Below are 56956 nucleotides of genomic sequence, written 5' to 3'. Positions count from 1 at the left end.
CACGGAACTCGGCGGCAAACGGTGTCGGCACGAGGTTGATCCTTCCAGCAAGGACGAATCCTCACAGGTCAGGAGTCAACCAAACTGGGGGCAGACCCGTCGTCCCATCCTCCTCGCGCGCGACAACAGGCAGCTTCTAGCCAAAAGAGTAGACTTCACACTTCCGAGCCGCTTATCGACGCGGCAATGTTTTAACAAGGCGAGGGGGAGGCCGTTGCGTGCAGTAGTGTCGTGGGAAGAGCCAAATCGAGCGGATACGCCGCCGCTCCACATCGCTTCCCGTGGTGATCGCTATTCGTCCCTCACGGGCGTCTGGTGGCTGGATGATCGTCAATATGTAGTTAATCATCGAAGCGGTTTGCGCCTAGCAGTCTTCAATCTCGACGCTGGCGACAAGCCAGTCCATAAAGCCGCAATACCGCATCTGACTGACGACGTAGCTGCCAAGAAGTTGGATGAAAACCGCTGGCTAGTCGCAGTGAGTGGCTGCTGGGCCTCGGCCTACAGCCTTTTCGAACTTAGTCCGAGCGGCTTTACGCTGTTGAAGACCGTCCAAGAATCGCGACTCGCGCCTTTCATGCGAGGTCCGCTACGTCGCGGCAAGACCTTCTGCCACGGTGTGGCGTACGGGCCTACGGGAAACCTCGTAATTACCTACCATACTGGGCTTAGCCCTCGAATTGTATCGGTTTCCAATGATGAGACTTGGCGCCTCCCTTCTCCGTGGGGCGCGCGAGATGCTTGCTTTGACAAAGACGGCTCATTATACGCGGTTGCTAACACAGCGAACCCAAGCCCCTCCGCCTATGAACAAACTAGCGCAGCAATCTGGAAACTTGAAGATGGCGAATTTCGGATGATCGTGGAGTCGCCTGGGGCGCATTTCGACGCTGCCGCAATTTACGATGGCAAATTATATGCCAACAATCAACACGATGATAATGTATCAGTTTTCGACCTCGCGGCCGAGACGGAGCTTGACCCTATTGTGGATGATGCATTTAGCTTTCCCCACGGCGTCGACGTTTCGCCCAACGGAATCCTGGCGGTTACCAACTATGGCACCAGCACGGTAGTACTTCGTGACCTCCCCTAAGCGGACAGCGCCAAAGTTGTCACCGCGATCGTCGTATTCGCTTACTCGACAAACCCGTGACAGCCACGGGGACTCCGCCCCACAATGGCTCTGTTCTAGCCTAGTATCCAGGCGTCTCCTAGCTGCGGCCATCAGATTGTTCGCGCGTAATGCGATTCGAACTGGAGACATAGGAGCTGTTATAAGGTACGAGCAGCGCGCTCAAATCGGTCAAACATGAGGCGCCAAGCATCTTAGCCAGGCCTTCGCGTGGTCTCTCGGTAACTTAGGTGCGAATTCACTACAGGAGATCAGAGTACTTACTACAGGAGATCAGCAAATTTGACGGCGGCTGGAAGCACGGATAGGAGAAAGGCATGACGCTGAGTAGTCGTAACGACCGGCGCGATCATGCCTCGCTGTTTGGAACGGCGGCGGTGGCGTGGATGCTCGCAGCAAGTAAGTGGGGCTCACATATTCCGATCGGCCCGTTCTTCGTGGCGGACGCACTGATCGGATTCGCCGCCGCGTATGCGTTGGCGTCCTACTCACTCAAACCCGCACGTCAGCTTCGTCCATCAAGCGAATTGACGCCGAGACCCCACTGGGCCTTAGTTCTCCTTCTCGGGTGGGCCATACTCCGGTTGGCATTCTCCGAGATTGACTTTGGTATGACCGCACTCCGAGATTTCGCGCCATACGCCTACGTATTAGTAGGTGTTATTTCTGGCGTCGCAGCATACTTCTCGACGGCGCGTTCACGTGCCCGAACATGCCAGGTTCTCTGGTGGGCGCTTATATTCCACCTCGCTTGGGTAGCTCTTGTACGTCTACTACCATCGGTCCGCGGAATGATGCCGGCAGTACCGGGCGAGCAGATGCAGATGTTCCAGTCTCGCGGGGACATCGACATGGCAATACTCGGAGTTACTGCCGCAGTCGCACTCTATCGATGGCTCGATCGGCGTGGCGCATACTATCTCTTTATTGGTTGTATCGCCATAGCAGTCGCATTGCTTATTCCATCCCGTGCTGGTTTAATAGGCGCGATTCTTCCAGTCGCTTTTGTCCTGGTACTGTCACTCGGCAATAAGCGCCATTTTGGCCGTAGCGTGCTCATAGGGACTGCAATTCCACTCGTTGCGATCGCAGCGCTATTTGCTTTGGCGCAGACACCGGCAGTAAACCGTGTACTAGCAACGTTCGATCCGACCGTTGCCACGGATGAGCGCGCATCAGCGCAAGGCACGACGGAGGCTCGCGAACAGGCGTGGCAAGTACTGATCAATTACACCATGGGCGACGACGTCCGCGCGATCGCTGGCGTTGGGTTCGGTCCGGACGTCATGCTCGATTCAGACGCTGCGTACGCTCTGCTCGGTGCAGAGGGGGTAGATGACGGTGTACGTAGTCCACATAACTACTGGATCGGGACGCTAGCGCGGATGGGTATTATCGGCGCCGCGCTCGCCATTACTGTAGCCTTGGCAACTTGTGCACGAATTGTCCGCATTCGACAATACCTCGGGCTTAGCGAACTCCACTTGATCGCAGCGGCAATCGTCCTCGCCTTCCTACCGACGGCAACGTTCGGGGTAACTCTCGAGTCGCCGTTCGGCGCTATCCCCTATTATTGGGCAGCTGGAATTATCCTCGGAGTCAGGGTTCGGTCGCAGTCGGTAGAAGCACCTAAACCAGACCTTGCCCGCGCTGGCAATCCATCACTTGCTCTGCCAGCAGGGGGCGCCGCTTGGCGTCAATGATGCGATCAAGGTGGTAAGGGACAGCCAATATTTGTTGGCGACTCAGCCAACCCCCGAGAACGATTACCGTGAGGCAAGCGATGTATAGTTCGGGTAAATATCGAAAACCTCGGCCCCACAACAAGATTTCAAATCATTTTGGTTGCGCGCCCTTACCTCGCAACGAAAAAATCAGCGCGTAGGCGCGCACTCCGACAAGCTTGAAATCACGTTGTCGGGGGACCAGCAAATCCCGAAGTGGAACTTTGAAGGACAGCCAGTAGCGAACCAAATATCCCGCAAATAGCAAATATTGGCCGAAGACCAGAGCTAGCGCACCACCGCTAATTCCCAGACTCGGGACCAGGGCAAAAGCCAGCACCGTATTCACAATGAGGCTGGCGACTATAATTGGGGTTCCAAAATATGGGTTGCCGCGTCCGGCCTGCGTCGAATACAACACACGGCTGGCAGCAGTCGGGCCAAGGCTTATCGCCATGAGCTGCAGAGCATGTGCTCCCGCCGCGTACTGGGACCCAACTAGCAGGACTATTACCAAAGGCGCACTTGCGGCAACTACCACACCTAGAGCTAGGAAAATCCAGAAAATCCAGCATGCGATACGTGCATTACGATTGAGCAGCGGAGACGTCTTGTCCTGCCGAGCCGCATCTGAAAATAAGACCAATCCTGCGGCAGTCGCCAGCTCTACGACTATTTCGTAAACGCGAATAGCTGCGAAGAACTGGCCGGCCGCCGCTGCCCCCATTTCGTGCTCGATCACAAACATCGATAACCGCGCACACAAGTTAATCAGGACGAAGTTTGCGCCGTTAACTATCCCGTAGCGAAGCGTGCTTCCGAATTTCCGGAAGTCTACAGAGGGACGTCCCGCTCCTCTAAGAGCAAGGAACAGGCCGACCATCGCCGAGACCGCGATTCCGCCGTTGAACGCCCAAAGTGCAGATTGCAGGCTGACAGCCGCGAACACTGTTAGAGCGACGACGATTGCCATGAGGACGAGTCGATTCAATGTTTCGGTCAGTGCATAGGCACTGATATCCCCGCGACCTAGAAAAATGCCTTGAGTGAAAGAGATGAGCAGCAGCCCGGCGACGCCAATGAAGATGATCGCGCCTGACTCAAATGCAGAAAGCCCCGGCAACTGCCGCCCATACGTAAGGTATGCACCCGCCGCCGAGAGGCCCGAAAGCGGAAGCCATATTACGAGAGCAATGCCTGCGGCCTCACTGGCAGTCCGTTGCTTCTGCCCGATTTCGTAGCCAAAAGCCTGCCTTAAACCGAGCATACCTATGAGACTCGCTATGCCAATTGCCGTAGTCGCTATTCCGAACCATCCAAACTCAGCCGGAGACAACATCCGCGCGAGGATGAGAAAAGCGACAAACTGAGCGATGCGTAAGATCCCTCGCCCGAATAGGACGGTAACGATTTGCCGCAAGATAATACTCAGTGCGCCAGCTCCCTTCTCTCTAGCCCACCTATACGTTTAGCCCGAGCACGCCAAATCTTTGTCTCTGCGCGGTCCAGTCCCTTGCCCGCCAGTTCCGATCCGGCCAAGCACTCTTGATAGATGAAGACTGAGTGGCTCTGATCATCAACGTAATTTGGCCAAGACCCTTGTCCACCTGAACCAATTCATAAGGAGGTCAACCGCCGATGCAAAGAAGACGCGCGCAGCACCACAGATCCACCCCTGTATGTATTCACGATGGTGTCAGTCGCGATTGCTCTTTGAGAGCATTTTAACGCCGGATTCGTTTAAAGATGGCTTGGACGGTACCAATAGCACCCTTATCGCGAATCCGTTGAAGGTATGAACCGGAGGAGAACATCGCAACCGTGTTCTCATTAAGCCTTGGCCAAACTGGCGCCACTAGCTCAGCTGACAGGCTGTTTCGAGTGTCTTCGATGCGATCCGCAAGGAAAGGAACATCGAGCTTTGTGGCCAGAGCCGCCAGGTTGGAAGCCGTGTCGAGTATGTACTGCCGTCGAAACGCAGCGCTCTTGTAGAGTCCAGGTTCGTCAATTAATCCGTAATGAGCGGTTGCATCGTCCATATAGTCTTCTATTTCGTTCGCGAGCCGCACCTTCAAGGCCTCGCGCTCGGCGTCGGTGAGTCGGTCTAGTTTTGCCATCAGATGCTCTATCTGATCGTTGGTGAAAGTCCAGCGCAGTGCACAATACGCGTCCACCAAGTCGGCGACATCAAGCCCGACCGACTTCGCGACTATCGGTTTCCACCGTCGAAGCCCGTACTCTCCGCCACCTGGCGGAGCATGTAGAAGGGCCGCGGCCATGGTTTCCGCACTGCAACCGGCGTGCAGAAGCAAGCTCGATGTTCCTACGACGTGGGCGATCAACGGCTTCCCTGTGGCACGGATCTTCCCGGCATAAGCACGGGCTGCGGTATTGTAAGCTCGGCCGACCATCCGGATATCGTCGTCCGAGGAGCCCGCCTTGTTCAATTGGGTCAGTAATTGGAGGTTCGTCTGCGCAACGCGCATCTTCTACCCTTTCAGATTCGGAATTCTGGCCCAAATGATACTTCACTGCGCAGGACCCCGCTTATTGCGGCTTCTTGTGGCGCAAACGGAAATTATGTGAGTACAACGTTCATCACAGCACGATAAACTTGACCTTGCCCTTCGGCCTCCATTCAGCGTCGCACCGGAAATCACCCACCCCTCACCTGGGTAGACAGCACGGCACAGATCGAGAGAAACCGAGCCTTGACCCGCGGTACCCGCCGCTACTACTCGGACGACATTCACCTGCCATCAGACGGCACCACGCCCGTATAGTGAGTCGGCGGTTGGGCAATCACTACCCGCGCAAGTGGCTGGTTGTAGCGCGCAGTCCCAGCTACGCGGTTGCCTCCATGTACAACGTGTTGGGTTTGTACTCGCCGCCTACGTCATCCAGTTCGAGCCGATAATCGGCCCAGTGCGCAATGCCGCTTTCGCCGAATGACCACCTGCGAATATCCACAAATCCGGCCCGTGCTAGTAGGTCCGCCAGATTCTTGTGGTCGTACATCCACTGATGAGTTTCGCCCCGTTTTCTCGCATCTCCCAGAAAGAGGTTCTCGAGGAGCCGACGTGGACCTCGCTGGTTGCTTGTGCCAAAGGCTTCACGCCTCACCGACTGTTCAAGCACTGCCGCAACATAGTCGTCGTGGTCGCGCGACGATCCGCCTCCTTCCAAGCTCTTCAAATAGCTGCGTATTGCGTATTCGAAGTCGGGCACCGCAATTCGTTGTATTCCACCGGGTACTAAAACACGACGAACTTCTTGCATAAATGATAACGCCACATCACGGTCGAGGTGTTCGAGCATATGCGAATGGTAAACAGCTTGCACGCTATTGTCTGCAGCAGGTATACCCTTGGATAGGTCACAGACCACAACGCTCGCAGCTGCAATTTTCTCGAATTTCTTTACGCGGCTTGCACCGACTACGAACGGCGACGAGTAGAGTGATCGCAGTAGGGGAGATGAGACTATCCTCGCGAAAATACCCCAATCGACATTATAGACTCCGGCGGCATCAGTGGTCTGGTAGCCGCAGCCAAGGTTTAACAGAGTCGCACCTGAAAGATCAAGCACCAAAGCTATACCCCCCCGCATATATATTTCACGTAAGCGACCCGACCTATTCGAGCCTCGTAACAGCTCTTGACCGGTGCTGGAGCGCTCACCATCTCCATGGCGGCCACTCAACCGGCCGGCCCTTCTCCTCTGCGCCGTCCGGTTGATGGGAGCAAAGCCGTCCGGTTGGTTGGAGCAAAAATCGAAGCTTGCCAACAATGGACTTATACTTCGACCCGACACCGGTGAAGCTCACTATTGCACAGTGCTGCACGGCACTCAACTCATACACGGCGGTTCAAGAACATTACCGGGTCGTATGCGCTCGGTCAGCGGCCACCGCTCACGCTCGATGCCGCGCTGCCTAAGCACGCCCACCGGGCCAACTGCATTCTCGCCCAAACAAATGTCGGCACCAAGCTCTAGCGTTACTCGCGATGGTCTAGCTCGGGCAACAATCATCGCGTATCATTCCGCAGCTATATGACCTGCCAACCGAAGTACCTTGTTGCGGTGGCCACGTACCGACGACCGGACGGCCTCAAACGATTGTTAGACAGCCTTGCACTGTCGGTTGACCGACAAAACGCCGACGTAATCGTCATCGATAATGACGCCGCGGCTAGCGCTAGAAGCATCGCGACTGAACACCCCCTACTCCCTCACTACGAAGTCGAGCCCGATCCTGGGATCGCCAGCGCCCGAAATCGAGCCTTGGACTCCTTCAATAGTGATTACTCCGCGGTTATATTTGTCGATGACGATGAATGGGTGGATCCCGATTGGTACCGGATGATTACCAGCTATGCAGAGCGCACAGGCGCTGAGGTTGTACAGGGATCCGTTGTAACGATTCTGCATAAGGACGTTCCGCACTGGATTAGCAATGGCCAGTTTTTCCAGCGACCGATACAAGCTTCGGGCACGCAACTCGCCTCCGCTGCAACGAATAACGTTCTGTTGACGCGGAGAGCGTGGCAGCTCGCAGGGTGTCCTCGCTTCGACAAGGCGTTTTCCACATCGGGCGGTTCAGATTTTGATCTTTTTTGGGGCCTCCATAAATCTGGTGCGGAGATACTCTATTGCGCAGAAGCGACTGTTTATGAAGATGTTTCGCCGTCACGTTTATCTTGGAGATGGCTTCGACGAAGGTACACTCGGAACGGTATGGCAATTTTCCGATCACACCGCAAACATGGAGAATCAATGGGCCGGCTCATGACATATCGGTTCGGCGTACTAATTGTCGGCGCAATTCAGTTCCTAATTGATATCCTTGTCGGAAGAGGCCCCCGCGCCAAGCCGGTCGAGCGTGTTTTTAAGTCGGTGGGCGTCTTCGCGAGCGCTATTGGTTATGAAATTCATGAATACAGTCGATCGCCGTAGCTGGATATCGCGCGGTCGGCTACCTTCGGGCATAGTCCAAGTCACCACAAGAATCAGTTTAGCTTCTTCCCTACTGATTCAGTCTCGCGCTGTGGTTGCCGACATACATTCGGCGTTAATTGATCTCCGAGCGCCACAACGTTTACGCCTGGGGATGACTGCGCAAATGGCGGATTTGCTCGACCGACGATCGATGGTCGCGCAATTAATCTGACTAGGCGCAGGCAGGCGATATGGCCCTTCGGTGCCCATTTTTTCGAGCGGATTTGAACGCGGTCTAAAGATGGCCACATCCCGCCGTGATTGCGGTTACCGAGTGAGAACAACACGAGGCGGCCCCAGATTGTCCCGATTCTAGATCAAAGCAACAGCCAGGCGTCGCGAGCTACTCCCCACTAGTCCAGTCGCCTTGTCTTTCCCGAAGCTTGTGCTATCTCTGACGGAGGTTCCTGTAGATTCGCATCATCCTGCTCAACTCTGGAACTAATTCTGGTGTCACCTGATGAACGCGATGGCCGGGACGGCGTGTGCGTATCAGTGTGTTTAGCACTGTCGGACCCGTAATAGGCGTACTTATAGGTATAACCGGCATTGCCACGAGTAGGCACCATCGTAAATACCGCACCTAACAGCGGCGCCCCGACACTCTCAAGAGTGCCAACAGCATGGACAAGTTGGTCGCGCTTTGTCTGACCGAATCGGCACATGATTAAGACGCCATCTGAACCGGCCGCCAAGATTGCGGCGTCCGTCACGGCCAGCAAAGGCGTCGAATCGACAACCACGTAGTCAAACTCTGCGCGGAGTTCACCGAGGAGTTTCCGCGCCGACTGCGACCCCAGCAGCTCACTAGGATTGGGAGGGATTGCGCCCGAGGTCAGCACGGTAAGACCCGGAAATCTCGTCTTCTGTAAGGCCTCGGGCAAAGTTGCCGCACCACTAAGCACCGAACTAAAACCAACAGCACCGACCAGGTCGAGATTCTTCGCCAATGTTGGCCGACGCATGTCCCCGTCGACGAGTACAACATTGTGCTCGGCTTCCGCGAGTGCTAAAGCGATATTTACCGCAGTCGTAGACTTTCCTTCGCTGGGCAGTGAACTCGTGACAACAAGAACACGCGGGGGGTTATCCACTGCAAGGAATTGCAAATTAGTGCGAATCTTCCGAAAAGCTTCGGCGATTGCGGAATTATCTGAATCAAAGGAAATCGCAGTCTGCTTCCGACGTTCCTTATCCAGAGGTACACTGCCGACTAGGCCGGAGCCAGTTAGTCGTTCAAAGTCTTCACGGCTTTTAATAGTATTGTCAAGCATTTCTCGCAATACCGCCAGGCCGATACCCAACAGCACCCCCAGCGCAAGACCAATGAGAACGTTGCGTCCAGTTTCGGGGACAACTGGCGATTGCGGAACTGAAGCTCGTTGTTCGACCACGACCCGAGCTTCAGGTCTGACGCCACCCGCCGGCATTTCCAGCTCTGCGACCATTGCGACGAACTCGTCTGATAATGTATTTGCAATATCCCGCGCTCGTACTGCAGAAGCGTCAAGCACGCGAACCTCAATTAGCACGGTGTTGAGCTTTGCACTCGCGGTGACCTTTTCTTGGAGTTGTCCCGCGCTTATATCTAGGCCGAGCTTATCGATTGTGCGTTGAGCAAGGGTTTCACCCATAAGAAGTTGCACATAGGACGCGACCCTTTCCTGTGAAAAGCGATTCCCCTGGTACACCTCCGCGACGGACGAACCCGTAGTCGTTGAAACAAAGAGCCTCGATTTGGCCTGGTAGAGAGGCGTCGTCAGCAAAGAGACCACCACCGCGGCGAAGACTGCGATAACTACCGTGACACATATGGTCAGCCACCGCGCGCGAAATACCTTTATGAAATCCTGGAGATTCAACTAAACCACCCCTCCGATACTGAAACCCCGGGAACTGCAATGAATCCAACACTGAAAGTGCAGCCAAAAGCGCAACGATGATTCTGCACCAATTGCCGTCTATTCGCTGAACCACTGGACTCGAACGCTTGCGTAGTGGCTCGACTAGCAGCGGGCTCATGGGAGCGAGGTCGCCCATTGAAATCGGTCCGGACGGGGTCGCTCTCACGTAGCCCCAGCCGCGCCGAGTGGAGCAATCGCCCGTACCTGACGTTGATCACCTCGCCAACACGCAGAAGTCCTGACGTCCGCTTTCGTTCGACTGAGCGATGGCGGACCAGGCGTTGGCCGGGAATCGTCTGCTCCGTTAGGCGTCCGCAGCGCCGCTTCTCAGAACAGAGTCCCGATTCTGACCACCCGGGCGGGCGAGTATGAAACCAGTGCCTCCGAGGCGTGGCGGAAAAAGATTGGCGATTATCAACCACATCCACCAACCGCCCGCACACGAAGCTAGTGGCAGTTGCCACGATTCTGTGCGAGGCGGCTTGAAAGGGCACTTGTGGCACTAGCGAATACACTCGGGCACCAAGACCTCAGGCACAACTGTGTCGATAAGAGGCTGAGCGGGCGCTTGCGGCCTACCCGCCACGCTTGGCTCCGACAGCTGAAAAGTAATGTCCGCCGTCTGCCCGGCCGTCATGATGACCTGCACCTCGAACACCGGATGGCCTCGTTCGCTGTAATGGATCGCTGGCACGCGTTCTCCATTAAGGATCACGCCGGACAATTCTGATCCAGTGGTTGCAAAGAGCCGCACCGACGTAACACTCGATCCGTCCGGGAGCGTTAGACCCAGCTCAGGGGACAAACCCGAAGCGCCTGCGACGTATTCAGGCAATGGCTCATCGGGTACCGCATTCGTCAGCTTCACTGTGACCGTCGACGCGCGAGTCGGACCTCGACATTCGTCCGCCGCGTACTCGATCTGGGTTCTTAAATAGTAGTCAAGCTTATTGCCACCGAGGTTATTCAGGACCACTGCCGCGTACGGCGCCTCGTCGTCAGGCAGTACGTGCGCCAGTGCTGTTTGCTCTAGGAGTGTCTGCACTTCCGGCTCGGCACTCCAGACCGCGATACGGCGTTCGCTGACCGCCTTGCCTAGCGCGTCCAGGAGTCGCCGCGGGGAATCGACCCGTCCCGTCATTTTCTTGACGACCGAGTTTGCGATGTCCTGCAAGTACTGCTTCCGTGCAACCTGATCGGTCGGGAATCGTATGTAAGCCGTCGATTCGGTCAGTTCGACAACATTGTCTTTCGTGACAACTTCACCGTCAGGCATAGTTACCGAGCCGACGGCCCCGAGAATATAGCTCAGCGCGACGGGATCGATGGCGATCACGCCGTCAACGTTCATACCAGTCCGTTCGAGCCACATTCCTTGCCAAATCTGGGCGGCGTAGGGGAAATGCGGACTGATATTGCTGTTGCGAAAATCGAAAAAGGGATTCTGAAAGCCGTACTGCTGGTCATATTCGGCTCCCAGGTCGACGGGTGCAACCGCACCGGTGAGATCGGTGTTCGGAGCCAGCGTGTCGACCGTCGGCACGCCGTTATCGAACCTGAGGATGCCATAGCCACCGAGCAACCCACCGGTACCTCGGACTTCGGCGTTTGTTTGAAAGCCCATGAAATAGGTCCGCGGGCCGTCGACACCCATCATCGACGGAGCCAGTTGCGCAGCCAACGCAACGTTCTCGATCAGCGACGAAACTTCAGAGATCTGGCTTTGGAGTTCTGACCGTGCATCGCTCATCAGCGACAGGTAACGAGGGTCCGTAATCGCTGCCGCCTCGGCGTTGAGCCGCGTCGCGCTCGTAGCCAGTTCACGCAAATCGGGTTCTTGGCTGCGGAGGAGCTCGACGTCCACCCGCCCATCGCGATACAGCCGATCCGGCGCGATCGTCAGCCCAACATCAGCCGCAGGCCTCAACACATCCGAGGCGAGCCTTAGGACAACGTCCGTGACCTGCTGGCCAGTCTTCAGCGGACTACCGAGCCAGGGCACCGCGGAGACGATGTTCCACGCGAGAGAATGAGTGGCGTCACGTGCGGACTGGGCGCTGGACAGAGCTTCGTCAGCAGCCTTCGAGGCGCTTGCCGTATCACCTTCCAGCAGTGCATCTTTGGCCGTTTGAGCGCTACTACGGGCCTGCTCAAGATTGGACTTCGCCTGAACAGCCCCAATGGCTGCCCAGCACGCCAGCCCGACGATAACGAACGCTAACAGCGCAGAGGCAAGGAGGAGGCCACGCCGTCCTGGGCTTTCGTCGTGCTTCGTTTCAGAGTCGTCACCGTCATCGGCGTTTGCATTCTGATCAGATTGGCGTCGTGAAAAAAACCGCACTCAGCAATTCCTGTGAACGATTAAAGCCTGCACGCCGGACGACGTGCAGGCTTCCATACTTAGCATTTATAGGGAGTGTCCCGACGAGGTTAGACGCACGCGCCCCGCGTCACGCCACCGTAGGATCCGGCGACGATCGAGTACGAAGTGCCGCCGAAGCATGCGGATATCTCCACCTCACCGTAGGTGGCTAGCCGCTCGTTGAGGCGCTCGATCCTTGCCTCCCAGAACGGAGCGAAGATTGAGTCCGGATTGGCCTCCAGCAGCGATTCGTAGTTCAAAATTGTGAGGCGCGTGAAGTAAGTCGACGTCCTCGTGACGATGCCCGTGAATTGCACAACGAACACGCCGACCAATCCCTGCGGCTGCGCTGCGATATCCCCCATGACCTGAACCGGTGCGGCCGGAAGCTGCACGGCGGGAGCAGCGTTCGCAGCGACCGGAACCAAGGCAGTCCCCGCGGCGACCGCCGCAGCTGCGGCCGTCACCTGAAACTTGGTTGCGATGGCATTCATTATTTATTCCCCCCAAAAGGTTCGAGTCCCTTGTGTGTTGCTGGAAGCATCCCAGACACCGCCCCCCCTGTCAACCGGAATGAAAGAACTGCCCGGATTCTCGCCGCAATCTTGAAAAATGCCCCTGACCTGCATCGCGGCCTCTCGAGCAACTCTGCGGAAGCGCTTCGACATGCCGCCGTAACGGCCGACGCACATAGATGTCATTAATCGCTAGAACCCGTTTTATTTGTTTGCAGCGCGGATCCTTCGCCCCAGCGGATGGACTTATCAGTTTCAAGAACGGGCGGTGCTGATCTAGCAACGCCAGAGCCAGCTCATTGCCGCCGATGAGCTGTAAGGCGGGTGGGCCGCGCGACTATCCGCGAAGTCGTGACACGCAACGCCAGCCATCCGTCCAGAAACTCTAAGGGACTAATAAGACCCACTCGCGACACTCCTGCAGCGCGCCGTTAGCATCAGGGGTCAGTGTCAGGGTGAGGTCACCGCTTCTTGCGGTGGTTGGGATCCTTTACATCTGGTGTCTGGCTCATAGCATCGGCGCCGCCTCCGGGTTGGCAACCATGGGTTTTGTCGGCACCAGGTGTGAAGGACCGGCCGGCGTGACTTGATAGGAGCGTGGCATCGCCCCCACTGAGATGTGTCCGCCGACCGGCCCAACCGTCACCTCACAGTGAAGGAGGCAACCACCATGGTTGTTGTTGGAGCCGACGTGCACAAGCGCACTTACACCTTCGTTGCCGTCGACGAAGTCGGACGCAAGCTCGGCGAGAAGGTCGTGCCGGCCACCACGGCAGGACACCATGACGCAGTGGTGTGGGTGCGCACCCAGTTCGGCAGCGACGTGCGGTGGGGCATCGAGGACTGCCGTCACCTGTCGGCCCGGCTACAGCGCGACCTGCTCACCTGCGGGCAACAGGTGGTACGAGTCCCGCCTAAGTTGATGGCCCAGACCCGAGCCTGCGCACGCACCCGGGGCAAGTCTGATCCCATCGATGCGTTGGCCGTGGCGCGGGCGGTCCTGCGCGAACCCGACCTTTCGGTCGCCTCCCACGACGAGGTCTCCCGGGAGTTGAAGCTGCTGGTGGATCGCCGTGAAGACCTTGTCGGACAGCGCACTTCGACGATCAATCGTCTACTGTGGCGAGTTCATGAGCTCGACCCCGCGCACGCGCCCAAAGCCGGCTCCCTCGACCGTGCCAAGCATCGTCAGTTGCTCGGGGCATGGTTGGCCACCCAGCCTGGCCTGGTCGCCGAACTAGCCCGTGACGAGCTGGCCGACATCACCCGCCTCACCGAACAGATCAACGCCCTCGCCGCACGTATCGGCGATCGCGTACGCCTAGCCGCCCCGGCACTGTTGTCGATGCCCGGCTGCGGGGAACTGACCGCGGCCAAGATTGTCGGCGAGACCGCCGGAATCACCCGGTTCAAAAGCGAGGCCGCTTTCGCTCGCCACAGCGGGGTGGCACCAATCCCGGTCTGGTCGGGCAACACTCGCGGACGGGTCCGCATGACCCGCTCCGGCAACCGCCAACTTAACGCCGCGCTGCACCGCATCGCGGTCACCCAGATCCGTCTCGATGGCCTCGGGCGGACCTACTATCGACACCGCCTCGCCGAAGGAGACTCCACCACCGAAGCCCTACGCTGCCTCAAACGACGCCTGGCCCGCGTCGTATTCGGACATCTGCACACCGACCACCAAAACCGTCAACCCGCTTGCCAAACAGCAGCGGCTTGACATAGGAGAAACTCATGACCAGCGTGACTGAATCTTCTTCGACGCCAGCTGACTCCCACGAGATCGACATTCACACCACCGCCGGGAAATTGGCCGACTTGCGCAAGCGCGCTGAGGAGGCCCTGCACCCCGTCGGTGAGACCGCGATTGAGAAGGTCCACGCCAAAGGCAAGCTGACCGCGCGCGAACGGATTCTCGCGCTGCTGGACGAAGGGTCTTTCGTCGAGCTCGACGCGTTGGCCAAGCACCGCTCGAAGAACTTCGGGCTGGAGAAGAACCGCCCGACCGGTGATGGCGTGGTCACCGGCTACGGCACCATCGACGGCCGCGACGTCTGCATCTTCAGCCAGGACGCCACCGTGTTCGGCGGCAGCCTCGGCGAGGTCTACGGCGAGAAGATCGTCAAGGTCCAGGAGTTGGCCATCAAGACCGGCCGCCCGCTGATCGGGATCAACGACGGCGCCGGCGCGCGCATCCAGGAGGGTGTGGTCTCCCTCGGCCTCTACAGCCGCATCTTCCACAACAACATCAAGGCCTCCGGCGTCATCCCGCAGATCTCACTGATCATGGGCGCCGCCGCCGGCGGACACGTCTACTCCCCCGCCCTCACCGACTTCGTCATCATGGTCGACCAGACCAGCCAGATGTTCATCACCGGTCCCGACGTCATCAAGACCGTCACCGGCGAAGACGTCACGATGGAGGAACTCGGCGGCGCGCACACCCACATGGCCAAGTCGGGCACCGTGCACTACGTCGCGTCCGGCGAACAGGACGCCCTGGACTACGTCCGCGATCTGCTGTCCTACCTTCCCCCGAACAACTACGCCGAGCCGCCGCGCTACCCGGCCCCGCACTCGGACGCCCCCATCGAAGACAGCCTCACCGACGAGGACCTCGAGCTCGATACGCTGATTCCGGATTCTCCGAACCAGCCCTACGACATGCACGAGGTCATCACCCGGATCCTCGATGACGACGAATTCCTCGAAGTCCAAGCCGGATACGCGGGCAACATCGTCGTCGGCTTCGGCCGCGTCGACGGCCGCCCCGTGGGCATCGTCGCCAATCAGCCCACCCAGTTCGCCGGCTGTCTCGACATCAACGCCTCCGAAAAGGCTGCCCGCTTCATCCGCACGTGCGACTGCTTCAACATCCCGATCGTGCTGCTGGTCGACGTCCCCGGCTTCCTACCCGGCACCGACCAGGAATACAACGGCATCATCCGCCGCGGCGCCAAACTGCTCTACGCCTACGGCGAGGCCACCGTCGCCAAAGTCACCGTCATCACCCGCAAGTCCTACGGCGGCGCGTACTGCGTCATGGGTTCCAAGGACATGGGCGCCGACGTGGTCGTCGCCTGGCCGACCGCGCAGATCGCTGTCATGGGCGCCTCCGGCGCGGTGGGCTTCGTCTACCGCCAGCAGCTCAAGCAAGCTGCAGCAGACGGCCAGGATGTCGACGCGCTTCGCCTGCAGCTGCAGCAGGAGTACGAGGACACCCTCGTCAACCCCTACATCGCCGCCGAACGCGGCTATGTCGACGCCGTCATCCCGCCCTCGCACACCCGCGGCTACGTCGCCACCGCGCTGAAACTGTTGGAACGCAAGGTCGTTCAGACCCCACCGAAGAAGCACGGCAACATCCCGCTCTGATCGTGTTCTCAGACAAGGAGTTTCAGCTTTGAATCACGACGCCGACATCGTCGAGGTGTCCGACCCGCGGGACATGACCATCGACGACCCGCCCGCCGCCGACCCGCACTTCCACATCGTCAAAGGCGATCCCTCTCTCGAAGAGCTCGCCGCGCTGGTGACCGTACTCGCCGGCGCCGGCGGCGGCGCGGCCGGCGACCCGGGCCCGCAGGAACTCAACATGTGGGGCCACCCCGTCGACAAACTGCGCTACGACGTCACCAGCTGGCAGCGCGTCACCCTGCTTGAACGCATGCACATGCGGAAGTGACCACCCGAGTCGTTCTCGCCTCGGCATCCCAAGGTCGACTCCGCGTCCTGCGCCAAGCCGGCATCGAACCAGTGGTCATCGTCTCCGACGTGGACGAAGACGCACTCATCGCGTCCCTGGATCCGGACCTGCCTCCGGAGTCGGTAGTGGCCAAGCTGGCCAACGCCAAGGCCCTTAGCGTCGCGGCCGCGCTGCCCGACGAGCTGATCTCCGACTGTCTGGTGATTGGCTGCGACTCCATGCTGTATCTCGACGGCGCACTGCGCGGAAAGCCTGGATCGGCGGAGGTGGCTCTGCAGCAATGGGAATCGATGGCAGGCGCCACCGGGCATCTACTGACAGGACATGCGCTGCTAAGGCTGACTGCCGGCGTCATAACCCACACAGAGGGCGACACCGGCAGTACCACGGTGCATTTCGGAGAGCCATCGGTCGTCGACGTGAGCCGCTATGTCGACAGCGGTGAGCCCATCAACGTCGCAGGTGCCTTCACGTTGGACGGACTCGGCGGATGGTTCATCGAGCGCATCGAGGGCGACCCATCGAACGTCATCGGGTTGAGCTTGCCGCTAATTCGCAGGCTGGTGCGGCGCACCGGCCTGTCGATCTCCGATCTCTGGGCCGGGCCTGATTAGCAGCCGGCCGAACGGCGACTCAGCGCAAGGGTGACCGTCTGCGGCTTCGCAGGATTGACCTTCACGGTCGATTCCGCGGACGGAGACTGACCGCACACGACCCAATTCGTGTAGTTGTAGACGACCTGATTCATGTCGCGGTCGTAGATGTTCCATTTAATGTTGTCTTCTCCGGCAGCGCCGATGACGCTGTCGACCGCATTTTGAAGAACTTCGTTACGCAGAGCCGGCATTTCCCACGTCTCGGCGTCCTGCGCAGCCGCAACCGGGGCGGTCATGCCCAACGCCATCCCGCACGATGCCATTGCAACGGCGACGACGCGCCCCTGCTTCGCCAACCCCTTGAGCTCCATGCCGGAAACCCTAATAGGGGCTGCCTCTTTCCTGCCAGTTGTTCGATAACAATTTGCTCACGGCGGCTGGTGAGCTGGCGGTTTACGCGCCGCAGTGCTCCGCACCGGGTCGCTCCAACAGCAGGGTCACAGACTTCGTCTTCGGTGTGAGCGCAGTGCCCGCTTTCGGCGATTCGCCGCAGACAACCCAGTCCTCGAGGTTGTACACCGGCGCATGATTGGGCGCCTGAGTCTTGAACGTCAGCGGCATCTGTTCGACCACGTCTTCGACGTCGGCCTCCGCCCGGAACAGGATCTCGTCTTTCAGGTCCGGCATCACCCACATTGCGTTGGGCTCCTTGTACTGAATCAAGCCGTCATCAGCGTGGGCACCCGCCGGTCCCGTCCCTGCGATGGCTCCTCCGACAACCACACCCGTGGCCGTTGCTATCAAGATCATTTTCTTCACTGTTATGTCCTTGCGTCCGTGTGGAATTGGCCCGACGGAGCTCAAAGTTCGAAAGAAGGTCCGCGGGCTACATCAGGCGCAGCAGCTTTGCTGCCGTTCCGCTGTTGCGTACAAATGACTGTAAATCGCCTTCGCCTCAAGCGCTTCGCGCCTCAGCAACCTGACAGAAACCGCCCAGCCACCGCCCAGCGCGATGTCAGAAACCGCGATCCAGAAAGCGCAATACTGCGCGAGTGATCTGACACACGTTACAGTTGTATTTGTCGAACATCGCGGGTAATAGCGAAGTACTGACGATCACGACTATTGTCCGCCGGGGGGCACAGCATGGTGACGAGGCTCGATCAATGGCGCGAATCCTCAGCGCGTCGACGTAGGCGTGCAAAACGAGCAAACTATCGGCTGGATATCCAGGGATTGCGCATGGTCGCCGTTCTGGCGGTCCTTGCCTATGCCTTGGCCGGGTGGCCGCGCGGCGGCTTCGTCGGCGTCGACATCTTTTTCGTGGTTGCCGGCTACCTCGTCACTGAGAGTTTGCTGCGAACAACGGCGGAGTCCGGAACCGTAAGGGTAGGCAGGTTCTATCTCGAACGCGTGCAGCGCATCGTTCCCGCCGCGACTTTCGTCCTCATCCTGACCTTTGCCGCGTCGGCCGTTGTACTGGCCTCAGACGTCCACAGCGTCGGCATCGACGCCGTGTTCGCATTCTTCTTCGTCGCCAACTGGCATTTCGCTGCCGGCGGCGAACAGCTCCACTCAGCGACCGATTCGGCATCGCCGCTGCTGCATTACTGGCCGCTGTCCGTCGAAGAACAGTTCTTCGTCCTCTGGCCGCTGCTGATCCTCGGGATCACCGTGTTCGCCGCTCGGCGCGCGTGGGGCGATGCGACGTGGCGAAAGCTCACTGCCGCCGTCATCGGCGTCCTTGCGGCCCTGTCCCTGGCGTGGTCGATCTACGAAACCACCGCCGCACCAGGCTGGGCCTTCTTCAGCACGGTGTCGCGCATGTGGGAGCTGGGCGTCGGCGCACTCCTGGCCACCGCGACCGGCGTTTTCGCGCGCTTACCTAGCCCCGTCCGCCCGATCATGTCCTGGGCAGGCCTGACGCTCATCGGCATTTCATTCGTGGTGATCGACGGGTCCGCCGGCTTCCCCGCACCGTGGGCCCTGCTGCCCGTCGCCGGCGCCGCACTCGTCATCGCCGCCGGCATCGGCGACGAACCCCACCTCCAGGGCTTCCTGCGCAACCGCGTCAGCACCTATATCGGCGACATCTCGTATTCGCTCTACCTGGTGCACTGGCCGGTGTACGTGCTTCTCGCCGCCGCGATGGAACGCAACGTCTACTACTACGCCAGCGCGCTGACCCTCACCTTCGGGCTGGCTCTGCTGACCTACCACTTCGTCGAGACTCCGCTCCGCTACGCCAGCCCGGAGGCCGTGCGCCAGGCACGAAGCGATATGAGACACGGCCTGTTCCACGTCGACGTGTCGACCAAAGTCGGAGGCGTCGGCGGACTGATCCTGATCACCGTCAGCATCATCAGTTTCGCGATGAGCCCCGGCGCCATCACCTAGCGCCCAAATGGGCACGATTGCGCCCAAAACTCCGGATCAGGCCCCGGTAGGCTCGAACACGTGCCGCTACCTGCTGATCCCAGCCCTGCCCTGCAGTCCTACGCCCACCCTGAGCGTCTCGTCACTGCCGACTGGCTGTCCGGCAACCTCGGCAGGCCGGGACTGGCCATCGTCGAGTCCGACGAGGACGTCCTTCTCTACGACACCGGCCACATTCCCGGCGCCGTCAAGATCGACTGGCACACCGACCTCAACGACGCCCACGTGCGCGACTACATCACCGGTGAGCAGTTCGCCGACCTGATGAACCGCAAGGGCATCTCGCGCGACGACACCGTCGTGATCTACGGCGACAAGAGCAACTGGTGGGCCGCCTACGCGCTGTGGGTCTTCACGCTGTTCGGACACCCGGACGTCCGACTGCTCGACGGGGGTCGCACCCTGTGGATCTCCGACGGCCGCGACACCACGCTCGACGTCCCCAACAAGCAGACCACTGGCTACCCCGTCGTCGAGCGCGACGACGCCCCGATCCGTGCCTTCAAAGAGGATGTCCTCGACGTCCTCGGGTCGCAGCCGCTGATCGACGTGCGGTCCCCGCAGGAGTACACCGGCGAGCGCACCCACATGCCCGACTACCCCGAAGAGGGCGCGCTGCGCGGCGGCCACATCCCCACGGCCGTGTCGATCCCGTGGGGCAAGGCCGCCAACGACAGCGGACGCTTCCGCAGCCGCGCCGAACTCGACGAGCTCTACGGCTTCCTCTCCCCCGACGACAAGACGGTGGTGTACTGCCGGATCGGCGAGCGTTCCAGCCACACCTGGTTCGTGCTCACCCATCTGCTCGGCCTGCCCAATGTCCGCAATTACGACGGCTCCTGGACCGAGTGGGGCAACGCGGTGCGCGTTCCGGTGGCGGTCGGAGAACAGCCCGGCGAGGCGCCGGGTAAGTCATGAGCATGCCGGCCGCGCTGGCCGAAGTGGTGTCGGACTTCAAAGATGTTGAGGGACAAGACAAATTGGCCCTGCTTCTCGAATTCGCCGACGAGCTTCCGCCGCTGCCCGCCGACCTCGAAGAAGCGGCGATGGAGCCGGTGCCCGAGTGCCAGTCGCCGTTGTTCCTGCATGTCGACGCCGACGACCGCGACCACGTGCGGCTGTTCTTCAGCGCTCCCGCCGAAGCACCGACCACCCGAGGCTTCGCGGCGATTCTTGCCACCGGCCTCGACGGGTTGCCGGCCGACGACATCCTGGCCGTGCCCGACGACTTCTACACCGAACTCGGACTGGCCAAGCTGATCAGCCCGCTTCGCCTGCGGGGCATGTCGGCGATGCTCGCCCGCATCAAGAAGCGCCTCAAATAGATACCTCCCTCCGTAACACCGGCACGCCGCGGCCGATATCCAGTCGACGACACACATACGCCCGGAGGAGATACATGCCGAAAATCAGCAGGCGCACGATTGCCGTGAGCGCCGTCCTTGCGGCACCCGCCGCCCTCCTGGCGATGTCGAGCGGGATCGCATCCGCCGAAGAGATCAGCCCCGGCCACACCGTCACCAGCGGTCAGGGCACCGTGTCCCGGGACGCCACCTTCGGCGAGGTCCGCGGAGCCGACGATTCCCTGCACGCCCAGGGTGAAATCCGCGATTCGATGATCGCGGTGCCCGGCAGGGTTCCCGGCACCCGGGCACGCGGGTTCCTGCCCAGCTGGGCCGGCGGCCCCGGCATCGGCGGTTGGTGACCTGCGCCTCGCGGGTCCACCTGAATCTCAAGGTCTTTCCAGCAAGTCGCCGTACGCTCTGACCGATCGACTCTGATCAAGGCGGGGGCGGCGGGGTAGCAGTTGAATGCGGTATTGCGGTGGTGGCGACTCCCCGACCATTACGACTGGCTGTCGAGCTACCTGCACGCGCGCAATTTCACCCGCCCGGTACAGATCGGCATGGCGACGGTCTCGGGCGCCGCGCTGCTGTTTCCCGCCAACGCGGTGCTGTCGCCTGACACGCCCCACCGCGCCGCGTTCATCGCGCTCAGCATCGCCATCGCCGCGATCCACCTCGGGTGGGCCGCACTCTGGTTGACGCGATGGCCCAGCCGCCGCCAATCCGTCGCCTACGGCATGACCTTCTCCGTCAGCATCGCCTTCACGACGTGGCTGTCGGGCGATCCCTCAGTCGGCGTCGTGGGGTGCACGGCCCTCGCCCTTTCCGGCGCCTATCTCGCGTTCTTCCACACCAGCCGGCTGGTGACGGCCAACGTCCTGCTCGCGCTCGGCGTCGCTGCTCTGCACGCAATGTCGCTACCCGCGCAGAACACGGTGCTCACCTTTTCGATGATCTTCCTCGTCATCGAACTCAACGCCGGCGTTCCGCTGGCCGTCCAACTCGTTGTTCATGCGCTCGGGTTCGACCTGGTCCAGTCCGACCGTGACCCCTTGACCGGCTTGCTCAACCGCCGCTCCTTCGAACGCGAGGTGATCAAGGCCCTCCTCGACGGGCAGCGCCGCGGCAGCCACCTGCTGTTCACGATGATCGACCTCGATCGCTTCAAAGCCCTCAACGATCTGCATGGCCATCACACCGGCGACGCCGCTCTGGTGTCGACGAGCGCGGCACTCAAGCAACACCTGCCGGAGACCACGATCCTCGGCCGGGTCGGCGGCGAAGAGTTTCTCGCCGCCGACATTGTGACCGCCACCGACATCACCGAGCTCGGCGAGAGGGCGCGCTATGCGGTCACCACGACCTCGTATCAGCTCACCGCCAGCATCGGAACGGCGTGCGTCGACGTGTCGGCCTTCGAGAGCACCGACATCGGGAACTCGCTGCGCTGGTTGACCGCGCAGGCCGACGTCGCGATGTACCGCGCCAAGCGAGCGGGCGGAAATCGTGTGTGTCACCTCGCGCTGGAACCCGGGGCGCGCGAACCTACCGAGGAGTAACCGATACCGGCTTGGCGTGGCCACAGGGCCCCCGCTTAAACTGCCCGATAGATTCTTAAAGACGTTTCTTAGAGAAGGCCGTTTACGGCCGAAAACCTTGCCATCAGGAGGCGCAGTGGCCAGTCATGCCAGCTCAAAGATCTCCAAGGTGCTCGTCGCCAACCGCGGAGAGATTGCCGTCCGAGTGATCCGTGCCGCCAAGGACGCTGGACTGCAGAGCGTGGCGGTCTACGCCGAACCCGACGCCGACGCACCCCACGTACGACTGGCCGACGAGGCATTCGCCCTCGGCGGGCAGACCTCGGCCGAGTCCTACCTGGTGTTCGAGAAGCTGCTCGACGCCGCGGCGAAGTCTGGCGCCAACGCCGTCCACCCGGGCTACGGCTTCCTCTCCGAGAACGCCGACTTCGCCCAGGCCGTCCTCGACGCCGGCCTGATCTGGATCGGCCCCAGCCCGCAGTCCATCCGCGACCTCGGCGACAAGGTCACCGCGCGCCACATCGCCGCCCGCGCGCAGGCCCCGCTCGTTCCGGGCACCCCCGATCCGGTCAAGGACGCCGACGAAATCCTGGCCTTCGCCAAGGAGCACGGCCTGCCGATCGCGATCAAGGCCGCGTTCGGCGGCGGCGGCCGCGGCATGAAGGTCGCCCGCACCCTCGAAGAGATCCCCGAGCTGTTCGATTCGGCCACCCGCGAGGCCGTCGCGGCGTTCGGCCGCGGCGAGTGCTTCGTCGAGCGCTACCTCGACAAGCCGCGCCACGTCGAGGCTCAGGTCATCGCCGACACCCACGGCAACGTCGTGGTCGCGGGCACCCGCGACTGCTCGCTACAGCGCCGGTTCCAGAAGCTCGTCGAGGAGGCGCCCGCGCCGTTCCTGACCGACGCGCAGCGCAAGGAAATCCACGAGTCGGCCAAGCGCATCTGCAAGGAGGCCGGCTACTACGGCGCAGGCACCGTCGAATACCTCGTCGGCCAGGACGGCCTGATCTCGTTCCTCGAGGTCAACACCCGCCTGCAGGTCGAACACCCCGTCACCGAGGAGACCTCGGGCATCGACCTGGTGCAGCAGCAGTTCAAGATCGCCAACGGCGAAGCCCTCGACATCACCGAGGATCCGACGCCGCGCGGCCACTCGTTCGAGTTCCGCATCAACGGCGAGGACGCCGGCCGCGGTTTCCTGCCCGCGCCCGGGCCCGTCACCCGCTACGACATCCCCACCGGCCCCGGCGTCCGCCTGGATTCCGGTGTCGAGGCCGGATCGGTCATCGGCGGCCAGTTCGACTCGATGCTGTCCAAGCTGATCGTCACCGGCGCCACCCGCGAAGAGGCCCTCGCCCGCTCGCGCCGCGCGCTGGCCGAATTCCATGTCGAGGGCCTGGCCACCGTCATCCCGTTCCACCGCGCCGTCGTCTCGGACCCGGCGTTCATCGGTGACGGCGAGAAGTTCGACGTCCACACCCGCTGGATCGAGACCGAGTGGAACAACACCGTCGAGCCGTTCACCGGCGGCGACCCGATCGACGAGGAAGACACCATCCCGCGCCAGACCGTCGTGGTCGAGGTCGGTGGCCGTCGCCTGGAGGTGTCACTGCCCGGCGATCTCGCCCTCGGCGGTGGCGGCGCTCAGCCCCACGGCGCGATCCGCAAGAAGCCCAAGCCGCGCAAGCGTGGTGGCGGGGGCGGTGCGGCCGCGTCCGGTGACGCCGTGACGGCTCCGATGCAGGGCACCGTGGTCAAGGTCGCCGTCGAAGAGGGCCAGACGGTTTCTGCCGGCGATCTGGTGGTCGTCCTGGAGGCCATGAAGATGGAGAACCCGGTCACCGCCCACAAGGACGGCGTGGTCACCGGCCTGGCCGTCGAGCCGGGCGCAGCCATCACCCAGGGCACTGTCGTCTGCGAGCTCAAGAGCTCCGAATAATTCTCACCGACGAGTGCGGGGTGTCACCTCACGGTGGCACCCCGTGTTCGTTGATTGCCGGACCTGCATTTCACCGCCTTTTCACGTACACGTAGCAGGTGAGTTTCAGCCGTCGGCTTAGCTGGCTCTAGGCCGCAACGTTGCCCTCAGGCTCCAGATCGCCTTGCGGAGTTGCCGTTTCGTCGGCGAAGTTCGCGTCAATTTTGCAAACGGACTGTGTAGCGCGTCCCCATCCGATAGCGTTTGCCCTCGCAAGATCATCGGTTTGCCGAGGGGCGGAAGCGGCCCGCCGGGGCGTGACGGCTCCGACGAGGGGGACCGAGGGGTGAACGGCCCCGTTTTCCGCGGTGAAGACCGCGGAGGGCGGGGCCGATCCCGTATCGCGGCCGCGTGGCAAGCTGAGCGGGTGCAGCCCGTCGAGATCAATGCCGGTGCCTGGTATCTGCGCGCGCTGCGCGCCGACGACCGGGTCGACGACCGCCCCGCCTTGGCCGACCTGGGCGAAGATCGGCCCGACTACGTGGAAAGTGCTGCAGCGCAGTGGGATTCGGACTCGCAATATACGTGGGCGGTCTGCGAGCCGACAACCGGGGAACTGCTGGGCGAAGTGACACTCGAGCCGTCGGCCCGCACGATTGGCACCCGCAGCCGCCCGGGCCACGAACGAGCGACCCAGACGGGCGCAGAAGCTGTCCAGCGCTTCGCCGACGCCATGCTCGACTAACGCTGGTCGATGTCGCGCCCGGTGCTCAGGTCGCCGCATTCGACGGAGACGACGTCGGGACGTCCTCTCAGGAACGGTCCGGCGCCGTCGTCCCCGGTCAGTGCGGCGAGCAGCGCCGGCCAGTGCCTGCGCGCCAGCACCACCGGATGCCCCGGTCGCCCGTGGTAGCGCGCCCGAGCGAGCCCCGACTCCCCCGCAGCCGCAAGTACCCGCCGCACCGCCGCAGCCCCCACGTCCGGGGTGTCCACGGTCGTCAGTGCGACGAATTCGGCGGACTCATGCGCAGCGAGCACGCCGGCACGCACCGACGCGCTGAGACCGTCGGCCCAGTCCTCGGCGACGACGGCTCGAGCCGGCGCCGGCACGTCGACGACGGCCGCGCCCAGCACGACGAGCACCTCCCGGCACCCGCCACCGCGCAGCGCCGCGATGCTCGCGCGCAGCCACTCACCGTCAGCGGCGAGCACCTTCGGCATCCCGAATCGTGTGCCCGCACCTGCGGCCAGCACTATTCCGGAAGCCCAAAAACTCTGTGCCACAGCGCTTTCCGAGCCCTCTTCCTCGCAGCCATGAAGCGGCCGACGACCATTTGTGACGACATTTCTTATTCATTGTCCATTAGCTCTTTCCAGGCGTATGGTCAAGTCAAGGTTGAACTCACAGCCGTCTGGAAACGTCATCGTCACGTGGGACAGAAGGTTCGGTTCTGCGCAGGCTTTGAGCACTAGGGCCCAACCTTGACGTGAAGTCACAGCACGATCTTGGAGCTCTTCGAACGGAGTCACCGTGCCTCACGTCCCAGGCCAACCACAGGCCCCGCCCGATCCTGACCGCGTCGTCTGCCGCACCGCGCTGTTCGATACGACCTGGCCCCGGCCGGCCACCGCCATCGTCGCCGGACACGGAGAACTCGACGCCGCCAACGGCATCACCTTCGTCGATTACGCGCTGCGACACTCCGCCACCACGCAGTGGCTTGTCGTCGACTTATCCGGTTTGACCTTCTTCTCGACTGCAGGCTTTTCGGCCCTGCACACGCTCAACGTGCAATGCGTCGGAAAAGACATCCGGTGGGCGTTGGTTCCGGGCCGAGCCGTCAAACGCGTGCTCCGCATCTGCGACCCTGACTCGGCTCTGCCGATCAGCCTCGACATCCCCACTGCGCTGGAGGATGTGCAGCGGGATCCGCCGCACTCATTCCAACTGATCCCGTAGGCGAGTCAGCGACTTCGCGAGCAGCCGCGAAACATGCATCTGTGAGATGCCGACCCGCTCGGCGATTTGCGTCTGGGTCATCGACTCGAAAAACCTCAGCACCAGCACGGTGCGCTCCCGCTCCGGCAGCGCCGCCAGCAGCGGACGCAATGCTTCCCGGTTCTCGATCTGATCCAGCGTGAGGTCGACGTCGCCGAGCGTGTCGGCGATCGCAGGCGCGTCCTCGTTACCGCTACCCCCACCACTGTCGATCGAAAGTGTGTTGTAGGAGCTGCCGGCAACCAGGCCCTCGATGACCTCGTCGCGGTCCATTTCCAACTCGGCGGCCAGTTCGCTCGCGGTCGGGGCACGGCCCAGACGTTGAGACAACTCGCCGGTCGCGGCGCCAAGCCGGAGGTGCAGTTCCTTGAGCCGACGGGGTACCTTCACCGACCAGCTGTTGTCGCGGAAGTGCCTGCGGACCTCGCCCATGATGGTGGGCACCGCGAACGACACGAAATCTGAGCCCGCCTCGACATTGAAACGGATCACCGCGTTGACGAGCCCGACGCGCGCAACCTGAACCAGGTCATCGCGGGGCTCGCCCCGGCCGTCGAAGCGGCGGGCGATGTGGTCGGCCAGAGGCAGGCAGCGCTCGACGATACGGTCGCGCTGCCGCTGGAACGGTGCCGACCCCTCCTCGAGTTTTGCCAACTCTCGGAACATGTCGGCAACGTCGGAGTATTCAGAGCTCGACCGAGATGACGAACCCTGCGACGAGGGCCGTGTCACTGCAACGAACTCGCTCGCCTTGTCGTCATCGAGATGCCGAATACCTCCCCGTCGCCGGCCGATTGTCCATCCGAGAATGTGGTGACTTCATCGGTCAGCGAGCTCAGAACATGCCAACTGAAGCTGCCTGGCGCCAGGATATCGGTGCTGTCACATGTCGTCGACGCGTGCACGACGAGCGCCTCGGGGCGCGGGTCGACCACAACCAGCAGCGTCGACTCCGGGACTGCCGATCGGATGAGCCGGGTGCACGCTTCGTCGACTGCCAGCCTCAGGTCGGCGACGGCGTCGAAATCGAGATCCTCGAACGTGCCGATCGCGGCCACCAGAGTGCGCAGCACCGCCAAATTCTCCAGCGTCGCCGCAACTCGGAGTTCAACCGAGTGCGGGCTGTAGCGCTGTCCATCGATGTGGCTCGCAACATCGGCCATGTGACCTCCCGAAAACTTCCCAGCGAGATTACCCCAGGCTCCATTGCCGTTATCCATGGGCGCTGCGGGCAATCACTAGTGCATTTGTTAGTGGCCAACCTGTGCCGGGTAGCCGGTCAGGATGGACCAGAACACCAAGCCGCTGCGCCGCATTCTGGTGATCGCTGCGGCGGTTCTTGCGATTCTCATCCTGATCGGTGTGGCCATCTACGCCGGAGCGTTCCTGATGCTCGCGCCGATGATGCAGTGAGACGACGCTCGGCGACATTGTGTTCATGGTGCGGAATCCATACCCCGGGACGTGTGCCCGCCAAACCCGGTTAGCTGCGTAAGGCATGGCAGCCCCGTACCCGTGCCCCTCCTGGTCAAACCGCTGTTGGCTGGGCGGCAGCGCAGCGGTATCGGAATGAGACCACCGTCACGCGTTTAGCCGCCTCGGTCCCGGGAAGCCTTGCGATGGCTCAGAAATGGGCGTCGAAGACCAAACCATTCCACGAGCAGGAGGCGAATATGACCGAGAAGAACAGTGGACCCGAAGAAGGCATCAAGGGCGTCGTCGAGGACGTGAAGGGCAAGGCCAAGGAGACCGTCGGCACCGTCACCGGACGCGACGACATGGTCCGTGAAGGTAAAGCCCAGCAGGACAAGGCAGATGCTCAGCGCGAGGTTGCCGAGAAGGAAGCCGAGGCCGAGTCGGCCAGGGCCGGCGCAAAGGCAGCGGAAAAGCGTCAAGAAGCCAACCAGTAGCAGCTCCCCCGATGGGCCCGACCAGGAAACTGGTTGGGCCCATTGGTCGTTGCGTGGTTAGTCGTTGTCTGGTTCGTTGTTGCGTGGTTAGTCGCCGAGATTGCGCTGGCGGCCGTTCCGACGCCGACTTCGCGGCCGTGGACGCAAAGTCGGCGTGTAACCGCGTCGCACGAATGCCTCACCCACTCGATGCTTGATGAACGCCGGCGAGTGCTCCTTGACGACTTTGACGGTGAGCCAGCCTCGACGCTCGACGAACTCCGAACGCCCGATGTCGTAGACGTGGGTGTCGCGGTCCTCACTGTGGTGTGCGCCCTCGTACTCCAGCCCAATCATCGGCTCGTCGTATCCCATATCGAGGTGCACCCGCTCTCCGACGGCGATCTGGGTCCGCACCGGGTCCAGCCATGTGTCGACCAAGATCAATCGCAGCCACGTCTCCCGCGGCGATTCCGAGCCGGCGTCCATCAGGCTCAGCGCTTCGACCGCACGTCGGATTCCGCGTGCTGCCGGGTGGCGCTCGCCCAGAAGCAACGCATCGACCGCTTTGACACCCGTCGCGTTTGCCAGAGCATCGAGGCGAGCGACGGCCTCGTTGCGCGGTAGGTGCCTCGCCAGATCAAAGGCCGTCCGCTCCGGGGTGGTCACTAGTCGGCGAGCATGACTTCGTCCCCATCGAGACGTTCGTTGCGCACCACGATGCCGGACGGCGGCCGACCAGACCGCCAGATCATTTCGATCGGCGTTTGCGCCTTGACCCATTTCGCACCGTGCAACGCCGAGGCTGCGGCACCGGCGATGACACCGCTTCGCCGTGACCACAACCAGGCAGCACCGATGCGGTCGCGCAATGTCGGTTCGGCTCTCGCGTCGACATAGACGTCAGGGAACATCCGGCGGTAGTTCCAGCGCAAAGCCGACCGCGTCAACAATCCAGAAGCCAATGCCTCGCTGCCGACGAGCACTCTTTGCATGCCGGGATACTCAGGGGCAGCACCGACACATTCGATGAATAGGCGCCCAGACTGCACTCAAGGCTGTGGATACACCGCGCTCCACAGCCCTCAGCGCCATCTCGGCGCGCCGGACTCAGCTGTTCGGCGGCTGTCGCACCGCGCCCGGATGTTCGGCGTACCAACGCTGTTCGAGCCGCCGCACACGCTGATGCTCGACGATCAGCCACCCTCCGCCGACAACGAAGCCGGCCAGCGCGGTGGCGCCGAGCATGAGGCCGACATCGTGATGGGAGGTGGCGAACGCCGACAGCGCGGCGACGAAACTGACCAGCGACAGGCCGATCACCACGAGCCCCGGCATGATCTTGTTGTCCTTCATCGACTCACCTGCGTGCGGTCGCGTCGTGCGCGCGTGGTCGACGGGATCTTTGGGACCCTTCATCGGTAACTCCTTAGAACTACCTGTCCCAGTGTGCTACCGCCCAGGCAGAGAAGGAAGACTCAAAACCGCGCAGACCACCGTCAATGCCAGCAGCGCCCAACCGGCACCCTGCCATGCCCACTGGGCAGGCCGTCCATGCTCGGCCCGGAAACTGCGCGCGAGCGACCACACCCCGCCGGTCAGGAGAATGGCCGGAGAACCGAGCGCCAGCATTGCCTTCTGGGGCACCCCGCAGCCGGCCGCCTGCGCCAGCGAACCCGTGCACGTCCCGATCCACATGTCGGCGACGAATAGGAACAGCAGACCGATCACCGCGAACCCCAGGCCGGTGCGGATGGCGTCGCGCACGTCGGCGTCGCTGAACGCGGCGCCGCGGCGTACGTCGCGGGTGTGGTGAGACAGGTCGGCCATCGTGCGGTCTCCGGTTTCGGGTGATCGGTTTGCGACGAATTCCCGGGCCACGGTCGTGATAAACCTGTGATGTCGGCATCCGCCTCTACGATGCGGCCGTGCGAACCCTCAGGTGGAAGCTGTACGCGGCGCTCGCGGCGGCTGCCGGCGTGACCGCTTATCTCACCGGCGCCAGCCTGCCCGTCAGTGCACTCTCGGCGTTGCTGATTCCCGCGGTTGTGCTTGTCGCCCCTCGATTCGTTCGCGCTGCGATCTCCGGGGCGGCCACGCCGAGCGCCCGTGAGCGCGACCCGCAGACGGACATGTCCGGCACCGAGTTCGAGGACTACGTGGCACGCATCGCCAGGAGCTGCGGCGTGCCGGTGATCATGACGTCGCTCACCGGAGACTGGGGCGTCGACCTCATCATCGGCCATCGCCCCCACCGGCTTGCGGTGCAGTGCAAACGGCGCTCACGCCCCGTCGGCGCGGGCGCCGTCCAGGAAGTGGTCGCCGGCGCCCCCATGCAGGACTGCACCCAGACCATGGTCGTCACCAATCACGAATTCACGCCCGCTGCAAGGAAACTGGCTGAGCTGCACGGCTGCGAACTGGTCGGCGGCGCGGAGCTGCCGCGGCTGCGGTCGACGATTCGGCGGCTCACCCAGCCGACATCGTCGTGAGCACCGCGCGGACGGCGTCGAGCGCGGCGTCGATCTCGTCGTGCGTCACCGTCAACGCCGGCCGGAACCGCACGCTGTCGGGGCCACAACCCAGCATGATCACGCCGCGCTCCCACAGCCCGGCCACCAGATCGTCGCGCAGCGTTCCCGACGGCATGCTGAACGCGCACATCAGTCCGCGTCCGCGGACGTCGCGAACCAGGCCGGGAAACTCCACGGCCAGCTCTTCGAGGCCCCCGAGAAGGTGACACCCGGCTTCGGCGGCCCGGTCGAAGAGGCCGTCGCTTTCGATGATCTCGAGGATGCGGCGGGAGCGGACCATGTCGACGAGGTTGCCGCCCCAGGTCGAGTTAATCCGTGAGCTGACCCTGAACACGTTGTGGGCGATCTCGTCGACGCGGCCGCCGGCCATGACGCCGCAGACCTGGGTTTTCTTACCGAATGCGACGACGTCGGGCTGGACCCCCAATTGCTGGTACGCCCAGGCGCTTCCGGTGATCCCGCAGCCGGTCTGCACCTCGTCGAAGATCAGCAGCGCGTCGAACTCGTCGCACAGCTTCCGCATGGCGGCGAAGAACGCCGGACGCAGGTGCCGGTCGCCACCCTCGCCCTGGATCGGCTCGGCGATGAAGCACGCGATGTCGTGGGGGCTGGCCTCAAACGCGGCGCGAGCCTGCCGCAGCGACTCGGCTTCCAGCGCTTCGATGCTCGCACCCGGCCGCGCATAGGGCGCGTCGATACGCGGCCAGTCGAATTTGGGGAAGCGCGCGACCTTGTTCGGGTCGGTGTTGGTCAGTGACATGGTGTAGCCGCTGCGGCCGTGGAACGCGCCGCGCAGATGAAGGACCTTGGTGCCCAATTCCGGGTCGAGCCCCTTCGACTCGTTGAGACGGCTCTTCCAGTCGAAGGCGACCTTGAGGGCGTTTTCGACCGCCAGCGCACCCCCGTCGACGAAGAACAGGTGCGGAAGCTTCGGATCGCCGAGCACCCGGGCGAAGGTGTCGACGAATCGGGCCATCGGCACGCTGTAGACGTCGGAGTTGCTGGGCTTGTTCAGCGCGGCGGCGGCGAGTTCGGCGCGGAACTCTTCGTCGTCGGCGAGCCCGGGGTGGTTCATGCCGAGAGCCGAAGAGGCGAAGAACGTGAACATGTCGAGATAGACGCGGCCTGATCGGGCGTCGACGAGGTATGAGCCGCGCGAGCGGTCGAGGTCGAGCACCAGGTCGAGGCCGTCGGCCAGGATGCTGCGCGCCAGCACCGAGCGGACATCGTTCGGAGTAACCGTGTCGGACGAGAGGTGGCGCCTTTCCGGCAGAACTGCGGTCATGACAGCCATCCTAACGGATTTTTTACTGTTCAGTGCCCCTCAGACGTAATTAGTCCGGTACATAGCGCCGATCGCTGTAAAATTTATGTAGGATGATCGTGCTTCGCGTCTTCACGTCGGCGGCGGTACGGATCTGTTGCAGCAGCCCTTCAAGTGCTCGCGCCGACTCGACGTGGACCAGCAGGACATAGCTGTCCTCACCGGCGACGGAGTAGCAGGCCTCGATTTCGGGGATGTGCTCCAGCCTCGCGGGTGCATCATCGGGTTGAGAGGGATCGAGAGGAGTGATGGCGACGAACGCCGACAGCATGCTGCCGACGGCCTCGGGGTCGATGCGGGCCGTATATCCGCTGACCACTCCCCGCGACTCCAACCGACGCACCCTCGACTGCACCGCGGACACCGACAAACCGGCCGTGGCCGCCAGATGCGCGAGCGTCGCGCGTCCGTCGGCGACGAGTTCGCGCGCCAGCACGCGGTCGATCTCGTCGAGCGGCGCGTGCGGCGGTGTTTCGACGGGATCGGTCATGGCCGCACTGTATCGGAGGGCCTGAGCGTGAACACTCAAACATCGCAGCTACGGGCGCATTTCGCGGCGGGGCTGTCCCGGATGTACGGCTCGGAGGTCCCGGCCTACGACACGTTGGTCGAGGTCAGCACTCGGGTCAATGCCGACTACGCGGCGACGCACGACGCTGCGCAACGCCTCGGGTCGCTGGCGCGCGTCACCGCCGAACGGCACGGCGCGATCCGCGTCGGCAGCGCCCAGGAGCTGGCCCAGGTCGCCGACCTCTTCTCGGCGTTCGGTATGTATCCCGTCGGCTACTACGACCTGAGGGAGGCGGCCTCCCCCGTCCCCGTGGTCTCCACCGCATTTCGTCCCATCGACCAGGATGAACTGGCCCGCAACCCGTTTCGGGTATTCACCTCCATGCTCGCCAGTGCTGACGAGCGATTCTTCAGCGCCGACCTTCGTGCCCGCGTCGAGCGATTTGTGGGCCAACGGCAGCTGTTCGACCCGTCACTGATCGCGCAGGCGCGCCGGATCGCGGCCGCCGGCGGATGCCCCGACGAGGAGGCCGGGGAGTTCGTCGACGCCGCGGTATCGGCTTTTGCCCTGTCACGCGAGCCCATCGACCGATCGTGGTACGAGGAGCTTTCTGCGGTGTCGGCCGTCGCCGCAGACATCGCCGGGGTCACGTCCACCCATATCAACCACCTGACACCGCGCGTCCTCGACATCGATGCGCTGCAACAGTCCATGGAGGCGCGCGGAATCACGATGATCGACCACATCCAGGGCCCGCCGCGCGTACACGGGCCCCAGGTGTTGTTGCGCCAGACATCGTTTCGCGCTCTTGCCGAACCACGGCGGTTCCGGTCGGCCTCTGGGACGGTCACCGACGGAACGCTGCGCGTCCGCTTCGGCGAAGTCGAGCAACGCGGTGTCGCGCTGACGCCGGCGGGCCGCGAGCGGTACGACCACGCGATGGCGGCGTCCGATCCGGCGTCGGTGTGGCATGAGCACTTCCCGGCCACCGACGCCGAGATGGCCGCGGCGGGTCTTGCGTACTACGTGGGCGGCGACCCGGCGAGACCCGTTGTGTATGAGGACTTCCTTCCGGCGTCGGCGGCAGGGATCTTCAGGTCGAACCTCGACAGTGACGCGGCCGCGGCGCAGGGTGGAGATGCCACCGACTACAGCCAGGAATGGATGGCCGGCCAGATCGGACACCACATTCACGACCCCTATGACCTCTACGAGAAAGTCGCATCCTCATGACCACCGTGCTGACCGCATCACTGCCCACCTCCGACGCGCTGCGCACCCGGGTCCGTGACGCGCTTGCGGCCGTCGGCGCCTCCGTCTCGCTGGGTGAGCCCGGCGACGGCATGCCCGCAAGCACACCGATCACCGGGGACGTGTTGTTCTCGGTCCCCGCGTCCTCGGTCGCTGCGACCGATGCCGTAATTTCCTCTGCAGCTGAGGCATTTTCGGTATGGCGGGTGACGCCGGCCCCGGTGCGCGGCGCATTGGTGGCCCGCCTCGGTCAGCTGCTCGTCGAGCACAAGGCCGATCTCGCGGCGCTGGTCACGGTCGAGGCGGGCAAGATCAACTCCGAGGCGCTCGGCGAAGTGCAGGAGATGATCGACATCTGCGAGTTCGCCGTCGGCCTGTCGCGACAGCTCTACGGACGCACGATCGCCTCGGAGCGGCCCGGGCACCGCCTGATGGAGACCTGGCACCCACTCGGGGTCGTCGGTGTGATCACGGCGTTCAATTTCCCGGTCGCGGTGTGGGCGTGGAACACCGCGGTCGCGCTGGTGTGCGGTGACACGGTGGTGTGGAAGCCGTCCGAGCTGACCCCGTTGACCGCGGTGGCGTGCCAGGCACTCATCGAGCGCGCCTGCGCCGATGTCGGTGCGCCGCTGGGTGTTTCGAAGCTGGTGCTCGGAGAGCGCGAGATCGGCGAGAAGCTGGTCGACGACCCGCGGGTGGCGCTGGTCTCGGCGACCGGATCGGTGCGGATGGGGCGTGAAGTCGGGCCTCGGGTGGCTGCGCGATTCGGGCGGTCGTTGCTGGAGCTCGGCGGTAACAACGCCGCAATCGTGACACCCGCGGCCGACCTCGACCTCGCGGTGCGCGGCATCGTGTTCTCCGCGGCGGGGACGGCCGGTCAGCGCTGCACGACGCTGCGGCGGCTGATCGTGCACTCCTCGGTGGCCGACGAGTTGGTGTCGCGGATCGAAGCGGCCTACCAGCAGCTGCCGGTCGGCGATCCGTTCGCCGACGGCACACTCGTGGGGCCCCTGATCCACGCGCGGTCCTACCGCGACATGGTGGGCGCGCTGCAGCGGGCCGAAGCCGAAGGAGGTTCGGTGTCGGGCGGTCAGCGCGTCGATGTCGGGGACGAAGGCGCGTTCTACGTGACGCCCGCCGTGGTGCGGATGCCGTCGCAGACCGCGGTGGTGCACCAGGAGACGTTCGCGCCGATCCTCTACGTGATGACCTATGAGACGCTGGACGAAGCTATCGCGTTGAACAACGCTGTACCGCAGGGCCTTTCGTCGTCGATCTTCACGCTGGACGTACGCGAGGCCGAGCGGTTCCTGGCTGCCGACGGGTCGGACTGCGGCATCGCCAACGTCAACATCGGCACATCGGGCGCCGAGATCGGCGGCGCCTTCGGGGGCGAGAAGGAGACCGGCGGCGGCCGTGAGTCGGGGTCGGACGCCTGGAAGGCCTACATGCGGCGGGCGACGAACACGGTGAACTACTCGTCGGACCTCCCGCTGGCCCAGGGTGTCCATTTCGGCTGATTTGCACCGCGAGCGCGCGCGTCTGTCCGGTCCCCTCGCACCGCGAGCGCGCGCGTCCGTCCGGCGACACGCCGCACCCCGCGTACATTTTGCGCACCCTCACGGCCGACAATCGGGTCATGGACTTAGCAGGCAAGACAGCCATCGTCACCGGCGTAGCGTCGGGAATCGGCGCCGCACTGGCCGTCGAACTCGCCGCCAAGAACGTCAGCGTCGTCGTCGGTGATCTCGACGAATCCGGCGCCCACGCCACGGCTGACTCGATCCGCGACTCCGGCGGTGCCGCCGCGGCGCTGCGCGCCGATGCGGCCGATATCGCCGACATCGAAGCCCTCATCACGCTCGCCGGACAAGAGTTCTCCCCTGTCGACATCTATGTGGCCAACGCCGGGGTCATCGGAAAGCCGGGTCTCGGAACGGAATCCGACTGGGACGTAATCCTTGATGTCAATCTGCGGGCCCACATCCGGGCGGCGCGTCTGCTGGTGCCGCACTGGCAGGCGCTGGGCTCGGGGCACTTCGTGTCCATCGCGTCAGCGGCGGGTCTGCTGACCCAACTCGGTGCCGCGGGCTATGCGGTGAGCAAGCATGCCGCCGTGGGTTTCGCCGAGTGGCTCGCGATCACCTACGGCGACGACGGCATCGGGGTCAGCTGCGTCTGCCCCCTCGGGGTCGAGACACCGCTGCTGCAGACGATCCGGGGCATGGACGATCCGGAGGTGAAGCTCGGCGCGTCGTCGATCGCGCAGTCGGCGAGCGTGATCAGCGCAGCCGACGTCGCGTCGGTGACGGTGGCGGCGATCGAGGAGAACCGCTTCATGGTGCTGCCGCACGCCGAGCTGCTCGAGATGTACCGGCACAAGGGCGGCGACTACGACCGCTGGGTGAGCGGGATGCGTCGGTATCAGCGGACACTGCGAGCGCACTGACGGGCGACGAACGCGCGCAAAAGCACCGGTGCCGACGGCGTGTCGGCGAGCAGACGCGCGCGCTCGCGGGGCAAGGCGCGCGCGCTCGCGGGGCAAGGCGCGCGCGCTCGCGGTGCACAGGGACCCAGAGTGCACAGCTGTTGTACATGTGTTAACTAGGATCGGGGTCATGGCTGAATCACGGCGCAGGCTCTCGCCCGACGATCGCCGCAACGAACTCCTGGCGCTCGGCGCCGAGGTCTTCGGTCAACGGCCGTACGACGAGGTGCGAATCGACGAGATCGCCGAGCGCGCAGGAGTGTCCCGCGCTCTGATGTACCACTACTTCCCCGACAAACGGGCGTTCTTCGCCGCCGTCGTCCGCGCGGAGGGCGAGCGACTGTTCGAAGCGACCAACACCCCGCCACAGCCGGGGCAGACATTGTTCGGCCAGGTTCGCGCCGGTGTGCTGGCCTACCTGCAGTACGACGAACATCATCCCCACGGCGCCTGGGCGGCATACATGGGCATGGGTCGTGCCGACCCGGTGCTGCGCGGGATCGAAGACATCGACAACGACCGCCAGGCCAACCGCATCATCGACCGCATCGTCGGCGCAGTCGGCGGCATCGACCACAAGGTCGAACGCGACCTGCGCGCAACCGTCTACGGCTGGCTGGCCTTCACCTTCGAAATGTGTCGCCAGCGGCTGCTCGACTCGTCATTGGATGCCGATTTCATCGCCGACCTGTGCGCCCACGGCCTGATGGATGCCGTGGGACGGGTTCCGGGAATCCCTTCGACGCTCGCTGAAGCGGTGGCGCCCGACCGGCGCTGAGTTCAGCCCTGCAAATGGCCGCAGCGCTGCCGGAATTCGACCAGCGGTGCGCGAATGCCGCGGAGTTCGGCCGCCACCTGAGGGTTGGCGTCCATGTACTGGGTGACAGCGACCTTCTTCTCGTCGGCGTTCATCTTGAGCAGGGAGCTGAAGAAGTCGTTGACCGGCGGGTGGGTGAACAAGTACGCCGACGTGGCGGCGCTGACGCCGGTGGCGATGCCGGCAACGTCGGCCGCCGTGCAGTTCGGCACGGGCTGCGCAGAGGCCGGAACCGCGACAGCGCTCAGGGCTGCGCCGACACCGAGAGTCGCGGCGAGAAGACACCGCGCAGAGAAGAAACGCACAACGGAATCGTATGTCGTGTCAGCCGCAGCGGTTCCGGAAATCCGTCATGGGCTGACGAATGGCCTGCAGCTCACCGCGCACTTGCGGGTTCGCGGTCAGGAACGCCTCGAGAGCCGCCTTGCGCTCCTCCGGAGATTTGCCCTTCAGGGTGGAGAAGAAGTCGTTCACCGGCGGATGGGTGTACAGATAGGCCGTCGTCGCGGCCATGACCCCGGTCATCGTCCCGGTGAGATCGGCCGAGGTGCAGTTGGGGGGCGCCGGCGGCTGTGCGTGCGCCGGCGCCGCGCTGAGCGCACCGAGGCAGGCGATGGCCGCCACCGCGCGGACAAGGGTTCGAGACGACATGTGTTTCTCCTCGTTTGCGTTGGTCACCGTCGTCCGCCTCCACCGCGGCCGCCGCCTCCGAAACCGCCACCTCCGCCGAACCCGGGTCCTCCCGGTCCGCCGGGTCCGCCGATGCCTCCGGGTCCGCCGGGACCTCCCGGGCCGCCGGGACCTCCGGGGCGTCCGGGATCCCAGTCGATGTCGGCGTCGAAGTCGACGTTCCACCACTCGTCGCAGTCGTACCAGTTGATGTCACAGGGATACGGGACGTACGGGCCCGACGATCCGCTGGGCCCGTCACCTGTATTGGAGCCGCGTACTGTGCCCTGGGAGCAGATGGTCGTGCCGCCAGAGCTGGTGCAATCGGCCGCGGCGGGGGGTGCCACCGCCAGCGCGGTCGACACCACGACAGGCGCGACCAAGAAGGTCACGAACCGCATTGCAGACTCCTCGCCCGTAGGTTCAGCCTGAGGTTAAGCAGGTGCGGTGACCGCGACATCCCCCACAAAGGGGGAAGTTTGCTCAAAGCGGTTATCCCCGGGCGCTGACGGGGTAGCCTCCAATTCGCCTGGGGTCAGGCCCTTTCGGCTGTCCCTAGCAGTCACGCCAGGCGTGACCCCAGGCCTCAACCCGTGACCAGCGCCCGGCCGTGACACAGCACGCCATTTCGTGCTCGGCGACAGCCGACGAGCTTCCCCCAGTTAGGGGGAGGACACCCGCTGACACGCCGCCTTAGCATCCGATCGACGCGATCGAGAGGCTTGCCATGGCGGACAACAGATGGGCGCAGCCCGCAGCAATGGCCATTCCACCGGAGGGCTATCACGAATTGGAGCGAGGCCGCTACGGGCCCGTCTTCCCGCGGACTCCCGCCTGTCACGGCTTCTCGATCATCGCCAAGGTGAAGGAAGGACGCGAGGACGCCGTGCGCGCCTACGGCAAACAGATCGAGGAGGCGATAGCGGCGAGTCCCGACGTGCTCGCCCCGCTGCGCCTGCACTATCTGCGCTGGATCCTGTTCGACGTGGGGTCGGGGCTGCACTTCCAGTACCAGGGCATCTTCGACACCGACTTCGACAAGTACACCGAAGACGCGGTACGACTCTTCAGCGCCACCGGCATCACGACCGTATTCACCAATCTCGAGGGGTTTCCCGACGACTGGAAGACCAACCCCGATGCGTTCATCACGTTCGTGCGTGAACACCAGGTGCCGAGCTTCCTGGAGTACGGCGAATACCCCTACGTGACCGCCGACGAGATCAAGAAGGCCTTGCGGCTCAAGGCGGCGTTCTCCGACATGCTCGACCAAATGCAGTGACACTCGAACTCGACGACATTCAGCACATTCTGTTGACCCGCACTCCGGCCATGACCGGCAGGTACGAGTTCCTCACGTTCGACACCGCCGCCGGCGGTCGGACATGGCTGTCTGAGCTGCTCGACCGGGTGCAGTCGGCATCGGATGCGGTCGCGACGCTGGATGCGTCGAAACGCTGGATCACGTTGGCGTTCACCTGGAATGGGCTGCGTGCGCTCGGCGTTCCCGACGAATCGCTGGCCACTTTCCCCGAGGAGTTCCGCGAAGGCATGGCCGCGCGGGCCGACATCCTCGGCGACACCGGCCCGAACGCTCCGGAGCATTGGGTGGACGGTCTGGCCAGTGACGACATCCACGCCATCGCCATCCTGTTCGCCCGCGACGACGACGAGCACCGGCGGTGCGTGGGCGAGCACGACAAGCTCGTCGCACGCTGCGACGGGGTGCGCACCGTGTCCTATCTCGACCTGAACGCCCACCCGCCGTTCAACTATGCCCACGATCATTTCGGATTCCGGGACCGCCTTTCTCAACCCGTGATGAAGGGGTCGGGTGAGGAGCCGACACCGGGTTCGGGCCCGGCACTGGAGCCCGGAGAGTTCATCCTGGGCTATGCCGACGAGTTCAGCCCCTCTCCCGAGGTTCCTGAGCCAGAAGCGTTGTCCCGCAACGGCAGCTACATGGCGTACCGGCGACTTCAGGAGCATGTCGGCGCCTTCCGCGCGTATCTGGCCGACAACGCCGACAGCCCGCAGGAGCAGGAGCTGCTGGCCGCAAAGTTCATGGGTCGCTGGCGCAGCGGCGCACCCCTGGTTCTGGCGCCTGAGGCTGACGACCCCGAACTCGGTGCAGACCCGTTGCGCAACAACGACTTCAACTACAAGGAGATGGATCCCTTTGGCTACGCGTGTCCGCTGGGATCCCACGCCCGACGGCTCAATCCGCGCGACACCGCCCACAACATGAACCGGCGCCGCATGATTCGCCGCGGCGCCACCTACGGCCCGGCACTCCCGGACGGTGCGCCGGAGGACGGCGTGGATCGCGGAATTGCCGCATTCATCATTTGCGCAAGCCTGGTGCGGCAGTTCGAATTCGCGCAGAACGTGTGGATCAACGACAAGAGCTTCCACGAACTCGGCAACGAGCACGATCCTATCTGCGGAACGCAGGACGGCACGCTGGACTTCACCGTGCCGAAAAGGCCGATCCGCAAAGTACACAAAGGCATCCCCGCGTTCACCACACTGCGGGGAGGCGCGTACTTCTTCTTGCCCGGCATCAGCGCTCTGAGATATCTGGCGGAGGGAAGCCCATGACAGTCCGAGCGGCCCGCACCTACAACCAACAGCACGTCGCCCGCCCGCGCGACGGCCGTCGACGCATCAGCATCTACTGGACATGGAGTTATCCCTGGGAGGCGCAACGGGATCCGGCGGCGATGTCGAACAGGTTCTCGACACTGACCGAGGTGCGCAACGTGGTCTACCCGGCGTATGAGACGGCCGAGTTTGAGGCCGGCAATTTCCTCCAGGGCATCGCCGGGACCCTTGAACTGTTCCACCGCTCCACCCTGTCCTTCCAGGACCTCGTCGGGGAGGTCACCGGCCACCCGGTCGCGGTGTTCCAACGTGTCGACCAGGCCGGTTACCCCCAACCGATCGACGAGAGGATTCTGGCCGACACCGACACGCTGATGGTGTTCGGGCTCGACCACCTCAACTCCGGCCTGGAGGCCGCCCGGGAGGAAGTGGAAGCGATCCGCGAATGGCTGCGACAAGAAGGCAATTGCCTTCTGCTCGCGCCACACCATGACGTCGGGTTCACCGATGACCTCACTCAACGACAGATCGAGTACGAGCACCACGGCGACCGACTCGTACCGCGCAAACAACGCTTCAGCCGCTACACCCGGTCGTTGATGCGCGCACTCTCAGTTCCCGTGCACAACATCTGGGGGCTGCGGCCCGATGTAGTCGACGGAACGCGGGATCCCCTGCCGCTGAAAACTTTTTGTGATTTCGATGAGCTGGGGCTGCTCGCCGACGTACCAACGCTGAGCTTCCATCAGCACCTTCCCCACTACGAGTTGACCGCACCCGAGGGCGCGAACCTGCGAGTGCTGGCACGCCAGCCCGTGGACCTCAAACGACCCCACCCCTTCACCGCAGCCGGCAACACCGCCTTCAACGCGGTCATCTGGATGCCCCCCGACGGCGAACGCGCCGCCGACATCGTGCTGATCGATTCGACGCACTTCACCACTCTGTTCGGCGGCACGGACAGCTTGCGCAACCTCTGGCGGAACCTGACAAGGATGGCTCTGTGACACAGAATCCGTTCGACACCGTGGTGCGTTACGTCGATGCGTTCAACGGCGCCGACGTCAACGCGATGGCGTCCGAGTGCGCTGACGTGATGCAGATTCTCGACGGCATGGCACCCCACGTGTGGGTAGGCCCGGCGGCGACCCGTGACTGGTGGCGTGACGTGCTGACCGAAGGCGAGCATCTGGGTGCTTCCGACTACCGGATCTCACTCGAGGAACCGCGACACGTCGACGTCACCGGTGATTGCGCCTACGTCGTGGTGCCGGCGACGATGACGTTCGATCTCCGAGGTGACCGTCGGACGCAGACGGGATCGACGTTCACAGTCGCCCTAAGGCGCAGTGGCGGCGCATGGCTGATCGCGGCGTGGAGCTGGTCGAAGGGAGCGTGAGAGCTCTCACTCCGGGATCAGACCGACCCGTTTGCCTTCCGCGACCGCCTCGGCACGCGACGTGACTCCCAGCTTGCGATAGATGGATGTCGCCTGGCTCTTGGCCGTCTCCCGGCCCACCATGAGCACCTCCGAAATGCTCTGCAGCGAAAGATGTGTCGCCAAATGTGGCAGCAGCCGCAGCTCGGCTGCGGTCAGCGGACGCGCAGCGCCCGTCGCCAACGACTTGACGCGTTCGATGCGCTGCAGGAGTGCCACCGCGTCGGGTTCGCGATGACGGAGGCGCTCCGCCGCGGCGAGGTGCTTGGCAAGCAGGTCCGGGTCCGCGATGACAGCGCCCGTCCATGCCAGCAGTCCGTGGCCCGTCAACGCGGTGCGTGTAGCCAATTGGCCCAGCCGGTCGAGCAGAACCTCCGTCATACCGACGGCTTCCCGGGCCGACGCCACATCACCGACGCGTGCGCCCATGACCGCACTCGTGGCATACACGACGATCATCGGAACCACATCGCACAGGTCGTATTTGTCGGCGAGGGTGCGCGCAGCGTCGCTGCGCTGCACGGCGCTCTCGTCGTCCCCGCCGCCCAGGTCGAGCAATGCCAGGTGCGCAAGGGCTGCCGCCTGGAAACCCGGAAGATCCTCGGTGACCGGGAGGGCAGACTCGAGCAGTACGCGGGCCCGGTTTGCCTGGCCCCGCATGGCCTCCGCCGCACCTTTCATGACGGTGGCCGCCCCCCACCACGGGTTCACCAGGCTGTCACCTGCGGCACGCACCACATCCGCGTGGCGGATGACGTCATTCACGCCGCCGGCTCCCAGCATCGAGCTAATCAGTGCCACAGCGACTTTCACCGACGGCGTGTCGTCCGACAGAGGTTTCCCGTCGTCGCAGCGGTGCGCCAGCATCAGCGAGCGCTGGATCAGTTCGGCATCGGCCGTCGTGACTCCGAGCCACGCCCGGGCCACGGCGGCGTCGGGATGCTCGGCGAAGGTGCGTGCATCGAGCATGCTCAAGCGACGGGCGAGCACTCCGGCGCGTCCGTCGAAACTGAGCCGGACCGCTTCGCGATTCACCAGCGACGCGGCGCGCGCCCGGTCTCCCGCATCCAGTGCCAGCAGCAGCGCACCGTCGATGTCGCCCTCACGCTCGAGCAGATCTGCTGCGCGCACTGCCAATTCACGGAAACGCGCAGTGTTGCTGGCCCGTAGTCTTTCTCGCAGTACGTCTCCGAACAGGTGATGGTAGCGGTACCAGCGATGCCGAAAGTCCAAGGCAATCAGGAACGGATTGCCCGTGGTGGCCATGGACTCCAAGACATGCGCGGAATCGTGGCGATCCAAGACGGCGTCGAGTTGTTCTGCGTTGAAACGGTCGAGGACCGCAGATTCGACGAGGAAGGTGGCGATGTGTGCGTCGAGGCGGTCGAGGACTTCTTCGACGACGTACTCGACAACCAGGTTGTTCCGACCGCTGAGAGCTTCGAGTGCCGCCCCGTCGCGCAACGCCATCGCGGTCAGGATGATTCCGGCCGCCCATCCCTCGCAGAGGTCCACGACCGCGGTCGCGGTCGCGTGGGTGCGGGGTCCGCTGACGATCTCCAGGGCAGCCAACGCCTCATCGCGGGAGAACCTCAGCATCTCCTGACCGACTTCGACCACGGTGTGCTGCAGGCGGCGGCGCGCAATCTCCAGTGGGAGCATGTACCGGCCGAGGAGGGCGATGGTGGTCGTCGGCGGCGCGGCATCGATGAGCAGGTGCAGCGCGGTGATGGCGTCGGGAGCCGACAGTTTGTGGACATCGTCGACGACAAGGACGAGCGGCCCGCACTCCTCGAGCACCCGCACGACCGTCGGCAACAAGTGGGTGATCGGGGGCCGTCCTGGCCCACGCAGATAGTGCAGCAGACCATGGTCGATCTGAGTGAGTTCGACGACCGCTGTCGCCAGGTGCAGCAGCAGGTGGGCGGGGTCGTCGTCAAGGTGGTCGATGCGCGCCCAGGCGAACGACCGGTCGTCGTCGGCGTCCCACAGTGCGGCCGCGGTCGTCTTGCCGTATCCCGCCGGCGCAGTGATGACCACGAGGTCGCCGCCTGAGGCTGACCGCAGAACTCTGATCAGATCGGGGCGCGGCACGACGCGGTCGGCGATCCTCGGCCGACCCATCGTGGCGGCCGGAATATGCGGCCGCCAGTCCCCCGCCACCACAACCGGATCTTAGGCCTCTGACTTCGCGATATGGATAGTTTTTGGCGACGACGGTCAGCCCGGACGTGGGTTGTCGGTGCAGGAGGGCACCATGGAGCCATGCCCACCACGACCGATCCGCTGTCACGCTTCAGCGCGTTGACGCGCGAGTGGTTCGCGGGCACGTTCGTCCAGCCGACCCCGGCGCAGGCCGAGGCCTGGAAGGCCATCGCCGCGGGGGAAAACACGCTGGTCATCGCTCCGACCGGCTCGGGTAAAACGCTGGCGGCGTTCTTGTGGGCGATCGATGGGTTGGCCCGCCAACCGCAGGCCAAGCGTGTCACTCGGGTCCTCTACGTCTCCCCGCTCAAGGCGCTCGCGGTCGACGTCGAACGCAATCTCCGCACCCCGCTGACCGGTATCTCGCGTATCGCCGAGCGCACCGGAGAGGAACCCCCGGCGATCAGCGTCGGCGTGCGCTCCGGCGATACCACTGCCAGTAAGCGCCGCGAACTGATCACCAAACCGCCCGACATCCTGATCACCACACCCGAGTCGTTGTTCTTGATGCTCACATCCGCGGCTCGCGAGACGCTGGCCGACGTCGAAACAGTGATCGTCGACGAGGTGCACGCCGTGGCGGGCACCAAGCGGGGCGCCCATCTGGCGGTGTCGCTGGAGCGGCTCGACGCGATGCTGGACAGGCCCGCGCAGCGCATCGGTCTCTCGGCGACGGTGCGTCCGCCCGAAGAGGTGGCCCGGTTCCTGTCCGGCGCCTCGCCCACGACCATCGTGGCGCCTCCTGCCGCCAAGACGTTCGACCTCACGGTGCAGGTGCCCGTCCCCGACATGGCCAACCTCGAAGACAACTCGATCTGGCCGGACGTCGAGGAACGCATCGTCGATCTGGTCGAGGCGCACAACTCGTCGATCGTGTTCACCAACTCGCGGCGTCTCGCCGAGCGGCTGACCGCGCGGCTGAACGAGATTCACGCAGAACGGGCCGGTATCGAACTGGGCGCCCACAACCCCGGGGTGGCCGGCGGGGCACCCGCCCACATCATGGGCAGCGGGCAGACCTACGGTGCCGAGCCGGTGCTGGCACGCGCCCACCACGGCTCGGTCAGCAAGGAGGCGCGCGCCGACGTCGAAGACGCTCTCAAGAGCGGCCGGCTCAAAGCGGTGGTGGCCACGTCGAGTCTTGAGCTCGGCATCGACATGGGCGCAGTCGATCTGGTGATCCAGGTCGAGACGCCGCCGTCGGTCGCCAGTGGTCTGCAGCGCGTCGGTCGCGCCGGGCACCAGGTCGGCGAGATCAGCCAGGGCGTGCTGTTCCCGAAGCACCGCACCGACCTGATCGGTTGCGCGGTCAGCGTGCAGCGGATGTTGGCCGGGCAGATCGAGACGATGCGGGTGCCGACAAATCCGCTCGACGTGCTGGCCCAGCACACCGTGGCGGCCGCCGCCCTCGAGCCGATCAGCGCCGACGCGTGGTTCGACACCGTGCGACGCAGCGCGCCGTTCGCAACCCTGCCGCGCAGCGCATTCGAGGCGACGCTGGACCTGCTGTCGGGGAAGTATCCGTCCACCGAGTTCGCCGAGCTGCGACCCCGCATCGTCTACGACCGCGACACCGGCACGCTGACATCGCGCCCGGGCGCGCAACGGCTGGCGGTCACCTCAGGTGGGGCGATTCCCGATCGCGGGCTTTTCACCGTGTTCCTGGCCTCCAGCGCCGACTCCGAGAAGCCTTCCCGGGTCGGGGAACTCGACGAGGAGATGGTCTACGAGTCCCGGCCCGGCGACGTCATCTCCCTGGGCGCGACGAGCTGGCGCATCACCGAGATCACCCACGACCGGGTGCTGGTCATTCCCGCGCCCGGTGAACCGGCGCGGCTGCCGTTCTGGCGCGGCGACGGCGTCGGTCGTCCCGCCGAACTGGGTGCGGCCATCGGCGCCTTCAACGGCGAGCTGGCTCGGCTGGACCGCACCGAGTTCGAATCACGCTGCCAGGAAGTCGGATTCGACGACTTTGCGACCGACAACCTGTGGCAGCTCATCGACGAGCAGCGCTCGGCGACGTCGGCGGTGCCGTCGGACACGACGCTGATCGTCGAGCGCTTCCGCGACGAACTCGGCGACTGGCGAGTCATCCTGCACTCCCCCTACGGCTTACGGGTGCACGGACCACTGGCGTTGGCGGTCGGCAAGCGGCTCTACGAGCGCTACGGCATCGACGAGAAGCCGACGGCGTCCGACGACGGCATCATCGTGCGGCTCCCTGACACCGACGACGCGGCGCCCGGCGCCGACATCTTCGTGTTCGACGCCGACGAGATCGAGCCGCTGGTCACCACCGAGGTAAGCAGCTCGGCCCTGTTCGCATCGCGGTTCCGCGAGTGTGCCGCCCGCGCCCTACTGCTGCCGCGCCGCCACCCCGGCAAGCGGTCACCGCTGTGGCATCAACGCCAGCGTGCCGCGCAGCTGCTCGACGTCGCACGCAACTACCCCGACTTCCCCATCGTGCTCGAAGCCGTGCGCGAGTGCCTGCAGGACGTCTACGACGTTCCGACGCTGACGGCGCTCATGGGTCGCATCGCCCAGCGCCGGGTTCGCATCCTCGAAGTGGAAACCCAGACGCCGTCTCCGTTCGCCGCATCGCTTCTGTTCGGATACGTCGGCGCATTCATGTACGAAGGGGACAGTCCACTCGCCGAACGGCGGGCTGCAGCACTGGCTTTGGACCCGACCCTGCTGGCCGAGCTGCTCGGACGCGTCGAACTGCGCGAGCTTCTCGACGCCGACGTCATCGCCACCACGACGCGCCAGCTGCAGCACCTCACCCCGGAGCGACTGGTTCGCGACGCCGAGGGCATTGCCGACCTGTTGCGACTGCTTGGACCCTTGACCGCCGACGAGATCGCCGAGCGGTGTGTCCAGTCCGAGATCGGCGGCTGGCTCGAGGGACTGCTGACCGCCAAGCGCATTCTGCCGGTGTCGTACGCCGGCCAGACGTGGTGGGCTGCTGTCGAGGACATCGGACGTCTGCGCGACGGTGTCGGCGTGGCAGTTCCCGTCGGCGTGCCGATGGCGTTCCTGGAGCCGATCGTCGATCCGCTGGGCGAGCTTCTTTCGCGGTATGCGCGGACCCGGGGCCCGTTCACCACGGCGGACGCGGCATCCCGTTTCGGACTCGGGTTGCGAGTGGCGGCAGACGTACTGGGCCGGCTGGCCGCCGACCGCAAGCTGGTTCGCGGTGAGTTCAGCGACGTCCCAACAGATTTCGGAGGCGTCGAACAGTGGTGTGACGCCGAGGTGCTGCGCATCCTGCGCCGGCGTTCGCTGGCGGCATTGCGTGCCCAGATCGAACCTGTCAGCACGACGGCGTTCGGGCGGTTTCTTCCCGCGTGGCAGATGCTGGGCACCGACTCGGTATCAGGTGTGGACGGGCTCGCCGCGGTGATCGATCAGCTGGCGGGTGTGCCGATGCCGGCGTCCGCGGTCGAGCCGCTGATCTTCGGGCAGCGCGTCCGCGACTACCAGCCGGGGATGCTCGACGAACTGCTGGCCTCGGGCGAGGTGCTGTGGTCGGGATCGGGCGCGCTGTCGGCCGCCGACGGCTGGGTGTCCTTCCATCCGGCGGACACCGCGCCGCTGTCGCTCGCCCCACCGGGCGAACTCGAGATGACCGACGTCCACCATCAGATTCTGGCGGCACTGTCGGGTGGCGGTGCGTACTTCTTCCGCCAACTGGCCATCGACGGGGTGCCCACGGAGTCGTTGAAAGAAGCTCTGTGGCAGTTGATCTGGGCCGGGCACGTCGGCGGTGACACGTTCGCTCCCGTGCGGGCGCTGCTGGCGGGCACAAAAGGACCGGGCTCGCGGCGTGCGGCGACCCCGTCGCACCGGCACCGGAGGGCTCCGCGGCTGAGCCGCTACAGCCTCAGCACGTCGAGCCTCAGCGCGCACCGCGACTCCGACCCGACTGTGGCAGGACGATGGTCGGCCCTGCCCGTCCCGGAAGTCGATTCCACGGTGCGCGCGCACTACCAGGCCGACCAGCTGCTGGCGCGTCACGGAGTACTCACCAAGGGTGCGGTGGCCAGCGAGAACATCGTGGGCGGTTTCGCGTCGATGTACAAGGTGCTCACCACCATGGAGGATGCCGGACGGTGCCAACGCGGCTACTTCGTCGAGTCGCTCGGCGGTGCCCAGTTCGCGACGGCGAGCACTGTCGACAGGCTGCGTAGCCATGCGGACAGCATCGACGACAAGCAGCAGAGCCTGCGCGCGGTCGCGCTGGCGGCCACCGACCCTGCCAACCCGTACGGCGCGGCGCTACCGTGGCCGTCCCGCGGAGCCGAGGGTGACACCGCGCATCGCCCGGGTCGCAAAGCCGGAGCGCTCGTCGTGCTCGTGGACGGCGCGCTGGCGTGGTATGTCGAACGGGGAGGACGCTCGCTGCTGAGCTTCGGCATCGACCAGGAGACGGCGAACGCGGCGGCCGCTGCACTGGCCGAATTGGTCACCCGGCGAAGGGTTCCCGCGCTGCTGGTGGAACGTGTCGACGGCGTTCCGGTACTGGAGGCGCGGGACTCGCACGTCGTCGAGGCGCTGGCGACGGCGGGCTTCTCGCGGACACCGCGCGGGCTGCGGCTGCGCTGATGCCGGAAGGGGACACCGTCTTCCGCACCGCAGCCAAACTGCTAGAAGCTCTGGAAGGCAGGGAGCTGACGCGGTGCGACGTCCGCGTTCCCCGCTACGCGGCGGTGGACCTGTCCGGTCAGGTCGTCGACGAAGTGCTCAGCCGCGGCAAGCACCTCTTCATCCGGGTGGGCCAGGCCAGCATTCATTCGCATCTGAAGATGGACGGCGCCTGGGTGATCGGCCGCGTCCGGCAACCGGCATACAAGATCCGAATCGTGCTGGAGACGGCCGATTCTCGTGCCTCTGGCATAGACCTGGGAGTGCTGGAAATACTGGACCGTGCGACCGACATGGAGGCCGTCGCGCACCTGGGGCCGGACCTGCTCGGGGCCGACTGGTCGGCTCAGACGGCCGCAGCGAACCTGGTCGCCGATCCCGATCGCCCGTTGTCCGAAGCGCTGCTGGATCAGCGGGTGATGGCAGGCGTGGGCAACGTGTTCGCCAATGAGATCTGCTTCGTGTTCGGACTGCTGCCAGGCACGGCTGTCAAAGAAGTCGCGGATCCACTGCGTCTGGCCAACCGGGCCCAGCAGATGTTGTGGCTCAACAGGTTACGCATCAACCGCACCACCACCGGAAACACCCGACCCGGTCAAGACGTCTGGGTGTACGGCAGGGCGGGACTGCCCTGCCGTCGCTGCGGCACACCGATCGAGACCGACAAGGACACCGAGCGAGTCACCTACTGGTGCCCCAACTGCCAACGCTGACAGAGCTTTCGCCGAAACTGCATTCCACGCGCATGTCTGGGGATAACTTCAACACTGCAGGCAATCTCGGCGAATCCTGTCGGACTCAGCGCCGATCATTCGCTCATGGACGACATCATCATCGGCACCGAGGCGCTCGCCAGCGGTGCAATCACGAGCCACACCCTTCGACGGTATTACCGTCCTCTCTTTCGCAACGTGCACGCGCCGCGGGATCGGATCGTGACGGTCAGAGATCGCGCCATAGGCGCCTGGCTGTACTCGCGCCGCGTCGGCATCGTCACCGGTTTGGCGGCGTCGTCCCTGCACGGGGCGAGGTGGATCGACACCGATATCGACATCGAGCTGATCTTCACATACACCCGGCCACCGGACGGCATCATTGCCCGCAACGAGCGGATCGCCTCGGACGAGTGGCGCGAGCTTGACGGGCTTCCCGTGGCGACTCCGTCCCGGACTGCATTCGACCTGGGCCGCCACCGGCCCGATTACGAGGCGTTGGGCCGGCTGGACGCGCTGATGCGAGCACAGCCTTTCTCGATCGGGGACGTCGCGCTGTTGGCCGAACGCTATAGGGGCGCACGCGGCGTCGCACGCCTGAAGGCGCTGCTTCCCTTCATCGACGGAGGCGCCGAATCGCCCCGCGAATCCTGGTGGCGAAAATTGGTTCTTGACTGCGGCTTTCCGACGCCTAGAACCCAGATCCCCGTCGCGGACGAGACCGGACATCACGTTCGCTTCCTCGACTTCGGATGGGAGGACTACAAGGTCGCATTGGAGTATGACGGCGACCAACACCAATCGGATCGCGCTCAATACCTCAAGGACCGATTCGTTGTGCCTGAGCTACGGCGTCTGAACTGGCACGTCACATCCGTGGTGAAGGAGGATGACCCCGTCCTCGTCATCAACTCGCTTAACCGGGCCATGCTGGCGCGCGGCTGGCGCGGGACCATTCAGATCCCGTCTTACGCATACGGCTATGCCGAAAGAGTCGCCGAAACTGCATTCCGTGCGGGGCTTCCCGCCTGAGGGCCGCACGGAATGCAGTTTCGGCGGAGGCCTAGACGGTGCAGTCGACGCCTGCTACGTCGCGGGCGATCACGCATGCCGACGGGTTGGACAGCTTCCACGCGCCGTCCTGGTCGATCCAATAGATGTTGTGTGTCTTGGTTCCGAAGATCGGGATCGTGACCGCGATCTGCGCATCGAGCTGGTCACCGTTGAGAACCGGGTTCTGCACCTGCCAGTTGACCATGCCGCCATAGGTGTTCAACCGGTTGGCAATGTTGTCGGCGGTGGGGATCGCAGCCTCGCCGCCGGCCAGCTTGGATGCGCGCACCTCGCTGGGCGTTCCGGTATTCAGCACCTGCTGCAATTCGGATGTCAGCTCACCCGCGGACGGCACCGGAGGCTGCGCGTAGGCGACACCCATCCCACTCAGGGCACCCGCCGCCAACACCGACACCGCCGCGATCGCAGCACGCATGAACGCTTCCTTCCGCAAAGATGAGCCGACCCTGGCACACCTCACCACGCGGACGGCAGGCCCACAAGGCCTACGTCCCGCGTCGCACCAACACCGAAACTGCATTCCATGCGGCGAATTCCGAGAGGAGACCGCGCGGAATGCAGTTTCGGCGAGAAGGCGAGCGGGTTAGAACGGCAGCGCGTACTTGAAGATCTTGCGGACCACCGTCGCGAACTGCCGCGGCAGCGGACCGGTGTTGTAGGGCACGCCGTAGCGTTCACAGATCTCGCGCACCTTGGGTGCGATCTCCGCGTGCCGGAACGCCGGGATATCCGGGAACAGGTGATGCTCGATCTGGAAGGACAGGTTGCCACTCAGAATGTGGAACAGCTTTCCGCCGGTCAGGTTCGCCGAACCGAGCACCTGGCGGAAGTACCACTGGCCCCGCGTCTCAGCCTTCGTCTCCTCGATCGAGAACTCCTGAACATCTTCCGGGAAGTGTCCGCAGAAGATGATCATGTAGGCCCACACGTTGCGCATCAGGTTCGCGGTCAGGTTGCCGGCGAACACCCATGGCGCGAACGGCCCGGCCAGCAGCGGGAAGGCGACGTAGTCCTTCAGCGTCTGGCGCTTGGTCTTTCGCCAGATGCCTTCCAGGATTTCGCGCTTGTCGGTCAGGGTTATCTCACCGGCGGCGATCTTCTCGCTTTCCAGCTCGTGCAGCGCCACCCCGTACTGGAACAGCACCATCAGCAGGAACGCGTACACCGGGTTGCCGAGGTAGTACGGCCGCCACTTCTGGTCGGTGCTCATCCGCAGGATGCCGTAGCCGATGTCGCGGTCCAGCCCGACGATGTTGGTGTAGGTGTGGTGCATGTAGTTGTGCGAGTGACGCCATTGGTCGGCCGGGCACGCGGTATCCCATTCGAAGTTGCGGCTCGAGATCGCCGGATCGCCCATCCAGTCGTACTGGCCGTGCATGACGTTGTGGCCGATCTCCATGTTGTCGATGATCTTGGACAGGCCCAGCATCGCTGTGCCCGCCAGCCAGAACGGCGGGAAGATGCCACCGAACAGCAGGGCGCGACCGCCGATCTCAAGTCCGCGCTGCGCCTTGATCATTCGCCGAATGTAGGTGGCGTCGCGCTCCCCGAGGTCGGCGATGACAGTTTCCTTGAGCGCGTCGAGCTCGCGACCGAAGGCCTCGGCCTGCTCGGGGGTCAGGGTGACGGTCTTTCCGGCGACGGTCTTGCTGAGAGTCCGCGCCTGCGCAGACGTCTCGGGAGTGGTGGTGTCCAGAGTTTCGGTCATGATTCCTACCTCTCAGTTGGTGCCGAGACTGCATCTACGGTGCGAATTCGGGCGGAAACACCGCACGGAATGCAGTTTCGGCGGGGGTTGGCTTAAAGGTCGATGACAACGTCGCCGACGGGGGCCGAGACGCAGATCTGCACGTCCTCTTCCTCGGTCGACGAGACGGCGCCGGTGATGACATTGCGGACAGCGCCGCTTGTTTTGCGTCGTGTGCACGAGAAGCAGATCCCCATGCGGCATCCGCTCTCGGGGGTCAGGCCGGCGTTCTCGGCCTGGTTGAGAATCGGCTGACCGTCGTCGACGACGTCGATGCCGGCTCCGGTGAAACTCACGTTCCCGCCGGATGATTCGGTGATCGTGAACTCGGGCGGCACGAAGCTCTCCGACTCGGCATGCGGAAACACCTCACGAACCGCGTCGACAAGAGCCGGCGGCCCGCACGCGTACACCGCATCGGGTTCTGTCATCGCGGTGTGCGCCGGGTTGAAGCGGCCGTCGAGATCAGAGCCGGTGGTGTCACGCGTATATCCGTGCAAGACGGTCACGTTCGGCATCACCCGGGCGATCTCGGCCAGTTCGGCGCGGTAGCAGGCCTCGTGCACCGACCGTGCGTAGTGGACGAAGACCACCTCGCCCGTATGCCGCCGGGATCGAAGTGTGCGCAACATCGACATGACAGGGGTGATGCCGCTTCCGCCGGAGACGAAGAGGATCTTGCGGCCCGGGTGCTCGGGAAGCGTGAAGTCTCCGCCCACCGAATCGAGGCCGACGACCATGCCGCGGCGCGCGTGTTCGAACAGATAGTTCGAAACCAGTCCGCCGTCGTGGCGACCGATGGTCAGCTCGATGTGGCCGTCGCCCTCGCCGTTGGCCGGCGAGTAGGGCCGGGTTCGGCGTCGCCCGTCGATGTCGACGGAGACGTTGATGTGCTGACCGGCCCGGAAGCCGGTGAAGGCCCGGTTGGGGGCCAACGTCAGGGTCACACTTCGCGGCGTGGTCCGCCGCACCCCGACAACCCGAGCGCGGCCCTGCCCGCGCGTCCAGGTGGGGTCGACCAGCTCGGTGTAGCGGTCGACGCCGTGGGGACCGGTCAGGAGGTCCAGCAGGGCGGACCGCTTAACCCGCTTGGTCAAAGTTTCAGTGAACATGTGTACACCGTGCGCGCTCAGCGCTGGTCACGTCAAGAGATCACTGCAGCTTGTGGTAGGTTTCACATAGTGAACAGTCGTACTCCCAGCTCACGATCGGGGCATTCGAGCCGCTCCCGGTCGAAGGAAAAGAGCAGGGACACCCTGTCGCGGGAGGAACGCAAAGAGGCCACCCGCCGCGCGATCGTCTCCGCTGCACTGCACCTGCTCGCCGAACGAAGCTTCAGCGCACTGAGCCTGCGCGAGGTCACCCGAGAAGCCGGGATCGTGCCTGCCGCGTTCTATCGCCACTTCGAATCGATGGAAGCCCTCGGGCTGGTGCTGATCGACGAATCGTTTCGCGCCCTGCGCGACATGCTGCGTGGCGCCCGCGCAGGCAAGCTCGATCCCAACCGCGTCATCGAGTCATCGGTCGACATCCTCATCGACAGTGTGCAGCAGCGGCGCGAGCACTGGCGGTTCATCGGACGCGAACGCTCCACCGGCGTCACGGTATTGCGTTACGCGATCCGCACCGAGATCCGCTTGATCACTTCGGAGTTGGCCATCGACCTGGCGCGCTTCCCGAACCTCAACACATGGAGCAGCGAGGACCTCAACATCCTGGCCAGTGTTTTCGTCAACACGATGATCGTGATCGCCGAATCCCTCGAAGACGCCACCGAACCCGCGAGTATCGAGGAGATCCGGCGTGTCGCGGTCAAACAACTTCGGATGATCACCGTCGGCGTGGCGGGGTGGCGCAGCGGTTAACGTTGCGGGATGTCGTCGACACTCGAAGTGACACTTCCCCGGCCTGAGATCGCCGTCCTCACTCTGAACAGGCCGGACAAGCTCAACGCGCTGACCTACGAATTGGTCGAGGCGTTGCATGATGCACTCGATGCGGCCGGCAACGACAACACCGTGCGCGTCGTGGTGCTGACCGGGGCGGGATGTGGCTTCTGCTCCGGCCTGGACCTGAGCACCCCGAATCCTGACGAGGCGGGCGGCGGAACCGAGTTCCCTCGATCGGGGATGCGGTGGCAGGAACGCATCGCCGAGCTCACCGCCAAGATCCACCGGCTGCGTCAGCCGGTGATCGCGGCCGTCAACGGCGTCGCCTACGGAGGCGGTTTCGGCATCGCCGCGGCGTGTGACATCCGCGTTGCGTCACCGTCTGCGCGGTTCTGCACCCAATTCATCAAACTCGGGTTGGGCGGCTGCGATATCGGTGTGAGCTACACGCTGCCCCGGATCATCGGCGCGGGAACCGCATTCGACCTCATCTTGACTGCACGTGCCGTGGACGCCGAGGAGGCGCTGCGGCTCGGACTGGTATCCCGCGTGACGGAGACCCCGGTCGACGAGGCGATGAGCATTGCCGAAACCCTCTGTGATTTCGGGAAGTTCGGCGTCGAGTCGACGAAGCAGGTGCTGTGGGCGAACCTCGAAGCATCGAGCTTGGAAGCGGCCCTGCACCTGGAGAATCGCAGCCAGATCCTGGCTTCGACAAGCGGCGAGATGCGCGAAGCGGCCGCCAAGGTGCTGCGCAAAGGTTGAGACTCGCCGAAACTGCATTCCGCGCGGGCTTGCCCGAGTGGACACCGCATGGAATGCAGTTTCGGCGACAGGGGGCTAGTCCAGTGCGACTCCCAGTTCGCCTGCGAGCACCCGGATCATGTGCTGGACGCCAATCTCGTTGCGGCCGATGAGCATATGGTCGTGCTGGCCGTGCCGTACGCCTTCACCGCACTGCGGAAGCATGACGAAATCTTCGTCTCGAACCGCGGCATGCACCTGGTCGTAGATCTGGTCATAGAAGGCCCGCTGCGCGTCGTCGGTGGCCGGGTAGCGCGCCATCCAGCTGTGCCGGACTGAACACCGCGTCGGCTCCCCGGCAGGCAGGATGTCGATGATCTCCACCCCCACCGGACTGTTGGCCAGGATCAGGTTCGGATAGATCCAGTAGATGACACCCATACGGAGAACGGGATCCCAGTCCTCGCCCGGATTCTCGTTGAGGTCGGTGATGTTGTTGAACGGGAAGCCGATTCGATGATGGCGGCCCCACTCGTCGTAGACGTGGGTGTTGGCGACGGTGTTCTGGCCGATGACGCTCTGCCCGTGGACGAAGGGAAAGTGATAGCCCTCGGCGAAGGCTTCGAGCGCTCCCTTCCAGCTGGTCTCCGACTCGAACTCGCGCTGATCGTGGTATCCGAAGGCCGCGTAGTTCCACTGCTCGAGCTCGGGCGCGAAATCGCCCAGGTGCGCGTCCAGGTCGATATCGACTCCCGCCGTCAGGACTGCCCACACGAACCCGAAGCGTTCCTCGTTGGGCAGCTCGACCAACCCGTAGGAGTCGTGATCGACACCGGCGAATCCCGCGCTTCCGGGAACGCGCACCAGCTTGCCGGCGGTGTCGTAATTCCATGCGTGATAAGGGCATACGAAGCGGCGGGAGTTTCCGCTGCCGCAGGCGGGCATGGCGCCGCGGTGCCGGCAATAGTTCAGGAACACATGCGCACGCCCCGACGCGTCCCGAGTCACCAACAGCGAATCACCCAGCACCGAACGGACCACATAGTCGTGACAGTTCGGGATCTGAGCGCTCGGCACGATTGCGAGCGGGGTGCGCCGCAGGATCGACGACTCCTCGATCTCGGTGATCTTCGGGTCGCGGTAGTAGTGCAGCGGCACCCGCAGCACCGACTCGGCCATGTCGGTGGTCTTCCCGTTCACTAGAGAAAGACCGCGCTCGGTCAACGTATGGTCGATCGTCACGACAGTCACCATACACATCGACGGGACCGTATGGTCAGGATCTTTCGCCGAAACTGCATTCCGTGCGCGAATCCGGCCGCGAAGGCCGCATGGAATGCAGTTTCGGCGCGGTCCTATCTTGGAGTGCCTCCGCCGTCGACCATGATGACCTGCCCGGTCATATAGCTGCCCGCGTCCGACGTCAAAAGCAGTGCCGCACCCACCATCTCGTCCGCGGAGGCCAGCCGACCGAGCAACGTGCCGCCGACCATGCCGTCGATGGCCTCCTTCGGGTTCTTCCGCATCATGTCGGTGTCAACAGGTCCCGGCGCCAACGCGTTGACGCGGATGCCGTGGTGCACGAACTCGGCCGCCATCGACCGGGTGAACGACATCATCGCCGCCTTCATAGAGGCGTAGATCGACAGAACCGGCGCGAAGATGAACGCCCCGATCGACACCATGTTCAAGATGGCGGCGTGCTCGCTGGACTTCAGGTGCGGCAGCGCCTCCTGCACCAGCATCACGGGCCCACGAAGATTGACCTCGAACGACTTCGTCAATGCATCGACAGTGATGTCTCCCAAAGGCATCGCGAGCGGATTCGCAGCATTGTTGACGACGACGTCCACGCCGCCGAATTCCGCGACCGTGCGCTCGACGAGCACACCGAGGTCGTCAACCTCACCCAGGTGGGTCGGCACCCCGATGGCCTGACCTCCCAACTCCCGAAGATGCTGCGCGGCCTGCTCGCAGGCGTCGGCCTTACGGCTGGCCACCACCACCCGAGCGCCGGCCAGGACGTAACCCTCCGCCAGAGCAAGCCCGATCCCGCGCGTGCCTCCGGTGACGATGACGGTGCGGTCCGTCATGTCGAAAAGCCGGTCGAACGTGGGACGGTCCATCAAATGCATCCAGCAACGTTGATTCGGCGCCCGACGTCCGCGCAGACGCTGACGTTCGGCGCAGGCGGGATGTACACCGGCGGAGGGGGCGGCGGCGGTGGTGGTGGAG

Annotated in this window: 55 protein-coding genes and 2 pseudogenes (1 of these 57 cut by a window edge); 31 read left to right on the top strand and 26 right to left on the bottom strand. The window is 63.8% G+C overall.

Annotated features, from left to right (window positions below):
- Positions 1 to 31 (bottom strand): annotated as a pseudogene (locus AWC12_RS02645) (IS3 family transposase) (its annotated part extends 967 nt beyond the left edge of the window); the annotation flags it as partial.
- 195 nt (positions 32 to 226) lie between these two features.
- On the opposite strand from AWC12_RS02645, the gene AWC12_RS30805 reads away from it, so the two are divergent.
- Both AWC12_RS30805 and AWC12_RS02630 read left to right on the top strand, forming a co-directional pair.
- A complete protein-coding gene (locus AWC12_RS30805; RefSeq protein WP_165762761.1) occupies positions 227 to 1096 on the top strand; it encodes an NHL repeat-containing protein in 870 nt (289 codons plus the stop codon).
- Positions 1097 to 1452: 356 nt separating this feature from the next.
- The gene (locus AWC12_RS02630) at positions 1453 to 2838 is read left to right on the top strand and encodes an O-antigen ligase family protein (protein WP_085172190.1); all 1386 of its coding nucleotides are present in this window, start codon (positions 1453 to 1455) and stop codon (positions 2836 to 2838) included.
- A 133-nt stretch (positions 2839 to 2971) separates the two neighbouring features.
- Here AWC12_RS02630 and AWC12_RS02625 read toward each other — a convergent pair whose 3' ends face one another.
- The 3 genes from AWC12_RS02625 to AWC12_RS02615 all read right to left on the bottom strand — a co-directional run bounded on the left by AWC12_RS02625 (position 2972) and on the right by AWC12_RS02615 (position 6468).
- Positions 2972 to 4279, bottom strand: a complete 1308-nt coding sequence (locus AWC12_RS02625; RefSeq protein ID WP_110808548.1) for an oligosaccharide flippase family protein — start codon at positions 4277 to 4279, stop codon at positions 2972 to 2974.
- A gap of 304 nt (positions 4280 to 4583) precedes the next feature.
- Positions 4584 to 5345 (bottom strand): HD domain-containing protein, encoded by a 762-nt coding sequence (locus AWC12_RS02620; protein ID WP_085172186.1) that lies wholly within the window; start codon positions 5343 to 5345, stop codon positions 4584 to 4586.
- 358 nt (positions 5346 to 5703) lie between these two features.
- The gene (locus AWC12_RS02615) at positions 5704 to 6468 is read right to left on the bottom strand and encodes a class I SAM-dependent methyltransferase (RefSeq protein ID WP_085172184.1); all 765 of its coding nucleotides are present in this window, start codon (positions 6466 to 6468) and stop codon (positions 5704 to 5706) included.
- Between the two features lie 444 nt (positions 6469 to 6912).
- Between AWC12_RS02615 and AWC12_RS02610 the strand changes: the two genes are divergently transcribed.
- The gene (locus AWC12_RS02610) at positions 6913 to 7815 is read left to right on the top strand and encodes a glycosyltransferase family 2 protein (protein WP_085172183.1); all 903 of its coding nucleotides are present in this window, start codon (positions 6913 to 6915) and stop codon (positions 7813 to 7815) included.
- Positions 7816 to 8210: 395 nt separating this feature from the next.
- Here AWC12_RS02610 and AWC12_RS02605 read toward each other — a convergent pair whose 3' ends face one another.
- The 3 genes from AWC12_RS02605 to AWC12_RS02595 form a co-directional block, all read right to left on the bottom strand.
- Positions 8211 to 9719, bottom strand: coding sequence for a tyrosine-protein kinase domain-containing protein (locus tag AWC12_RS02605; protein WP_085172182.1), 1509 nt, complete (start codon positions 9717 to 9719; stop codon positions 8211 to 8213).
- A 544-nt stretch (positions 9720 to 10263) separates the two neighbouring features.
- On the bottom strand, positions 10264 to 12102 hold the full coding sequence (locus tag AWC12_RS02600) for a DUF4012 domain-containing protein (RefSeq protein WP_085172181.1): 1839 nt from the start codon (positions 12100 to 12102) through the stop codon (positions 10264 to 10266).
- An 89-nt stretch (positions 12103 to 12191) separates the two neighbouring features.
- A complete protein-coding gene (locus tag AWC12_RS02595) occupies positions 12192 to 12617 on the bottom strand; it encodes a hypothetical protein (protein WP_085172180.1) in 426 nt (141 codons plus the stop codon).
- A 673-nt stretch (positions 12618 to 13290) separates the two neighbouring features.
- On the opposite strand from AWC12_RS02595, the gene AWC12_RS02590 reads away from it, so the two are divergent.
- The 4 genes from AWC12_RS02590 to AWC12_RS02575 are packed head-to-tail and all read left to right on the top strand — an operon-like array spanning position 13291 to position 16961.
- Entirely contained in the window at positions 13291 to 14361 is a 1071-nt protein-coding gene (locus AWC12_RS02590; protein WP_207576365.1) for an IS110 family RNA-guided transposase, read from the top strand.
- Between the two features lie 14 nt (positions 14362 to 14375).
- Positions 14376 to 16016, top strand: a complete 1641-nt coding sequence (locus AWC12_RS02585) for an acyl-CoA carboxylase subunit beta (RefSeq protein ID WP_024448502.1) — start codon at positions 14376 to 14378, stop codon at positions 16014 to 16016.
- Between the two features lie 28 nt (positions 16017 to 16044).
- The gene (locus AWC12_RS02580) at positions 16045 to 16326 is read left to right on the top strand and encodes an acyl-CoA carboxylase subunit epsilon (RefSeq protein ID WP_024448501.1); all 282 of its coding nucleotides are present in this window, start codon (positions 16045 to 16047) and stop codon (positions 16324 to 16326) included.
- On the top strand, positions 16323 to 16961 hold the full coding sequence (locus tag AWC12_RS02575) for a Maf family protein (protein WP_085172179.1): 639 nt from the start codon (positions 16323 to 16325) through the stop codon (positions 16959 to 16961). The genes AWC12_RS02580 and AWC12_RS02575 overlap by 4 nt, the downstream gene beginning before the upstream one ends.
- Here AWC12_RS02575 and AWC12_RS02570 read toward each other — a convergent pair.
- Both AWC12_RS02570 and AWC12_RS02565 read right to left on the bottom strand, forming a co-directional pair.
- Complete coding sequence (locus tag AWC12_RS02570; protein WP_085172178.1) at positions 16958 to 17314, bottom strand: hypothetical protein; 357 nt, start codon at positions 17312 to 17314, stop codon at positions 16958 to 16960. The genes AWC12_RS02575 and AWC12_RS02570 overlap by 4 nt on opposite strands.
- An 82-nt stretch (positions 17315 to 17396) precedes the next feature.
- Positions 17397 to 17753, bottom strand: coding sequence for a hypothetical protein (locus tag AWC12_RS02565; protein WP_051226891.1), 357 nt, complete (start codon positions 17751 to 17753; stop codon positions 17397 to 17399).
- 336 nt (positions 17754 to 18089) lie between these two features.
- Between AWC12_RS02565 and AWC12_RS02560 the strand changes: the two genes are divergently transcribed.
- The 7 genes from AWC12_RS02560 (at position 18090) to AWC12_RS02530 (ending at position 24926) form a co-directional block, all read left to right on the top strand.
- Positions 18090 to 19340: an acyltransferase family protein gene (locus AWC12_RS02560; protein ID WP_085172177.1), complete on the top strand. Its 1251-nt coding sequence runs from the start codon at positions 18090 to 18092 to the stop codon at positions 19338 to 19340.
- Between the two features lie 60 nt (positions 19341 to 19400).
- Complete coding sequence (locus tag AWC12_RS02555) at positions 19401 to 20297, top strand: sulfurtransferase (RefSeq protein WP_024448656.1); 897 nt, start codon at positions 19401 to 19403, stop codon at positions 20295 to 20297.
- The gene (locus AWC12_RS02550) at positions 20294 to 20704 is read left to right on the top strand and encodes a SufE family protein (protein WP_085172176.1); all 411 of its coding nucleotides are present in this window, start codon (positions 20294 to 20296) and stop codon (positions 20702 to 20704) included. Before AWC12_RS02555 ends, AWC12_RS02550 begins: the two co-directional genes overlap by 4 nt.
- Positions 20705 to 20778: 74 nt before the next feature.
- On the top strand, positions 20779 to 21084 hold the full coding sequence (locus AWC12_RS02545; protein WP_024448496.1) for a hypothetical protein: 306 nt from the start codon (positions 20779 to 20781) through the stop codon (positions 21082 to 21084).
- A 102-nt stretch (positions 21085 to 21186) separates the two neighbouring features.
- The gene (locus AWC12_RS02540; RefSeq protein ID WP_085172175.1) at positions 21187 to 22284 is read left to right on the top strand and encodes a GGDEF domain-containing protein; all 1098 of its coding nucleotides are present in this window, start codon (positions 21187 to 21189) and stop codon (positions 22282 to 22284) included.
- 115 nt (positions 22285 to 22399) lie between these two features.
- Positions 22400 to 24202, top strand: coding sequence for an acetyl/propionyl/methylcrotonyl-CoA carboxylase subunit alpha (locus AWC12_RS02535; RefSeq protein ID WP_024448494.1), 1803 nt, complete (start codon positions 22400 to 22402; stop codon positions 24200 to 24202).
- Positions 24203 to 24608: 406 nt separating this feature from the next.
- A complete protein-coding gene (locus AWC12_RS02530; protein WP_085172218.1) occupies positions 24609 to 24926 on the top strand; it encodes a GNAT family N-acetyltransferase in 318 nt (105 codons plus the stop codon).
- Here the strand turns inward: AWC12_RS02530 and AWC12_RS02525 are convergent.
- A complete protein-coding gene (locus AWC12_RS02525; protein ID WP_110808549.1) occupies positions 24923 to 25402 on the bottom strand; it encodes a nucleotidyltransferase family protein in 480 nt (159 codons plus the stop codon). The two genes, AWC12_RS02530 and AWC12_RS02525, sit on opposite strands and share 4 nt — an antisense overlap.
- A 310-nt stretch (positions 25403 to 25712) precedes the next feature.
- Between AWC12_RS02525 and AWC12_RS02520 the strand changes: the two genes are divergently transcribed.
- Entirely contained in the window at positions 25713 to 26141 is a 429-nt protein-coding gene (locus tag AWC12_RS02520; RefSeq protein WP_085172105.1) for an STAS domain-containing protein, read from the top strand.
- Here AWC12_RS02520 and AWC12_RS02515 read toward each other — a convergent pair.
- Both AWC12_RS02515 and AWC12_RS02510 read right to left on the bottom strand, forming a co-directional pair.
- Positions 26121 to 26912 (bottom strand): RNA polymerase sigma factor SigF, encoded by a 792-nt coding sequence (locus AWC12_RS02515; protein ID WP_024448490.1) that lies wholly within the window; start codon positions 26910 to 26912, stop codon positions 26121 to 26123. The genes AWC12_RS02520 and AWC12_RS02515 overlap by 21 nt on opposite strands.
- Entirely contained in the window at positions 26909 to 27343 is a 435-nt protein-coding gene (locus tag AWC12_RS02510; protein WP_024448489.1) for an ATP-binding protein, read from the bottom strand. Before AWC12_RS02510 ends, AWC12_RS02515 begins: the two co-directional genes overlap by 4 nt.
- Positions 27344 to 27464: 121 nt before the next feature.
- Here AWC12_RS02510 and AWC12_RS31835 point away from each other — a divergent pair, with 121 nt between their 5' ends.
- On the top strand, positions 27465 to 27593 hold the full coding sequence (locus AWC12_RS31835; protein WP_272937870.1) for a hypothetical protein: 129 nt from the start codon (positions 27465 to 27467) through the stop codon (positions 27591 to 27593).
- A 260-nt stretch (positions 27594 to 27853) separates the two neighbouring features.
- On the top strand, positions 27854 to 28090 hold the full coding sequence (gene mbp1, locus AWC12_RS02505) for a microaggregate-binding protein 1 (RefSeq protein WP_024448488.1): 237 nt from the start codon (positions 27854 to 27856) through the stop codon (positions 28088 to 28090).
- An 87-nt stretch (positions 28091 to 28177) separates the two neighbouring features.
- Here mbp1 and AWC12_RS02500 read toward each other — a convergent pair.
- The 3 genes and pseudogenes from AWC12_RS02500 to AWC12_RS02490 all read right to left on the bottom strand — a co-directional run bounded on the left by AWC12_RS02500 (position 28178) and on the right by AWC12_RS02490 (position 29899).
- Positions 28178 to 29064 (bottom strand): annotated as a pseudogene (locus AWC12_RS02500) (hypothetical protein).
- A 115-nt stretch (positions 29065 to 29179) separates the two neighbouring features.
- Complete coding sequence (gene usfY / locus AWC12_RS02495; protein WP_085172103.1) at positions 29180 to 29488, bottom strand: protein UsfY; 309 nt, start codon at positions 29486 to 29488, stop codon at positions 29180 to 29182.
- Between the two features lie 33 nt (positions 29489 to 29521).
- Positions 29522 to 29899, bottom strand: a complete 378-nt coding sequence (locus AWC12_RS02490) for a hypothetical protein (protein WP_085172216.1) — start codon at positions 29897 to 29899, stop codon at positions 29522 to 29524.
- Between the two features lie 98 nt (positions 29900 to 29997).
- Here AWC12_RS02490 and AWC12_RS02485 point away from each other — a divergent pair, with 98 nt between their 5' ends.
- Entirely contained in the window at positions 29998 to 30561 is a 564-nt protein-coding gene (locus AWC12_RS02485) for a restriction endonuclease (RefSeq protein WP_085172102.1), read from the top strand.
- Here the strand turns inward: AWC12_RS02485 and lat are convergent.
- Both lat and AWC12_RS02475 read right to left on the bottom strand, forming a co-directional pair.
- A complete protein-coding gene (gene lat, locus AWC12_RS02480; protein ID WP_085172214.1) occupies positions 30539 to 31888 on the bottom strand; it encodes an L-lysine 6-transaminase in 1350 nt (449 codons plus the stop codon). The two genes, AWC12_RS02485 and lat, sit on opposite strands and share 23 nt — an antisense overlap.
- Positions 31889 to 31937: 49 nt before the next feature.
- Entirely contained in the window at positions 31938 to 32417 is a 480-nt protein-coding gene (locus AWC12_RS02475; protein WP_024448655.1) for an Lrp/AsnC family transcriptional regulator, read from the bottom strand.
- A gap of 21 nt (positions 32418 to 32438) precedes the next feature.
- Between AWC12_RS02475 and hglS the strand changes: the two genes are divergently transcribed.
- From hglS to AWC12_RS02455, 4 genes are all read left to right on the top strand, one after another.
- Complete coding sequence (hglS, locus tag AWC12_RS02470) at positions 32439 to 33671, top strand: 2-oxoadipate dioxygenase/decarboxylase (protein ID WP_085172212.1); 1233 nt, start codon at positions 32439 to 32441, stop codon at positions 33669 to 33671.
- Positions 33668 to 35209 (top strand): L-piperidine-6-carboxylate dehydrogenase, encoded by a 1542-nt coding sequence (gene amaB, locus AWC12_RS02465; protein WP_085172100.1) that lies wholly within the window; start codon positions 33668 to 33670, stop codon positions 35207 to 35209. The genes hglS and amaB overlap by 4 nt, the downstream gene beginning before the upstream one ends.
- 119 nt (positions 35210 to 35328) lie before the next feature.
- Positions 35329 to 36138: an SDR family NAD(P)-dependent oxidoreductase gene (locus AWC12_RS02460; RefSeq protein WP_085172209.1), complete on the top strand. Its 810-nt coding sequence runs from the start codon at positions 35329 to 35331 to the stop codon at positions 36136 to 36138.
- 169 nt (positions 36139 to 36307) lie between these two features.
- A complete protein-coding gene (locus AWC12_RS02455) occupies positions 36308 to 36955 on the top strand; it encodes a TetR/AcrR family transcriptional regulator (RefSeq protein ID WP_024448480.1) in 648 nt (215 codons plus the stop codon).
- 2 nt (positions 36956 to 36957) lie between these two features.
- Here AWC12_RS02455 and AWC12_RS02450 read toward each other — a convergent pair whose 3' ends face one another.
- From AWC12_RS02450 to AWC12_RS30970, 3 genes are read right to left on the bottom strand one after another with little or no spacing between them, the layout of a single operon-like run.
- Positions 36958 to 37299, bottom strand: a complete 342-nt coding sequence (locus tag AWC12_RS02450) for a heme-binding protein (RefSeq protein ID WP_024448479.1) — start codon at positions 37297 to 37299, stop codon at positions 36958 to 36960.
- 19 nt (positions 37300 to 37318) lie between these two features.
- Positions 37319 to 37645, bottom strand: a complete 327-nt coding sequence (locus tag AWC12_RS02445) for a heme-binding protein (RefSeq protein ID WP_024448478.1) — start codon at positions 37643 to 37645, stop codon at positions 37319 to 37321.
- Positions 37646 to 37668: 23 nt separating this feature from the next.
- Positions 37669 to 38064 (bottom strand): hypothetical protein, encoded by a 396-nt coding sequence (locus AWC12_RS30970; RefSeq protein ID WP_165762757.1) that lies wholly within the window; start codon positions 38062 to 38064, stop codon positions 37669 to 37671.
- A 326-nt stretch (positions 38065 to 38390) separates the two neighbouring features.
- On the opposite strand from AWC12_RS30970, the gene AWC12_RS02435 reads away from it, so the two are divergent.
- Genes AWC12_RS02435 through AWC12_RS02420 form a run of 4 tightly spaced genes read left to right on the top strand, consistent with a single transcriptional unit; the run spans position 38391 to position 41666 of the window.
- Positions 38391 to 38945: a hypothetical protein gene (locus AWC12_RS02435; protein WP_024448476.1), complete on the top strand. Its 555-nt coding sequence runs from the start codon at positions 38391 to 38393 to the stop codon at positions 38943 to 38945.
- The gene (locus AWC12_RS02430; RefSeq protein WP_085172098.1) at positions 38942 to 40264 is read left to right on the top strand and encodes a Dyp-type peroxidase; all 1323 of its coding nucleotides are present in this window, start codon (positions 38942 to 38944) and stop codon (positions 40262 to 40264) included. Before AWC12_RS02435 ends, AWC12_RS02430 begins: the two co-directional genes overlap by 4 nt.
- The gene (locus tag AWC12_RS02425; RefSeq protein ID WP_085172096.1) at positions 40261 to 41274 is read left to right on the top strand and encodes a hypothetical protein; all 1014 of its coding nucleotides are present in this window, start codon (positions 40261 to 40263) and stop codon (positions 41272 to 41274) included. Before AWC12_RS02430 ends, AWC12_RS02425 begins: the two co-directional genes overlap by 4 nt.
- Positions 41271 to 41666 (top strand): YybH family protein, encoded by a 396-nt coding sequence (locus tag AWC12_RS02420; protein WP_234813810.1) that lies wholly within the window; start codon positions 41271 to 41273, stop codon positions 41664 to 41666. Before AWC12_RS02425 ends, AWC12_RS02420 begins: the two co-directional genes overlap by 4 nt.
- Positions 41667 to 41672: 6 nt before the next feature.
- Here AWC12_RS02420 and AWC12_RS02415 read toward each other — a convergent pair whose 3' ends face one another.
- Positions 41673 to 43871, bottom strand: a complete 2199-nt coding sequence (locus AWC12_RS02415; RefSeq protein ID WP_085172094.1) for a helix-turn-helix transcriptional regulator — start codon at positions 43869 to 43871, stop codon at positions 41673 to 41675.
- A 99-nt stretch (positions 43872 to 43970) separates the two neighbouring features.
- Here AWC12_RS02415 and AWC12_RS02410 point away from each other — a divergent pair, with 99 nt between their 5' ends.
- The 3 genes from AWC12_RS02410 (at position 43971) to AWC12_RS02400 (ending at position 50299) form a co-directional block, all read left to right on the top strand.
- The gene (locus AWC12_RS02410) at positions 43971 to 48515 is read left to right on the top strand and encodes an ATP-dependent helicase (protein ID WP_085172092.1); all 4545 of its coding nucleotides are present in this window, start codon (positions 43971 to 43973) and stop codon (positions 48513 to 48515) included.
- Positions 48515 to 49267, top strand: a complete 753-nt coding sequence (nei2, locus tag AWC12_RS02405; protein ID WP_085172090.1) for an endonuclease VIII Nei2 — start codon at positions 48515 to 48517, stop codon at positions 49265 to 49267. Before AWC12_RS02410 ends, nei2 begins: the two co-directional genes overlap by 1 nt.
- A gap of 105 nt (positions 49268 to 49372) precedes the next feature.
- Complete coding sequence (locus tag AWC12_RS02400) at positions 49373 to 50299, top strand: type IV toxin-antitoxin system AbiEi family antitoxin (RefSeq protein WP_085172088.1); 927 nt, start codon at positions 49373 to 49375, stop codon at positions 50297 to 50299.
- A gap of 31 nt (positions 50300 to 50330) precedes the next feature.
- Here the strand turns inward: AWC12_RS02400 and AWC12_RS02395 are convergent, their stop codons facing one another.
- From AWC12_RS02395 to AWC12_RS02385, 3 genes are all read right to left on the bottom strand, one after another.
- The gene (locus tag AWC12_RS02395) at positions 50331 to 50756 is read right to left on the bottom strand and encodes an MTB12 C-terminal domain-containing protein (RefSeq protein ID WP_085172086.1); all 426 of its coding nucleotides are present in this window, start codon (positions 50754 to 50756) and stop codon (positions 50331 to 50333) included.
- Positions 50757 to 50924: 168 nt separating this feature from the next.
- Positions 50925 to 52049, bottom strand: coding sequence for a fatty acid desaturase family protein (locus AWC12_RS02390; protein WP_085172084.1), 1125 nt, complete (start codon positions 52047 to 52049; stop codon positions 50925 to 50927).
- Between the two features lie 92 nt (positions 52050 to 52141).
- Entirely contained in the window at positions 52142 to 53200 is a 1059-nt protein-coding gene (locus tag AWC12_RS02385) for a ferredoxin reductase (RefSeq protein ID WP_085172082.1), read from the bottom strand.
- 69 nt (positions 53201 to 53269) lie between these two features.
- On the opposite strand from AWC12_RS02385, the gene AWC12_RS02380 reads away from it, so the two are divergent.
- Both AWC12_RS02380 and AWC12_RS02375 read left to right on the top strand, forming a co-directional pair.
- Complete coding sequence (locus tag AWC12_RS02380) at positions 53270 to 53953, top strand: TetR family transcriptional regulator (RefSeq protein WP_024448466.1); 684 nt, start codon at positions 53270 to 53272, stop codon at positions 53951 to 53953.
- A gap of 9 nt (positions 53954 to 53962) precedes the next feature.
- Positions 53963 to 54742 (top strand): enoyl-CoA hydratase/isomerase family protein, encoded by a 780-nt coding sequence (locus AWC12_RS02375; protein ID WP_085172080.1) that lies wholly within the window; start codon positions 53963 to 53965, stop codon positions 54740 to 54742.
- 75 nt (positions 54743 to 54817) lie between these two features.
- On the opposite strand, the gene AWC12_RS02370 is transcribed toward AWC12_RS02375, so the two are convergent.
- Complete coding sequence (locus AWC12_RS02370) at positions 54818 to 55963, bottom strand: aromatic ring-hydroxylating oxygenase subunit alpha (protein WP_234813809.1); 1146 nt, start codon at positions 55961 to 55963, stop codon at positions 54818 to 54820.
- 113 nt (positions 55964 to 56076) lie between these two features.
- Entirely contained in the window at positions 56077 to 56847 is a 771-nt protein-coding gene (locus AWC12_RS02365; RefSeq protein WP_024448463.1) for an SDR family NAD(P)-dependent oxidoreductase, read from the bottom strand.
- Positions 56848 to 56956: the final 109 nt, after the last annotated feature.

This window comes from Mycolicibacterium iranicum (assembly GCF_002101705.1).
Taxonomy (GTDB): domain Bacteria; phylum Actinomycetota; class Actinomycetes; order Mycobacteriales; family Mycobacteriaceae; genus Mycobacterium; species Mycobacterium iranicum.
Note: the sequence above shows the minus strand (reverse complement) of the source record. Positions and strands in the feature narration are given on the sequence as shown.

Excerpts from the sequence above, each read along its gene's own strand:
- AWC12_RS02435 (WP_024448476.1), top strand. The coding sequence starts at position 38,391 with ATGGCGGACAACAGATGGGCGCAGCCCGCAGCAATGGCCATTCCACCG.
- AWC12_RS02475 (WP_024448655.1), bottom strand. The coding sequence starts at position 32,417 with ATGACCGATCCCGTCGAAACACCGCCGCACGCGCCGCTCGACGAGATC.
- amaB (WP_085172100.1), top strand. The coding sequence starts at position 33,668 with ATGACCACCGTGCTGACCGCATCACTGCCCACCTCCGACGCGCTGCGC.
- AWC12_RS02395 (WP_085172086.1), bottom strand. The coding sequence starts at position 50,756 with ATGCGTGCTGCGATCGCGGCGGTGTCGGTGTTGGCGGCGGGTGCCCTG.
- AWC12_RS02390 (WP_085172084.1), bottom strand. The coding sequence starts at position 52,049 with ATGACCGAAACTCTGGACACCACCACTCCCGAGACGTCTGCGCAGGCG.
- AWC12_RS02550 (WP_085172176.1), top strand. The coding sequence starts at position 20,294 with ATGAGCATGCCGGCCGCGCTGGCCGAAGTGGTGTCGGACTTCAAAGAT.
- AWC12_RS02570 (WP_085172178.1), bottom strand. The coding sequence starts at position 17,314 with ATGGAGCTCAAGGGGTTGGCGAAGCAGGGGCGCGTCGTCGCCGTTGCA.
- AWC12_RS02615 (WP_085172184.1), bottom strand. The coding sequence starts at position 6,468 with ATGCGGGGGGGTATAGCTTTGGTGCTTGATCTTTCAGGTGCGACTCTG.
- AWC12_RS02365 (WP_024448463.1), bottom strand. The coding sequence starts at position 56,847 with ATGGACCGTCCCACGTTCGACCGGCTTTTCGACATGACGGACCGCACC.
- AWC12_RS02525 (WP_110808549.1), bottom strand. The coding sequence starts at position 25,402 with ATGCCGAAGGTGCTCGCCGCTGACGGTGAGTGGCTGCGCGCGAGCATC.
- AWC12_RS02375 (WP_085172080.1), top strand. The coding sequence starts at position 53,963 with ATGTCGTCGACACTCGAAGTGACACTTCCCCGGCCTGAGATCGCCGTC.
- AWC12_RS02400 (WP_085172088.1), top strand. The coding sequence starts at position 49,373 with ATGGACGACATCATCATCGGCACCGAGGCGCTCGCCAGCGGTGCAATC.
- AWC12_RS02560 (WP_085172177.1), top strand. The coding sequence starts at position 18,090 with ATGGTGACGAGGCTCGATCAATGGCGCGAATCCTCAGCGCGTCGACGT.
- AWC12_RS02510 (WP_024448489.1), bottom strand. The coding sequence starts at position 27,343 with ATGGCCGATGTTGCGAGCCACATCGATGGACAGCGCTACAGCCCGCAC.
- AWC12_RS02620 (WP_085172186.1), bottom strand. The coding sequence starts at position 5,345 with ATGCGCGTTGCGCAGACGAACCTCCAATTACTGACCCAATTGAACAAG.
- AWC12_RS02445 (WP_024448478.1), bottom strand. The coding sequence starts at position 37,645 with ATGTCGTCTCGAACCCTTGTCCGCGCGGTGGCGGCCATCGCCTGCCTC.
- AWC12_RS02545 (WP_024448496.1), top strand. The coding sequence starts at position 20,779 with ATGCCGAAAATCAGCAGGCGCACGATTGCCGTGAGCGCCGTCCTTGCG.
- AWC12_RS02425 (WP_085172096.1), top strand. The coding sequence starts at position 40,261 with ATGACAGTCCGAGCGGCCCGCACCTACAACCAACAGCACGTCGCCCGC.
- lat (WP_085172214.1), bottom strand. The coding sequence starts at position 31,888 with ATGACCGCAGTTCTGCCGGAAAGGCGCCACCTCTCGTCCGACACGGTT.
- AWC12_RS30970 (WP_165762757.1), bottom strand. The coding sequence starts at position 38,064 with ATGCGGTTCGTGACCTTCTTGGTCGCGCCTGTCGTGGTGTCGACCGCG.
- nei2 (WP_085172090.1), top strand. The coding sequence starts at position 48,515 with ATGCCGGAAGGGGACACCGTCTTCCGCACCGCAGCCAAACTGCTAGAA.
- AWC12_RS02630 (WP_085172190.1), top strand. The coding sequence starts at position 1,453 with ATGACGCTGAGTAGTCGTAACGACCGGCGCGATCATGCCTCGCTGTTT.
- AWC12_RS02595 (WP_085172180.1), bottom strand. The coding sequence starts at position 12,617 with ATGAATGCCATCGCAACCAAGTTTCAGGTGACGGCCGCAGCTGCGGCG.
- AWC12_RS02565 (WP_051226891.1), bottom strand. The coding sequence starts at position 17,753 with ATGATCTTGATAGCAACGGCCACGGGTGTGGTTGTCGGAGGAGCCATC.
- mbp1 (WP_024448488.1), top strand. The coding sequence starts at position 27,854 with ATGACCGAGAAGAACAGTGGACCCGAAGAAGGCATCAAGGGCGTCGTC.
- usfY (WP_085172103.1), bottom strand. The coding sequence starts at position 29,488 with ATGAAGGGTCCCAAAGATCCCGTCGACCACGCGCGCACGACGCGACCG.
- AWC12_RS31835 (WP_272937870.1), top strand. The coding sequence starts at position 27,465 with ATGGACCAGAACACCAAGCCGCTGCGCCGCATTCTGGTGATCGCTGCG.
- AWC12_RS02460 (WP_085172209.1), top strand. The coding sequence starts at position 35,329 with ATGGACTTAGCAGGCAAGACAGCCATCGTCACCGGCGTAGCGTCGGGA.
- AWC12_RS02385 (WP_085172082.1), bottom strand. The coding sequence starts at position 53,200 with ATGTTCACTGAAACTTTGACCAAGCGGGTTAAGCGGTCCGCCCTGCTG.
- AWC12_RS02585 (WP_024448502.1), top strand. The coding sequence starts at position 14,376 with ATGACCAGCGTGACTGAATCTTCTTCGACGCCAGCTGACTCCCACGAG.
- AWC12_RS02455 (WP_024448480.1), top strand. The coding sequence starts at position 36,308 with ATGGCTGAATCACGGCGCAGGCTCTCGCCCGACGATCGCCGCAACGAA.
- AWC12_RS02610 (WP_085172183.1), top strand. The coding sequence starts at position 6,913 with ATGACCTGCCAACCGAAGTACCTTGTTGCGGTGGCCACGTACCGACGA.
- AWC12_RS02410 (WP_085172092.1), top strand. The coding sequence starts at position 43,971 with ATGCCCACCACGACCGATCCGCTGTCACGCTTCAGCGCGTTGACGCGC.
- AWC12_RS02490 (WP_085172216.1), bottom strand. The coding sequence starts at position 29,899 with ATGGCCGACCTGTCTCACCACACCCGCGACGTACGCCGCGGCGCCGCG.